Source organism: Lederbergia wuyishanensis (genome assembly GCF_022900255.1).
Lineage (GTDB): Bacteria > Bacillota > Bacilli > Bacillales > Bacillaceae_C > Lederbergia > Lederbergia wuyishanensis.
The window spans coordinates 1-57,671 of the sequence record NZ_JALIRM010000005.1; the positions used below are offsets into that span (position 1 = coordinate 1).

Below are 57,671 nucleotides of genomic sequence, written 5' to 3' on the forward strand. Positions count from 1 at the left end.
ATTACAACAATAACCGGATTAAACAAAAACTGGCTGGCATGAGTCCGGTTCAATACCGTCTTCACACCAGCCAACTAGCTGCGTAATATGAAACTCTAACTTTTAGGGGTCACATCAATATAATCTCTTGACACCTTTATTAGTTTATTTCAACTTTCATTAGGAATAACCTTTAAATATGGTAATAATCAGTTTGGGGAATAGGGAACCTGTACTAAAATACCATGAGACATTGAGAAGTCATGTAAATTTATTTTGTATCAGCAAAATAGTCTCTTCTTAATTCAACAGCAGAATGATTAGTTGAAGAAGGAACTTCATAAGAGGGCTAGAATAGTATTAGTAAAAGGCTGTTTTCGTATAGTTTTTGTTGTTTTTTAAAATCCCAAAAGCCGGCTTTTACCCCTAAAAGGTGAGTTCAGCGGTTTTTTATGAAGGAACCGAGCTCTTTTCTCGGCGGAAAAACTAAGTTTTGAGTTCCAAATTTATTCTTATTATTTAAATTTAAATATGGAAAGGAGTTTTATATGCAAGAATGGTTTGGCTCATCAGGTATTTGTATTAACGAAAATAATGAGCTGTTAATGGTTTTACAAGGTAAACCTGAAGAGGAAAAAACGTGGTCAATTCCATCGGGAGGAAAAGAACACGATGAAACGTTTGAAGAATGTTGTATTAGAGAAATTGAAGAAGAAACGGGCTATATCGTAGAAATTATTGACGAAGTTATGATTAAAAAAGGAAACTATGAACATCTTAATATATCTTTTGAAGTTCATTATTTTTTAGTAAAAGTAATTGGCGGAAAAAGAATTATTCAAGATCCAGATAATTTGATTTATGATATAGCGTGGAAACCCTTAGAAGAAATACAAACTTTGGAATTGTCATTTCCTGAAGATAGAAGTTTTTTAATTGATTACATGACAAAATAAAACAATATAGCGTTCGACTTTAATCGATTATGGATTTTCACAAAAATAAAAAATTCAATATGGAGGTGATTTTGAATGGATTATCAACCACCAAAACAGACTATTTCAGTTTCTGCTTTTGTCATGAACGAAAAAGATGAGGTTTTATTACTTAGGACTCATTGGCGTTCAGAGACTTGGGAAATGCCAGGTGGAAATGTTGAAGTAGGAGAACCTTTAGACGAGGCCGTTTGTAGGGAATTTTTAGAGGAAACGGGAATTGTCATCCGTCCTATTGGTATTACAGGTGTTTATTATAATGCAACGAAGCATGTTTTATCGGTTGTTTTTAAAGCCGAATATGTTAGTGGAGAAATAAATATTCAACCAGAAGAAATAATAGAGGCCAGATATATTGAATTAAACGAATCTAATATTGACCAATACATAACTCGCCCACAACAAAAGTCAAGGACGCTCGATGCGATGAAATCAAAGTGTTATATTCCATATGAAACTTGGGAGGTAGATCCTTCTTATAACTTGTTGTCTAGGTTATACGATGATTAATATGATCGTATTTGTTGAAATAATAGTAGAAAGGTGTCCAAATCACACATTTTGGACACCTTTCTTTACTTTACTTCAACTTTCCCACAGAGCCACCCACAATTAATTCAACCGTAATCTGGTGTGATTTAGTTTTTTCTTTTTTGATTAACTTGATTAATTGCTCCGCAGCCTTTGAGCCCCAGTCCTTTTTCGAATAATGGATAGTCGATAATCTAGGGTGGACAAATTGGGAAACTTCTATATCATCAAAGCCTATGATATGGATATGCTCTCCAATAACGAAGTCAGTCCCTGATAAATAATTATACATTCCGATTGCCATTTCATCGTTAAAACAGAAGACGGCAACAGGATCCGTATAATTTTGAATGATTTGTTGGGCTGCCCGTTCTCCAGATGGTTTGTCAAAGTCGCCATGTATAATCTGATATGAAATAGAAGGGTGGTTTTCCATTAGCTCTTGAACATAATGCAGTCTTTGTTCTGAATCATAGGAACCTGGTGAGCCAGTTACGAATACGATTTTATTGTGCCCGTTCTTCAGCAAGAAATTAACGGCAAGCTCGGCACCCATCTTATTATCGAGCAATACACGTTCAATATTTGGATTATCAATTTCGCGATCTAATACAACAAGCTTATGCCCGCGGTCAGCATAGCTAATTAGTTCCTCATCAGGAAAAGTAGCGTCTAGTACAATCGCACCGTCAATGATTCCTTCAGGTAAAAAACGATGAGACTCTTCGCCAGTACACACGACCAAATCGTAATTTTTGCTATTCAATGTTTCTCGCATACCATGAAGAAGCTGACCGAAAAATGGACCGCTGTAATCTGTTAAAAAAGCACCGATTATTTTGGTTTTTCTCTTTTTTAATGTTCTGGCCGCTGCGTTCGGTATGTAATTAAGTTCTTTTGCGATAGCAAGTATTTTTGCACTTGTTTCTTCCGTCACTTTAGGACTGCCGTTCAGGGCGTAAGAAACAGTGGAAATGGAAACACCTGCTTTTTTCGCTATATCTTTAATGCTAACCATTCCGCTCTCTCCATTCTTGCAAATCCACTTACTTCTACTGTATCGGTAGTTCAGGTTTTTGACAATCACAAAAAAGAAAAAGCAGCGGACTACTTGCCGCCGCTCTTCTTATTAAATATAGATTTCTACTGTATTTCCTTGTTCGTTCAATCGTTTAATCCAATCCTCTTTTGCAATACGGATTCCGCCTGTACGGTATGGATTTTCAACACGAACTGTATCCAAAGTTTCGCCGTTTATTTTTACTGAAGTTTCAGCTGCACCTGTCAAATGGTAGACAAAGGTAACTGGCATACTGTCAATTTCAAAATCAAAGCGAAGACCATTTAGTGACTCTGGCAATACTGGATCAATGACTAAATCACCAGCTTGGATTCTAATACCAAGAACATTCGAGATCAATTGATTCATATAAATTCCTGGTCCGCTTGAATAGATGCGCCATCCGCCTTTGACGGCAACAGAACCAGTTCTTAACTCGTTAAATCTATCTTGTGCTTCATAACGAGTGTTAAATTTACCGTCAGAACTACTGAAATATGAGTTACTTTGACGTAATTCAGCATTTGGAACTGCTTGTTGAATGCTGACTGGATTAATAATCTCTAGACCCTTCCATGCATCTTCCGCTTTACCGAGTTTCGCCATCGCTTCAATATAACGAATGTGAGCATGAACATATTGTAATCCAACTTCACGGCCGAAGTTAGAAGCCTGTTCAGCCCGCTTGAAATGAGTACTCACTCCACCTTCATAATTTGCAGGACGATTCATCAATCGTACTCCGTCTGGGCAGAAGAATGTTTCTTTAATTAGTTGATAATGAGTTTCTGCTTGTTCCGGTGTCAAAAGCTCACTAATCATACTGCGTGTCATAGGAAGGAGACGGTATTGGATACCAGTCTTTGTATCTTCAGGGTGAAGCATTTTTTCCGGTTGATCCGCATTTTCCAAGTATAAGAACCCAGGAATGATATTAGATGGCTCCATATATTTATGGAAATCAGCATTGATACCAGCTGCGAGTTCATACAATTCCTTTGATTCTTCCGGCTTTACAGCTTCAAGAGATTTAGCCAATTGTTTAATAGATTGATAAGTTAGTGCCACTGTCCAACTGCTCGCCATATATTGTTTAAGTTGAGCGTTCGCTGGTTGAAGCGTGTCATCCCAGTCGCCATCACCGTAAGAAGATAGAAACGTATCATGCAAGAAATGATTTTTAATATAGTCAATTTCTTTTTTAGCATGATCGAATATCGAAGCAGTTTGTACAGTGAACTGGAAGCTGCTACGATCCATATACGGAACTTCTTCCTCTAAAATTCCAAAGTCCTGTGTAACATTTAAATAATCACTTAACACTTTCAATGGCCAAACAATGATATCACCGTGACTTTCTCCAGCTTGAATATTTAGATAACGATCAAACATGAACCATTGTGGCCAGTTGCCATCGTTTTCGTATTGGTGAGAGAATACCGTTTTTAGGATATTTTTAACGACATGGTATTTTTGTGTCGCCATAAAATATTCAACTGGGCCCTGACATACATCACGAGTTCCCCAAGCAGCGCCACCATATTGTTCTAAACCGTGTGGAACCGAGTAATGCACGAGCATGTTATGTGTATACCACCAAGCAAGTGTATTAAATTTTTCAATCATCTCAGGTGTAGAGCCTTGATAAGAAAGTTTAAAACCATTCATTGTCTTCTTGAAAAACTCACGGTATTTTTCAATTTCTTCCACGACATCACAATCAGTGAAAGGCACTACTTTCCCGTGTAGGAGTCCTTGGACTGTCATGGACCAAGCAGATGTCTCATTTACTTCAAGTACAATAATGGATGCTGAGTTAGCTTCCACATTTTCTGCCAACAATTGCTCATTTGCTACAGTGAATTCAGCACCAGTAACACGTAGACGATATGTTAAGTCAGGATAGTTATTCTTATTAAAAGCACCTTGTCCGGCATTAAAAGTTAGAACTTCATTTTTTCTCTCCATGACAAATGGTGATTGAAACTCATTGCTATCCATAATGACTTGGTTTGTAACTAAATAAGGATAAGCTTTTCCACTTAATGTATGGACGTTTAAATGAACTTCTGTAGAATCGACTGTTGTAAAGTTTGTAATCACGAATGTTTCTGAATCTGTTTTATAATACCAACGTGCATAATTAAAGCCTAGTTCAAATAGAGAAGGCATTGTTAGCAGTTGATAGCGGTCATTGATTTTAACATAAATACGTTGACCGGATGTCTTCATTACGTTAAGGGCATTTCTAGCATTTGTATTGAATTTGTTAAAAGAAGTATTGCCGATAACGAGCTGGCAATTGAAAATTCCGTACATATAGGAAGTCGTTGTAATAACTTCCTCAATGCTTTCTACATTGTTCCCGCTCATTAAAATATGACCATGCGGGCGTTCAACAAGAAGTTCTTTTTCCTTCAAGACAATATGTTCATGCGTATCTGTAAAGAAAGAAAGTAGTGTCTCACCGTCCCATTCTTCTTGATGACGATTAGGGTAGAGGAGATTGATTTCTTCTGCTGACATGGATTTTGTTTGCAACGGTACGCCAATGGATGTTGATAATGATACCTTTTCAGTAGATGTAAAATCCTTTTGCTCAGCTTGTTTTACATTTTCCCACGCATCTATTATTTCATTTTCAAACTCTAATGTAGAGATAGCTTCTACATGGTTTTCTTTAAAAAGACCATAAAAAACAAACTGTGTTGCTCCAGCAAGCTTCACTTTTTCTGATTGAAGTGCTGTGTAAGTAAATTCGTATTGATATACTTCATTTGCAAGGGTTGCTTTAGATAATGATTCTGGTTTATTTGTTTCTTTATAGGACTTTCCGAAAAATTGGAATCCATCTGTTGAATAACCAACAACCTTGGACAAAGCTCCTTGTTGTATATAAGGGAAGCCTGTAGACTGCGGCTGATTTTGGCGAGAGCAAACGATGAAGCCTCTATTTTCGTTGTTAAAAACTTTATTGTCCACGTATTGAGACATGTAAGCTTCATTGGAACGAACAGCCCCTTGATCGGCAAGGCCAATATCTTGAGCATAAATAACATCTATTTCTACATCAGAACCATCTACATTAACATCCCAAAACCAGATGTTTTGCTTCGATAATGTAAACGTAACTTTATAGTTTACTTGCTTGTATGAACCTTCCCAACAAGCTTGGTTGTCAGAATACGAGAACTTGCTTGTAGATTGTACTCCTAGTAGGGGAATTGCTTCGATTTTTTCACCATCATGAAAACGTAAATAAATATTATTTAACGAACCATCAATAGGATTGGCAATCCATTGACTAATCATGAGATGATTGGAGGCAGCAACTTGCAAATCTCCACTGTTTAAAAATGAAAATTGCAAATTACCTGCGTTCATTTTAATCGTTGAATCTGTAATAGTAGTCATGATTAACTCCCTCGAATCACTGATAATTTTTACAGGCAATCGAAACGTTTCGATTCCTTTGTTACTTGGATTATAAACGCATTAAAAACGTAAGTCAATGATAGAATCGAAACGTTTTTATTAATTCTTAAAGATATGCTAAAATAAGGTAAAGTGACCTTGCAAAAAATTAATTTCAGTCTGAAATATATTGATATAATTTTTGGTAGGGGTTACATTTTTACTAGATGTATATTGTGAAGGGGGTTGGTAATAGATGGATGAACTTCGAATTCAAAAAGAGGTAACGATTACAAAACATGTAGAGTTATCTTATTTACTGTCATTGCCGAAAGACTACGAAGAAAATTACGAAACTTCATATCCTCTCGTTTTATTTTTACATGGAGCGGGAGAGCGCGGCGATGATTTAAATCTAGTAAAACTACACGGACCACCAAAACTAGTTAGTGAACGTGATTTTCCGTTTATCCTCGTGTCACCACAATGTCCGTTCGAACAAAGATATTCGACATGGCATCTTTATATGGATGATCTCAATGCGCTAATCGATGAGATGATTGAAAAATATCGGGTGGACAAGAAAAGGGTCTATGTTACCGGTCTAAGCATGGGAGGCTTTGGAACATGGGAAATAGCAAAGCTATATCCTGAAAAGTTTGCTGCGGCTGCCCCAATCTGTGGCGGGGGGTCTACTAAGCAAATAGAAAGGCTGAAAAATGTTCCTGTTTGGGCTTTTCATGGAGCCAAAGATGATGTCGTTCTACTAGAAGAAAGCGAACGTATGGTAGAAGCACTTAGTGAAGTAGGGGGCAACGTGAAGTTAACTGTTTATCCGGATGCTAATCATGATTCTTGGACGGAGACGTATAATAACCCTAAATTTTATGAATGGCTTTTAAGCCAGAAGAAAGAATAGTTATTGATTGCGTTTTCAAAATATAATTGTAGTTTTATAATTAATTTGATAGAATTAAGCGAAAAATGTGTAACTTTTACAAGGGAGAAGATATAAGTGAGTAAACTGAAGGTTGCGGTTGTTGGCTGTGGAAGTATTGCGAGATATCGCCATTTACCTGAATATGCAGCGAATGACCAAGTAGAATTAGTCGCAGTTTGTGACATTGTTGAAGATAGAGCAAAAGAAATGGCAGAACAATATGGAGCTAAAGCATATACAGATTACAAAACGATGTTAGATGAAGCCGATGTAGATGTTGTTTCCGTTTGTACGCCTAACTACTTGCATGCTCCAGTTTCAATTGATGCATTGAATGCTGGCAAGCACGTATTATGTGAAAAGCCAATGGCAACTTCAGAAGAAGATGCGCTTGCTATGATTGAAGCTGCTAAAAATAATAATAAAAAATTAATGATTGCTCATAACCAACGTTTCGTACCTTCTCATGAAAAAGCGAGAGAATTAATTGAAAACGGAGAAGTTGGCAAAATTTATGGCTTCAGAACTGCTTTTGGACATCCAGGACCAGAAGGATGGAGCATTGATGGTAAAGACAGCTGGTTCTTCAGAAAAGAAGAAGCATTCATTGGTGCAATGGGAGACCTTGGTGTTCATAAAACAGATTTAATGCGCTATTTACTTGGTGAAGAATTTGTTGAAGTAGGTGCATTTGTTGAAGCGGGTGCAAAAAAAGATAGCACAGTCGATGACAATGCAGTTTGTGTATTGAAATCTGAAAGCGGAATTATTGGAACATTGGCTGCAAGCTGGGCATATCAAAAAGAAGATAATTCAACTGTTATATATGGAGAAAAAGGCGTTATCCGTCTTGAAGATGATCCAGAATATTCATTGATTGTTCATTATCGAAATGGTGAAACGAAGAATTTTGATCTTGGTAAAATTCAATCCAATGAAGAAGGCGGACAAAACAGCACGAGAGTTATCGAGAATTTCGTAAATAGCATCGTGAATGACACTGAACCACCAATTAACGGTGAAGAAGGAATGAAATCCTTGAAAGTTGTTCTTGCAGCACTAAAATCAAGTGAAACGAAACAAATCGTTCAATTTTAAAAAGTGTAGGAAAGTACTTGATTCAATAGAATTGCGATGGCAACGAATATCTGCTTCGTCTAGCTCCAGCGCCTAGTGCCTAGCAAACTTTCGGTATAAGTCAACATCGGTTCACCGTGTTTCTTTTATCTCGTCAGAACCCTAAAAAGTTTGTACGTCGCTGAGCACGCGCTTACGCTTTTGTTCTCAAAATAGTTTAATATGGAGTTGAGGTGATACGATTCACCTCAATCTATACATATAAAAAATTTAGAAGGGATCGGTGTTAAACTATGAAACTTGGTGTTTTTACTGTATTATTTTCAGACAAGTCTTTTGAAGAAATGCTTGATCATGTAAAAGCTTCTGGCCTTGACGCAGTAGAAATTGGTACAGGAGGTTACCCTGGAAATGCTCACTGTGATCTTGATGCTTTGCTTGAAAGTGAAGAAAAACGCAAAGACTATTTGCATCAAGTTGAGTCAAGAGGTCTTACGATCAGCGCTTTCAGCTGTCACGGCAACCCGCTTTCACCTGATAAAGAATTCGCTCAAGAATGTCATGATGCAATCGTTAAAACAATTAAGCTGGCTTCATTATTGAATGTACCGGTTGTAAATACATTTTCTGGAACACCTGGTGACCACGAAGATGCTAAATATCCTAACTGGCCAGTTGCTCCGTGGCCAAATGAATATGGCGACATTCTAAAATGGCAATGGGAAGAAAAACTTGTTCCTTATTGGAAAGAAGTTGGTAAATTAGCTGAAGAACATAATGTGAAAATTGGCCTTGAGCTTCACGGTGGATTCCTAGTTCATACACCGTATACTTTACTGAAACTTAGAGAATTAACTTGTGATGCAATTGGAGCAAACCTTGACCCAAGCCATATGTGGTGGCAAGGTATCGATCCAGTTGGAGCAATTAAAATCCTTGGTAAAGCAAATGCAATTCACCATTTCCATGCGAAAGATACATTCATCGATCAAGAAAATGTGAATATGTATGGGCTAACTGATATGCAGCCATACACAGAGCTTAGAACAAGAGCTTGGAATTTCCGTTCTGTTGGATGCGGTCATGATATGAAAGAATGGTCTGATATGATGAGTGCCCTTCGTACTTATGGATATGACTACGTTGTCAGCATTGAGCATGAAGATCCAATCATGTCCATTGAAGAAGGATTCCAACGTGCTGTTAGCAACCTAAAATCAGTATTAATTAAAGAACAACCTGCCGCTGCTTGGTGGGTATAAGATTTTACATAACCTGCAAAGGGAACGTAGGCAACAACTGCCTGCTGCCTTTGCAGGTTTTTTATTGGAATTGGGACTCGGGCCCGATAGGGATGCTGAATCACTATGAAATGCAAGATTTACTTGTTTGGTTGAAAATAATGGTCTGATTCCCGAAGAACTAGAATGATTTCCATATTTGTTCGAGAATAAAGGTTTAATTCCCGATGAACTGGAATAATTTTCAGATTTGGTCGAGAATAAAGGTTTAATTCCCGATGAACTGGAATAATTTTCAGATTTGGTCGAGAATAAGGGTCTGATTCCCGACGAAATAGAACGACTTTCATACTTGGTCGAGAATAAAGGGCTGATTCCCGATGAACTAGAATGATTTCCATATTTGTTCGAGAATAAAGATTTAATTTCCGATGAACTGGAATAATTTTCAGATTAGGTCGAGAATAAAGGTCTGATTCCCGACGGACTAGAATGATTTCCATATTTGTTCGAGAATAAAGGTTTAATTCTCGATGAACTGGAATGATTTTCATATTTGATCGAGAATAAGGGTCTGATTCCCGACGAAATAGAACGACTTTCATACTTGGTCGAGAATAGAGGTCTAATTCCCTATGAACAGTAATGATAAGTATATTTGTTCGAGAATAATGGTTTAAGTCCGGATAAACTGGAACAAAGTTCATATCTGGTTTGCGAATCCTTTCCCGATTCTCAACGACTCTCTTAGGCTGAAGATTCCCATGCATTGGAGAAAGGTTAAATGCTACAATCCCCATAGAATAGGAATTAGGGAATTGGAAATCTTGTTAAATTTCAAGTAATATTTGTGGTAGACGATGAAAATAAGAAGGATGCATAAGATGGAAAAGTTTATTGTGGTTGGTGCGGGGATTCTTGGGGCGTCAACGGCGTATCACTTAGCAAAAACAGGTGCCGATGTTACGGTTATTGATCGGAAAGATATAGGACAAGCTACAGATGCGGCGGCAGGTATTGTGTGCCCATGGATTTCACAGAGGCGCAATCAAGCATGGTATAGGCTTGCAAAAGGTGGGGCACGTTTTTACCCTGGACTTATTCAAGAGTTGAAAAATGATGGTGAGTCCAACACTGGATATTCTCGTGTAGGAGCCATCAGTATACATACGGATTCTAAAAAGTTAGCGGAAATGGAAAAGAGGGCACGAAAAAGACGTGAAGATGCTCCCGAAATTGGCGAAATCCATTTACTTTCACAAACAGAAACGAAAGCTTTATTTCCTTTAATAGCAGATGGATATAGCTCGGTTTATGTTGGTGGCGCTGCTCGTGTTGATGGTCGCGCCATTCGTGATGCATTGCTAAGGTCAGCGGAAAGGTACGGAGCAAATATCGTAAATGGAGATGCTGAACTTTTATTAAATGGAACAAATGTGATAGGGACAAAGGTAAATAACGAGACGTACTTTGCAGATACTGTCATAGTAACCGCAGGAGCTTGGGGTAGCCAGCTATTAAAGCCATTGGGAGTCAATTTTCAAGTTGATTTTCAAAAAGGGCAGATTCTACATATGGAACTTCAAGGAATGGCAACGGATCAATGGCCTGTAGTAATGCCACCTGGTAATCAATACATTGTACCTTTTCAAGATGGGAAAATTGTGGCAGGTGCAACTCATGAAAAAAATACTGGATTTGATCTCCGTGTAACGGCAGGAAGTATGCAGGATATATTGGCTCAATCGCTGCAATTTGCACCTGGATTATCTAGTGCCACAATTGTAGAAGCAAGGGTTGGATTTCGTCCTTTTACAGCGGACTTTTTACCAGTAATTGGTCCACTTCCAGGATTTGGAGGAGTTTTAGTAGCCAATGGGTTAGGTGCTTCTGGACTGACCATGGGCCCATACCTTGGCTCTTTAATGGCGAAATTAGTGTTAAAAGAGAAAATTGATTTGGATTTGGCACCTTACGCTATTTCTGGTGCACTAGACTAGAATGTTAAGATTCCGTAAATTTACAAAAAAGTACAAACGCATATGATAAGCTAAATATAGAATTTCGACTCAGAAGTTCTATATTTTTTTAGGGGAGAAGGTTTGAATGTCAGAGAAAAAAAGTACTTTATTTAAAATACTAATAGAATTATTATTCGTTTCTACTAGGCTAGGGTTAACATCTTTTGGTGGTCCAATTGCTCATTTAGGATATTTTCATGAAGAATACATACGAAGAAGAAAATGGATGGATGAAAAGAGTTATGCTGATTTAGTGGCATTATGTCAGTTTCTTCCTGGTCCAGCAAGTAGCCAAGTTGGGATAGGTATAGGGGTAATGCGTGCTGGAATTTTAGGTGGAATTGTTTCTTTTCTTGGATTCACGTTGCCTTCAGTTATTGCTTTGATTATTTTTGCCCTTATAGTAAAAGGCTTTGAAATTGGAAATGCAGGTTGGATACATGGCTTGAAGTTGGTTGCCGTTGCTGTAGTGGCACATGCGATTTTAGGGATGGCACAAAAGCTGACTCCTGATTTAAAGCGAAAAGCTATAGCTTTAATGGCATTAGTGGTCATCTTATTATGGCAGACTGCTTATACTCAAGTTGGAGTCATTTTATTGGCAGCATTCATTGGTTTTATTATCTATAAAAACCATACTGATGAGGATAATTCAAGAATTCATTTTCCTATTTCACGTAAAGTAGGAATGTTTTGTTTAGCCTTATTCTTTAGTTTGCTCATCTTATTGCCTATTTTAAGAGAAATGAGCTCAGTTGGTTGGATCGCTATGTTCGATAGTTTTTATCGTTCAGGTTCGCTCGTATTTGGTGGAGGACATGTAGTGTTGCCTTTGTTGGAGCGTGAATTTGTACCAACTGGATGGTTAAGTGAAGAATCTTTCCTTGCTGGCTATGGAGCTGCCCAAGCTGTACCAGGTCCATTGTTTACATTTGCTGCTTATTTAGGTGCGGTAATGAATGGTTGGGTCGGTGGTTTGGTTGCAACTGTTGCAATCTTCCTACCTGCATTTCTCCTAGTTATTGGTACTCTTCCATTTTGGGATCAACTTCGTCGCAACCCAAAGATTAAAGGAGCTTTGATGGGAGTAAATGCTGCAGTAGTTGGAATTTTAATAGCTGCATTTTATCAGCCAATCTGGACAAGCTCTATTTTAAAACCGATTGACTTTGCATTTGCGGCAGTTTTATTTAGCATGCTTGTTTATTGGAAGCTGCCACCTTGGATTATTGTAATGACTGGTGCAATTGGTGGTGCTCTTCTTACATTATTGACATAATACCCAAAGGGGTATATTATATTCGTATGAAAAACAGATTAGGAGGTGGACCATATGGAATATAATGACCAAATGAAAAATAGAGTCAAGCGTATTGAGGGGCAGCTTCGAGGTATTTTAAAGATGATGGAAGAAAACAAAGACTGTAAAGAGGTTATTACTCAATTATCAGCAGCTAGAACTGCAATCGACCGGACGATCGGTGTTATCGTAAGTTCTAACCTTGTGGAGTGTGTACGACAAGCTGAAGAAAGTGGAAATCAAAAAACGGAAGACCTTGTAAAAGAAGCTGTTGAACTGCTAGTTAGAAGCAGATAAAAATAAAAGGGTTGACACTCTCTTTTATTTTGACTATTATAATACCCATACCGGTATATGTATAAAAACTTGGAGGTAGATAGAAATGAATATAGCAAAAACATTAGATGCAAAAGGATTGGCATGTCCAATGCCTATCGTTAGAACAAAAAAGGCTATTGGTGAGTTGGAAAGCGGGCAAATTTTAGAAGTGCTTACAACAGATAAAGGGTCAAAAGCAGATATTACAGCATGGGTTGGGTCTCAAGGTCACGAACTTGTTAATATGACGGAGGACGACGGGATCTTTACATTTTATATTAAAAAGAACTAATTTTTTTTACAAATAAATATACCCCTATATGTATACAAGGAGGAAAACATGTCAGAGAAAAAACGTACAACTATTGTTTTATTTAGTGGAGACTACGATAAAGCAATGGCCGCTTATATTATTGCAAATGGTGCTGCAGCATACGATCATGAAGTAACGATTTTTCACACTTTTTGGGGATTAAACGCTTTAAGAAAAGATGAACAAATTTCAGTGAAGAAAAGCTTTTTAGAAAAAATGTTTGGCAAAATGATGCCACGTGGAGCCGGAAAAATGGGATTATCCAAAATGCACTTTGCGGGTTTTGGACCGAAAATGATCAAAGATGTGATGAAAAAGCATAATGCAATTCCTTTGCCCCAACTAATTGAAATGGCTCAGGAACAAGGTGTGAAATTAGTTGCTTGTACGATGACGATGGATTTGCTTGGATTGCAAAAGGAAGAACTGCTCGATCAGATTGAATATGCCGGAGTTGCTGCATATTTGGCGGATGCCGAGGAAGGCAATGTTAACTTGTTTATTTAAGCTTAGGGGGATGTCATTTGAATTATATTACTGAAATTATCGTAGTAGTAATCCTTATCTTTTTCTTAAAAGGATTCTTGCCTATAAAAGGTGTTAAAAATATATCAATCACTGAATTAAAAAGTGAATTGAAGGACAAAAATATTCAAATGATTGATGTTCGTACAGTAGGAGAATTTATGCAATATCATATTCCAGGGTTTAAAAATATCCCTCTACAAATGTTGGCAAAGGAAGCAAATAATCTAAAGAAAGACGAGCCTATTATAGTTATTTGCCAAAGTGGTATGAGAAGTCAAAGAGCAAGTAAAATGCTGAAAAAGCTAGGTTTTAATAATATTATGAATGTAAAAAGCGGAGTATCTGCTTGGAGATAGGAGGAATTGTGATGAAAGAATATACAACTAAAAAAGTGGAAGAATTGTTGCAAAGTGGTGTGAAATTAAACCTTATTGACGTTCGTGAAATTAAAGAAGTGCGAGAGGGAAAAATCCCTGGTGCAGTTAATATTCCACTTGGTCAATTGGAGTTTAGATTGAAAGAATTAGAAAAGGAAAAAGAATATGTGATGGTATGCCGCTCTGGAGGAAGAAGTGGACGTGCTGTTCAATTTCTTGAAAGTTATGGCTATCGAGCAGTGAATCTGGCTGGTGGAATGTTGGATTGGGAAGGCGAAGTAGAATAATTTTTTTAATTAAAATAATACCCCGTAGGGTAAATGGAGAGATATAGATGAGTATCAAAACCGATTATGTACTTGATGCAAAAGGGCTTGCGTGCCCGATGCCTATTGTTAGAACTAAAAAGGCAATAAATGAATTACAGAACGGGCAGGTATTGGAAGTTCAAGCAACAGATAAGGGATCAACTGCTGATATTAAGGCATGGTCCGAGCGTACGGGACACCAGTATTTAGGTACATTGGAAGATGGCGGAGCATTAAAACACTATATTAGAAAAAGTGAATCTGAGGAAAAAGTAGAGAAGAAATTTCCTCACGTAATTAGTAATGAAGAGTTAAAGGCCATTTTAAATGAGAGAGAGATTTTCCTTGTAGATGTAAGGGAAGAAGCTGAATATGCTTTTCAACATATAAAGGATTCTATTTCAATCCCTTTAGGAGAGCTTGATTCAAGAATGAATGATTTGAATAAGGAAGCTGAAATTTTTGTTATATGTCGTACTGGAAATCGTAGTGATTTAGCGGCACAAAAACTGGCTGATAAAGGATTTTTGAACGTAAAAAATGTTGTTCCAGGTATGAGTGCTTGGACAGAGGAGAAGGTGAAATAAATGGCAGTTAAGGGAATGAATCCACATGAATTAACAAAGATGGTTTTTAATGATGAAAAGTTATTTATACTTGATGTCCGAAACGTAAATGATTTTCAGGATTGGAAAGTCGAAGGGAAGAACTTTGAATACTTGAATATTCCATATTTTGATTTGCTTGATGGAGTCGAAGAAATAATAAATCAACTTCCAGTAGGTCAGGATATCCTTGTTGTTTGTGCCAAAGAAGGTTCCTCGATAATGGTGGCAGACATGTTAGCTGAGCATGGATTAAATGTGTTTTATCTTGAAGGTGGAATGAAAGCATGGAGTGAACATTTAGAGCCAATCAAAATTGGTGAATTAAATAGCGGCGGAGAATTGTACCAATTTGTTCGAATTGGAAAAGGTTGTTTATCATACATGATTATTTCGAATGGAGAGGCTGCCATTATTGATGCCACAAGGATGATAGACATCTTTATCAAATTCGCTGAAGAGCAAAATGCTACGATTAAGCATGTATTAGATACGCATTTGCACGCAGACCATATTTCTGGAGGAAGGAAAATTGCTGAAGCAACAGGAGCTTCTTACTGGTTACCTCCTAAAGATGGAGAGGAAGTTGTCTTTGCATATGAGCCTATAGAAGATGGAGAGAAAATTGCAATTGGTCATTCTACAATTGAAATCAATGCCATTTATTCCCCTGGCCACACAATCGGATCAACCTCGTTTATTGTGGACGATACATTCTTATTAACGGGAGATATTTTGTTCATCGATTCGATTGGACGTCCGGACCTTGCAGGAAAAGCAGAAGACTGGGTAGCTGATTTGCGTGACACACTTTATATACGATACAGAAATCTTTCTGATGAACTTATCGTCTTACCAGCACATTTTATGATCATTGACGAATTAAATGAAGATGGAAGTGTATCTGCAAAAATTGGAGATCTTTTTGCGAAAAATCATGGCTTGCAGATTGAAAATGAAGACGAATTTAGAAAACTTGTAACAGAGAATCTTCCACCTCAACCGAATGCTTATCAGAAAATTCGCCAAACGAATATGGGTAAAATTACACCAGATGAAGAAAGTCAACGTGAAATGGAAATAGGACCTAATCGTTGCGCTGTTCGTTAACAGAAGTTATGTCTAAAGGCTATCCTAGAAGTTGCTCGTAGGATAGCCTTTTAGAAAGGAGAGTTTTATGGATTATATTATCATTATTTTTTTTATAGGATTCATTGGATCTTTTATTTCTGGAATGCTTGGAATAGGCGGATCCATTATTAAATATCCAATGCTTTTATTTATCCCGCCTCTATTTGGTCTAGCAGCATTTACCGCTCATGAGGTTGCCGGAATAAGTGCGATTCAAGTCTTTTTTGCAACAATAGGTGGGGTTTGGGCTTATCGAAAAGGCGGATATTTGAATAAAAAATTAATTATTTATATGGGTGTCAGTATACTAATCGGAAGTTTTCTTGGTGGTTTCGGATCGAAGTTAATGTCTGAGAATGGAATTAATCTTATATATGGAATACTGGCATTGCTTGCTGCTGTAATGATGTTTATTCCGAAAAAAGGAATTGACGATACTCCGCATAGCGAAGTTGTTTTTAATAAATGGCTAGCAGCTGGATTGGCTTTTATTGTCGGAATAGGGGCAGGGATTGTTGGGGCTGCAGGTGCATTTTTACTTGTACCGATTATGCTCGTAGTATTAAAAATCCCTACACGAATGACAATTGCTTCATCCCTTGCCATAACATTTATTTCTTCAATTGGATCAACTGTGGGAAAAATTACAACTGGACAAGTTGATTATTTTCCTGCATTAATTATGGTTATCGCTAGTTTAATAGCAGCGCCTATTGGTGCGACTGTAGGTAAAAAGATGAATACAAAAGTTTTACAAATAATGTTAGCTGTATTAATACTAGCAACCGCAATAAAAATATGGATTGATATTTTATAATGTACAGGCCAAACAATGAAGTTCATTGTTTGGTTTTTTACAAGAGAACAATAATATTAAATGTTTATCTTAAGGAGCCACCGGTTCGAGGGCAAATAAGCTAAGTCATTCAGAAAATTTGCTTGTCGCCTAAGACTACGTGCTTTGGCTTTTCTTGCATATTACTAATTAATAAAACATAGATTAGGACAGGAGTATCTAATGGGAGGTTAGTCATGAACGGGTATACAAGTCTTTGTGATCAATTTTCTGCTATTTTTAATACGAAAAGTAAGATTAGTCACGGTGTTTGTTCTGTCTCGCTTCATCGAAATTTTTCCGTTACTGTTCAAGGTAGGACTACTACTTCAGTTGTGCCTGTAAGTGTTTCGTTTGAAGCTTTGGATCAAAACGGAAATGCTCTGAATCTTGCAGAAATAGCTATTCTTGAAAAAGAAGTTCCATCGTTCATGTACTCGGTTGTTCAGCATGGTTTAATCGTTAGTGCCTTGCACAATCATTGGATTTTCGTAAATCCTAATATTTTGTATATGCATATACAATCCGTTGAACCACCCTTACAATTTGGTAGGAAGCTAGTAAATGCATTTTCTGCATTAAGTAGTTATCCAAAATCTTAGTGGAGTAGAAATGAAAAGGTTTTCAACAGGACCTTTATATGGTATCTTATTACATATAGCCTCATGACTTGTACATACTTTGTATAACGGTTAATCAAAGTTTAGAATAACTAAATATGGGGAGTGGGGAAAATGAAGTTAGGAGTTTTTTCGGTTTTATTTGGCCAAAAAAGCTTTGAAGAAATGCTAGATTATGTGGCAGAAAGTGGTTTGCAAGCGATCGAACTAGGAACTGGCGGTTATCCTGGCAACACTCACTGTGATGCTGCAAGCTTACTAGCGGATGAGGAAAAATTAACTAGATTCAGAGAGGCTATTAATAGTAGAGGTCTGGAAATCAGTGCGCTTAGCTGTCACGGAAATCCTCTGCATCCAAATAAGGAAATTGCCAATCAGCATCATGAGGATTTTCAAAATTCCGTCAAGTTAGCAGCGAAACTTGGTGTAGAGACGGTTATTACTTTTTCAGGTTGTCCTGGTGAATCCGAACAGTCTCTTAACCCTTCATGGGTAACATGCCCTTGGCCAGAGGATTTTGGGAGAGTTCTAGATTGGCAATGGGAAGAAAAAGTCATTCCTTACTGGAAAGAACAAGACCAATTTTTAAAAGAGCATGGAGTGCGGGTTGCGATAGAACCTCATCCCGGATTCGTCGTTTACAATACCGAAACAATGTTGCGGCTTCGTGAGGAATGCGGAGATAGTATTGGGGTGAACTTTGATCCGAGTCACTTATTCTGGCAAAACATGGATCCAATCGTGGGAATTAAAGATTTGGCAAAGGCTGGAGCATTATACCACTTCCATGCGAAAGATACTGGAATCGATGCTCAAAATACTGCCGCTAATGGAGTACTCGATACGAAAAGCTATCGCGACGAATTAAATCGTTCTTGGATTTTCCGAACGGTCGGCTATGGTCATGGAGAGGAAACATGGAGGAAAATAATTAGTACTCTTCAACTGGTTGGTTATGATGGTGTCATTAGTATCGAACACGAGGATAGTTTGATGTCAGTAGAAGAAGGCTTCCAAAAAGCAGCTTCTTTCCTTCAAAATTTGCTTATTAAAGAAAGGATCGGTGAAATTTGGTGGGCGTAAAAAAGAAGATTAGGATTGGTATGATAGGTTATAAATTTATGGGGAAGGCACATTCGCACGCGTATCGCGATCTTCCGTTTTATTTTGATTGTGATGTAGAACCTGTCCTTCAAGCAGTAGTAGGACGTGATGAAGATGGGGTAAGAGAAGCTGCAGAGAGAATGGGCTTCGCTTCGTATGAAACGGATTGGAGAAAGTTGATTGAACGTGATGATATTGATTTAATAGATATCGTCACACCGAATAATACACATGCGGAGATTGCAATTGCAGCTGCTGAAGCTGGAAAACATATTCTTTGCGAAAAGCCACTTGCTTTGACATTAGAAGATGCTCAACGCATGTATAATGCGGTGAAAAAGAATAATGTCATTCACATGGTATGCCATAACTATCGATTTGCACCTGCTGTTCAATTTGCGAAAAAATTGATTCAAGAGGGTAGATTGGGTAAAATCTATCATGTGCGTGCACAATATTTGCAAGATTGGATCATGGATCCGAAATTTCCAAGTGTATGGCGTCTGAAAAAAGCAGTGACTGGTTCTGGTGCACTTGGAGATATTGCAGCACACAGTATTGACATGGCGCGATTCCTAGTTGGTGAATTTGAAGAAGTAACTGGTATGATGGAAACGTTCATTAAGGAGCGTCCCGTAGCAGATTCAAGTGGTGGATTAAGTGCAAAATCTGAAAGCACCATTATGGAAGAAGTAGATGTCGATGATGCTTCAGCATTCTTAGTTCGCTTTGAAAACGGAGCGATGGGCGTATTTGAAGCAACTCGATTTGCAGGTGGAAATCGAAATGGGAATCGCATTGAAATTAATGGATCTAAAGGCTCCATTCGTTGGGATATGGAACAAATGAACAATTTGGAAGTTTATTTTGCTGACGATGAAAACGGACTTCAAGGCTTCCGAAATATCACATGTACGGAAGAGCATCATCCATTTGCAGGTGCTTACTGGCCAGCGGGACATATTATCGGGTATGAACATACGTTTATTAACCTTATGACAGAGTTAATGAAAGGTATTTCTGAAGGATATAGCCCATCTCCTAATTTTGAAGATGGAGTTAGAAATCAAGAAATATTAACAGCAATTGAAAAGTCGGCTGAAACGCGCAGTTGGGTTAATGTTAAACAAATGCGTTTAGTGGAAAACGTATAAGCTTATCACAAAAAAGTAGAAACCGACATATAGTTTCTTATTTTCTTGATTCAAGCTGTATGCAATAATTATTATGAAGAATTAATTAAACGTCTGCCCCGGAAATTCCGGGGCAAAGCATAAGTCATCATTGTGGAGGATAACAATATGGAAAAAGTGAAAATAGGAATCATCGGTTGTGGGATGATAAGTGAAATTTACATAAAAAATACGAAGGAAACTTTTCAAAATCTTGATGTCATTGCAGTTGCGGACATTAATATGGATAACGCGAAAGCACGTGCTGAACAATTTGGAATCCCTAAAGCATATTCACCTGAAGAGCTTTTGGCTGATGAAGAGATCGAAATGGTTATCAATCTAACAATTCCAACTGCACACGCTCCAATTTGCTTACAAGCACTTGAAGCAGGAAAACATGTTTTTGTTGAGAAACCACTTGCGGTTACACGTGAAGATGGAAAGAAAATTTTAGAATTAGCTAAGAGTAAAGGGCTTTATGTCGGTTCTGCACCGGACACATTTTTAGGTGGGGGACTTCAAACATGTCGAAAACTAATCGATGATGGCTGGATAGGTGAACCAATTGCAGCGAGTGCTTTTATGATGGGGAGCGGTCCTGAAGGTTTCCATCCAAATCCTGACTTTTTCTATGTTGAGGGTGGAGGTCCAATGTTTGATATGGGACCATACTATTTAACTGCACTAATTAACTTAATAGGACCAATCAAGCGAGTTACTGGCTGTGCAAGAGCGACTTATCCTGAAAGAACAATTAAGGCTGGCCCACGAGCAGGGGAAAAAGTTCCTGTTGAAATTCCTACACATATTTCAGGTGTATTCGAATTTGCAAATGGTGCCATTGGTTCCATTACGACCAGCTTCGATGTATGGGGCTCTCAATTACCAAGAATTGAAATTTATGGTACGACAGGAACTCTTATCGTTCCCGATCCAAATACATTCGGCGGTCCTATCTATGTTAAAAGACAAGGGGAAGCGCAGTGGACTGAAATCCCACTGACTCATAGTTTTAGAGAAAATAGTAGGGGAATCGGAGCTGCCGACATGGCAAACGCCATTCGAACAGGACGTGCAAACCGTGCTAGCGGAGAATTGGCTTTCCATGTGCTAGATGTAATGCACGCTTTTATCGATGCATCTGAAAAAGGACAACATATCGAAATTTCAAGTGGCTGCATTAGACCTGAAGCCCTTCCGATGAACCAACCAACTGATTTTTTATCATAAATATTTTAAATGACAACAAGACTCTCAAAATGTAACTTTTTTGGGAGTCTTTTTTGTATGTATGTTTTATGTTTCGCCAGTGAGAGCAGTGCCTTTTGGAGTTAATCCAAGGGGAGGCTTAATTCAGTGGAGAAGAACCATTTATAGCCGCACAGTTCTTTCCTTGGTGCAGTGCAAGAAGTTAAGTTCTTCCTCCAATCAAGTTGGATTAACTCATATGTTACAAATAGTAAATTTATACCTCTAAACGAGTTCAACCAACACATAATATTGAAAAATAGCAGAGTTCGCCGTGAATCGAGTGGACCTCCGCACAATAGTGAAAAATGACTGAGTTATTCAGAGAGTCGAGCTCGATCACCGCATAATAGTGATAAATAGCTGAGTTATGCCTCGAATCTTTTCAATCACCACAGAATTGTAAAAAAGCTCTTTTCTCTTCAATGTATAGTAACAATTGATCTGCGGATTTCGAGTAGAGTAGTAGTGAACTAAATCAAAAAAGAGACAGCAGCTAAGCCGTCTCTTAAAAAATATTAAACTTCTGTTACGGCAATTCCCGTTTCACTCATTGGAATGCCAAGTGCATTTGCCACACCTTCACCATAAGCAGGGTCTGCTTTGTAGCAGTGGATGATATGTCTAATTTTAATTTCTTTCGGAGCATCGCCCATTGCACGAGCGGTATTTCCAAAGAGAGCTTCTTTTTGCTCATCGTTCATTTTATTAAAGAGAAGACCGGGTTGTGTGAAATATTGATCGTCATCTTCACGGAAATCCCAATTTTTAGCATCGCCACTTATTTTTAATGGCGGCTCAGTGAAATCCGGCTGCGATTCCCACTCACCATAACTGTTAGGCTCATAATGCATGGTGCTTCCTAAATTTCCGTCAACTCTCATTTGTCCATCGCGATGGAAACTATGGAATGGACACTTCGGTGCATTGACTGGAATTTGATGGTGGTTTACACCTAAGCGATAACGTTGAGCATCTCCATATGAGAACAATCTTCCTTGCAACATTTTGTCGGGTGAGAATCCAATACCCGGCACAATATTGGCTGGAGTAAATGCAGCTTGTTCTACTTCTGCAAAATAGTTTTCAGGATTTCGATTCAAAACGAATTCTCCAACTTCAATAAGAGGGAAGTCCTTTTTATACCAAACTTTTGTAAGATCAAATGGGTTGTAAGGCATGTTTTCTGCCTCTTCTTCTGTCATCACTTGGATATACATTTTCCATTTCGGGAAGTCACCATTTTCAATACTTTCATATAGATCCTTTTGGTGGGATTCGCGATCCTTACCAATAAGAGCTTCTGCTTCAGCATCTGTTAAATTTTCAATTCCTTGTTGAGAACGGAAATGGAATTTTACCCAATAGCGTTCGTTCTCTGCACTTATCATGCTATACGTATGGCTTCCGAAACCGTGCATATGGCGATATGACTTAGGAATTCCGCGGTCACTCATAACAATCGTTACTTGGTGAAGAGCTTCAGGCAATGAAGTCCAGAAGTCCCAATTGTTTTTCGCACTTCGCATATTTGTTCTAGGATCACGTTTTACAGCATGATTTAGATCTGGGAAGTTAAGAGGGTCTCTAAAGAAAAATACGGGCGTATTATTTCCTACAAGGTCCCAGTTTCCTTGTTCTGTATAAAACTTTAACGCAAATCCACGAATATCACGCTCTGCATCAGCCGCTCCACGCTCACCCGCAACTGTAGAAAAACGAGCGAACATTTCAGTTTGCTTACCAACTTCTGAAAAAATTCTTGCTTTTGTATATTTTGTAATGTCGTTTGTGACTGTGAATGTGCCGTATGCTCCTGATCCTTTGGCATGCATACGTCTTTCAGGGATGACTTCTCTATCAAAGTGAGCTAGCTTTTCGATCAACCAAACATCTTGTAGCAAAACAGGACCCCTTGGACCTGCAGTCATAGAATTCTGGTTATCGATGACTGGGGCACCTGCAGCAGTCGTTAATTTTTTCAATTGCTTCTTCTCATTCTCACTCAAGAAACGTGCACCTCCGATAATGTGGTATGTAACTTACAATAATTATTATAACAGACTAATTATAAGTTTACTATATTTATAATATAAGATTTTTTATAAAAAAGGTTCCAATATTCTACAAAAGAAATCCTTTAACTGGCAATATTCGACTAAAATATTCACTTCTTACACACGCAAATAGCATTTTTTTAATAATTACAAAATATTTCTCCTATAATAAGCAACTCAGGTTGTTAACTTATGAAAGACATTGTATGATAAAATATATTTATGAATTAGTGTCTAAGGAGGAAGTAAAATTGTCGAAACAGCAAATAGGCGTTATTGGTTTGGCAGTTATGGGGAAAAACCTCGCTTTAAATATTGAAAGTCGTGGATATTCTGTTGCAGTATATAATCGTTCTTCTGAAAAAACAGAAGATTTTATGGAGAATGAAGCGAAGGGTAAAAACTTTGTCGGTGCCTTAACTATAGAAGAGTTTGTTAATTCGTTGGAAAAGCCACGTAAGATTTTGCTTATGGTAAAAGCAGGGGCAGCTACAGATGCAACAATCGAATCTTTAAAGCCACACCTAGAACAAGGCGATATTTTAATCGATGGCGGAAATACGTTTTTCCAAGATACCATTCGCCGTAACAAAGAACTAAGTGAAGCGGGTCTTCATTTTATTGGCACAGGAGTTTCAGGTGGAGAAGAAGGAGCACTTACAGGTCCTTCCATTATGCCGGGTGGACAAAAAGAAGCTTACGATTTAGTTGAACCTATCTTCCAGGCGATTTCTGCAAAGGTGAATGGAGAAGCATGTAGTACATATATAGGTCCAGATGGAGCGGGCCACTATGTGAAAATGGTTCATAATGGAATTGAATATGGCGATATGCAATTGATTTGTGAAGCTTATTATATTATGAAAAATATTTTAGGCTTAAATGCAGAGGAATTGCACGAAGTATTCTCAGAGTGGAATAAAGGAGAACTTGATAGTTATCTTATCGAGATCACAGCTGATATTTTTGCGAAAGTAGATGAAGAAACTGGAAAACCGCTAGTGGACTTGATTAAAGATACTGCTGGTCAAAAAGGTACAGGTAAATGGACGAGCCAAAACGCATTGGACTTAGGTGTTCCACTTCCACTTATTACTGAATCTGTATTTGCACGTTTCATTTCAGCAATGAAGGAAGAACGTGTAGCAGCAAGTAAAGTATTAAACGGCCCTGAAGTATCCGCTTTTGAAGGGGACAAAAAAGAACTTATTGAAGCAGTTCGCAAAGCATTATACATGAGTAAAATTTGTTCATATGCTCAAGGTTTTGCGCAAATGAAGGCAGCGTCAGAAGAATATGGCTGGGATCTAAAATATGGCGATATTGCAATGATCTTTAGAGGCGGATGTATCATTCGTGCACAATTCTTGCAAAAAATTAAAGATGCTTATGATCGAGATGCAAACCTAGCTAACTTAATGCTTGATCCATACTTTAAGGAAATCGTTGAAAGCTATCAGTCGGCACTTCGTAAAGTAATTGCCATTGCAGTTGAACGCGGAATCGCAGTTCCTTGCTTCTCAAGCGCGATTGCATACTATGACAGTTATCGTACAGAAACTTTGCCTGCAAATTTATTACAAGCACAACGCGACTATTTTGGTGCCCACACTTATGAGCGCCTTGATAAAGAAGGTACTTTCCATACAGAATGGATGAATAAGAATTAATATAGAAAAACCCGGGAGAATTATCTACCGGGTTTTTTAAACGTTTTAAGGGAAAATTTAAAAACTAAGACTTTGCTGTCCAAACCGCGAAGTTAAAAGTTAAAGAGCAACTTTAACTTTTACTTGTCGGATTAAGGAGCTTGCGCTTTTGTTCAAAGTAAAGAAAGTATAAAATTTTTACAATCCTTATTTAAAGGAAGTCTTTCAATGTCTAGCTCCAGGCGCCCAGCGACTAGCAAACTTTCAGCTTCTTCCTACAATAAGGTCAACATCGGCTCGTTCCTCGCTGTGTTTCCTTTATCTCGTCAGAAGCTTATAGAGGAACGTCGACTAAAAACCGCCACGTCCTGTGGCGACGTCGACGGACCCACATCCTGTGGGCCTGTACGTCGCTGAACGGGCGCCTTGCGCTTTTCTTATTACAATGTTCTATTCATTGTGATTTGCAAATTCAACTCAGAAATTTGTAAGAATTTTTTTATTGATAATGCACAAGCACCCATAACGCATGCTTGTTTTCCAAGTTCGGATATAAGAAGCTTGCTATAATGGTTAATGTTTGAGTTCAATCGCCTCTCGATTTGGGTAATTGCATTTGGACTTAGACGCAGCAACTCGGAATTGAGTACAATAATTTCTGGGTTGTACATATTAATGATGTTATTCAGTCCAATAGAAATATATTTAATCAGTTGTTCCATTTGTTCAACAACGTCAGGTTTGCCCATTTTTAACCACGTATGGATATCGTAATAGTCGGCATTAGTACGTTGATAATTTTCCTCTAATTGCTTAAAAAAGCTAGATTCAGATGCATATAGCTCCCAGCATCCTTGATTGCCACATGCACAATTGTTTCCGTCAGGTACAACAATCATGTGACCTATTTCACCTGCATAGCCATGGAAACCTTTGTGAATTTCACCGTTCATCATCATACCTAAGCCAATCCCAGAATGCATGGAAATACTAATTAAGTTACTACTTTTATTATGTTTAAAGACATTTTCAGCGAATGCCGTTAAATTTGCATTATTCTCGATAAAAACCGTCACATCTGCCTTGTTTACGAGATCGCTTTTTATATTTTTATTTCGCCATTTAAGATGCGGGAAAAAGAGAATTTTTTCATCTTTCGAAACGAGTCCATGAATGCCTACCGTTACTCCGATTAATCCAAACGTACTTCCTTGGCATTTCTTTTTAATTTCAATGATATATTCAACTAAAATATCAACTATTTCATTATAGTCTTTTGTTTGCAATGGAACGATTTCGATATGAGTAGGAAAGCCAAGTAAGTCTGATAACGTGAATAATATTTGATCCTTATCAAGGTCAATTCCTAATGCGTATCCTGCTTTTCGGTTTAAAGAAAGAAGGATAGGTCTCCTTCCTAAATTATTATGTTCATATTGTTCCTCAATAAGTAATTGCTCTTCCAATAAATCAGATACTTGCACGGATATTGTAGCTTTATTAAGCCCTGTCACTTTTGATAAGTCTGCCCGTGAGATCTTATTGTATTCGATAATTTGACTTAAAATTAAACTCCTATTTAATTTCTTTATATAGGCTGCATCGCCTGTAATCATATTGATCCCCCTATTAACAAAGATAAAGCTTATTCACTTTTAAGTGTTTCTCTCTATAGTAAATTACTTAGCTCTTAATCTATTATTAATTGACGGTTTGTTTTGGTAATGATATTCTATTTGTATTAATTTGACTAATAAACAAATGTTTTGTGAAAGAATGTAAGTGGTTTCATTACCTTATTATATATGTGGAAATAGATTAGGATGCTTGAACACGATTTCTATAATAATACCACAGCTTTACACCTTTACCACTATGTTTTAAAAATAATGTCGATTTTTGACTTGTACAGTAATATTTTAGGGCGGAAAAAGTTAAATTTTACATAAAAAGAGAAGGAAGATGTTAATAATGTCAGGTAACTATTGTATAGGACTTGATCTTGGGACAACAAGCGCAAAAGCTGTGATTTTCCAGTTTAATGGAAAAGTGAAATCTGAAGCGGAGCGCTTGATCACAACATATTATCCAGAGTCTGGGTGGGTGGAGCAGGACCCAAATGAGATTGAAAGTTTTGCGGTAAAAGCAATCAAAGATGCTATGGATGAAGCGAAAATACAAAAGGATGAAGTAAAAGTCATCGGTATTTCTTGTGCGATGCATTCTCTAATTTGTGTTGATCAAGATGGGAATCCGTTATCAAATGCTCTTATTTGGTCCGATGGGAGGAGTAGTCAACAGGCTGAGAGTTTTTCGGAAAAGGAACGCCAAGATTTGTTTTTGAAAACAGGTGTACCGATTCATCCAATGACTCCTTTTACTAAGTTAGTATGGATGAAGGAAACAGCATTCGAACCATATAAAAGAGCACGCTATTTTATGTCTGTTAAAGAATTTATCCTTTTCCGTTGGTTCGGAGAAAGAGTTGTCGATTATTCGATGGCTTCTGCGACGGGGTTATTTACCCCTAGTAAGTTGGAATGGGATGAAACAGCAATAGAAATTACCCAAATAGAAGAAAATCAATTATCCGAAGTGGTTCCTCCAACATATGTATTGAACGGCTTAGATAAAAAAGTTGCAGATGGAATGGGTCTTTTGTCTGACATACCGGTTGTTATTGGTGCTGCGGATGGCCAACTTGCGAATTTAGGAATTGGAGCAATTTTGCCAGGAGAGGTGGCTATTACAGTTGGAACGAGTGGGGCTGTACGCCAGTTTTCTAAGGGAGTCCGAATTAACGAAAAAAGGGAAACATTTTCTTATGCGTTTACAGATGAATATAGTATCATTGGCGGACCATCCAATAATGGAGGCATTGCGCTACAATGGTTAAAGGAGCTATTAAATAACCAAGATAGCTATAGTGAATTTATCGAGAAGGCTGGTAAAGTAACCGCAGGGGCAGAGGGGCTCATTTTTCATCCGTATATTAACGGGGAACGGGCGCCAATCTGGAATCAGCGGGCTACGGGAAACTTTTCAGGCTTGTCCATCACCCATAAGCAAGAGCATTTTATTCGTGCTGTCCTTGAAGGAATCACGTTTAATCTATATCAAATCGAAAGGGCTCTATGTAGGCTTGCTGGAGAGCCATCAAGAATTTATGTTAATGGGGGATTGGCTCGCTCAAATCTTTGGCTGCAAATGCTTGCTGATATTTTTGGAAAAGAAGTCTATGTAGCAGAAACTCATCATAGCTCGGCGTGGGGAGCGGCATGGACATCATTAGTGGCAATTGGAGAGGTAAATTCATTTGAGGAAATCAAAAATAATATTCAGTTAGGTGAACCAATTGTACCGAATGAAAAAACTCATCGCGCATATCAAGAAATATATGAAGAATATATGAAACGAAGCCGCATCTAATGGGATGCGGCTTCAAAATGTTTACATTGTAAAATTTAAATTTTTTATTAACCAAAGCAGCATTTAACTCAATGTAGGTTTTAGAGTTGGGATATAAAATTAATTTTTGCAAAGGTTAACGCACCCATAATGCCTTGTTGCTGTCCAAAGCTATTTTCTTCTAGACTTAAAGCAAGAGTTGCGAATCGGTTTGCACGTAAAATAATCGTCCGTTTTGTTTCTTCTAAAAGCATGGGAAGAACGTCGAAGATGGGTCCGCCAATATAGATTGCATTAGGATTGAATAGATTGACGACATTACTAAGGGCAATTCCGAGAGCCTTTCCTGTATCAACACAAACCTCGATGGCAATTTTGTCATTATGTTTATACGCTTCACCGATCGAAGAGTATAGTCCATTTCGTTTCTTGTATTCTATTTCGAGCATTGGAAAAGTAATGATATTTTCCAGGCAGCCATAATTTCCGCATAAACAACGTCCAGCGTTTTCGTCAGCAGTAATATGGCCAAGAAGGCTTGAAACATTGCTCGATCCTCTTAGGAGTTGGTCATTAATCATAATTCCCGATACAATCCCAAATCCAATTTGAACAACAATAAAATCTCTGATTTCCTTGGCTTTTCCTAATGTTTTTTCGGCAATCGCCATCGTACGGCCGCCTTCATCGAGAAAAATAGGACAGGAAAAAGTTTTCTTGAAAATGTCAATAATCGGAATCTCGTCCCAACCTTTACGATTAGGGATGTTTAAAATCATATTTTGTTCGATATCAACTAGTCCGGTCACTCCAATTCCGATAGCATCAATATTAGAAGAAATAGTATTAGTTCTTTTTAAAAATTGATTGAGCCTTTCAAGTAGTGCTTCATCTTTATTATGACTTTCATCTAATTCATCCATGAAAAACTCTTCTTGATGTAATACTTCCATGCTGTTATTTGATAATGCAAAGCGCACGAGATAACCGCCAATATCAATTCCTAAAAAAGTGAACTTATGAGGATTTGAGTATAATAACACTTCTTTTCTTCCTAAACCGCTACTTATCCGCTCACCTTCCATAATAAGATCATCATCTATTAATTTTTTCGTAATTTTTGTGATGCTCGCTTGAGACAAATCGGAAAGTTCAGCGAGTTGTTTTCTGGAAATTCCATTATACATAGTTACAAGGCTGAGAATTTCCTTTTCAGACGCAGTGTATTTCATGGGGAAAAGTCCTTTCAATCTATGCTTTATATGATTATAACAATAAAATAAACCCAGTGACACTAGGCCACTGAGTTTCAATCTTTACTGGTGAATTTCCATGCGTTCGCTCATATGCTTAGCTACTTTTCTTATAGCTTCAATTGCATCTTTGCAATCTTCTTGAGTCAAATTTTGATGTAATGAAATGCTTATAGAGCGGGCAAGTAAATCTAAAGTATTTGGACACATGTCTTTGGAATATTGAACATTACCTTTATAGCTTTCACATGTCCAAGGGTTTCCTTTTTCGCTTGCTCCCCGTTTATCCAGTACATAATCCCAATTAACGTAAATATGGCGATCTGCAATTCCGTTATTATAAATTGTTCCATTCGGAATGCCTTCCGAATTAAGTAAATCGGCAAATGTTTTTGCTTCTTCTGTGTTGGATAAATAAAAGATTAAGCTATATGAAACATCACCCTCAGGATCGGGAACTCTTTGGAGTTGAATATTGGGTATATCTTTGATCCCAGCGACGATCGTTTTTTTAACTTCTCTAAGCTTTGAAATAATGGTATCGAGTTTCTGCGATTGAGCTAAAGCAAGTGCTCCATTAAGTTCGCTCATTCGGTAGTTTTCGCCAGGAAAGGATTCAACATTTTCAAAAAGTTTAGTTCCCCAGTAACTTAGTGCGGAATCATGATAAATACTAGCACGTGTATAGATGACATCATCATTTGTTGTGACGAGTCCACCTTCACCGGCCGTTACGACTTTATACTGTTGGAAACTAAAGCACCCTGCATCGCCCATTGATCCTAAAGGCTTTTCTTTATAGAATCCTCCATTTGCCTGTGCGACATCTTCGATAACGATAAGATCATGCTTCTTAGAAATCTCTAAAATCTTATCCATGTCACATGGTATTCCTTTCATGTGAACAGGGATGACTGCCTTGGTATGCTCGGTAATAGCAGCTTCAAATGCGTTTGGATCCATTGTTAGACTATCATCGACCTCAACGATAACGGGAACTGCACGAGCAATTAAAACGGCAGCCGCTGTTGCAATATACGTATAAGCAGGAATGATTACCTCATCACCAGGACCAATTCCTGCACCCACAATAGCGGATACAAGAGCGGAAGTACCCGAGTTCACCGCAAGAGCATGTTTCACGTTTGTACGCTGTTTATATAAATCTTCTAATTGCTTGGTTTCTGAATCTGCAAGTTGATCATGATAAAAACGGAAAACCCTTTTCTTATCTAACACTCGAAGTACATATTCTTTCTCTAACTCATCAAATTCCTCAGAGCTAATAAATTCTGGAGCCCACGGCTTCGTTCGAACTGGAGTTCCACCATTTGCAGCTAACATGATTTATTTCCTCCTTTTTATAATTAATTTCCTGAGTAAATTATATGATGGAATATACTAACTGTAAACTCATATTATTTAAAAGATTCATATACAATATCAAAAAAATTTTATATAATTTACTAAATAAAATAATGGGGTGAGGTTGTATGCCTAAATTCTTGATAGGTTATGATGTCGAATCTCAAGATGAGTCAACTGAGATATTTTTAACAGCAGCATCCGAGGTACATAAAAATCTTGAGGCACAGGCGAGTATTTTTATTGTTGGAAAAACATTGGAGAGAAATGTTGCGGTTGCACAAAAAGTTTTGAATGAAGGTTACTTAGAATTCAATCAACATACGTACTCACATGTTTTATTAAAAACTGTCGTTCAGGAAAATGAGGAGGGTATAACAATTTTTCCAAGTGGCACCTTTGAAGAGGTTTGCGAAGAAATCAGTAAAGGGCAGAAAGTACTTCGAGATCTACTAGGTGTTAAAGGAATTGGATTTACGGCCCCTTATAATTATTATCGTGGCTTAAGTGACCGCCTGGATTTGTTGGAGGTATTGCGTGAAAATGGAATTAAGTTTATCCGATCAGCTGGTCGCAATGAAAAAGATTGGCAACCAGTTCCTTTTGAATGGCAACCTTACTTTTATGAACCACAAGGCTTTCCGGAAATATTAGAATGTCCTCTACATGGGTGGCAGGATTGCATTGCCAGAGAAAAACTCGGCTGGAACAATATTGATGAATACGTTAAATGGGTGAAAAAGGATATTGACTACGCAAGTGAGAAACAATTGGATTTTGTCTATTGCAGCCATGATTGGAGCAGTATTCGTCATGATCCAAAACTTGACCATATTGCGGAATTAATTATTTACGCTAGGGAAAAAGGGCTAGAAGTTGCCAATTCTTCTACATACTATGAAGAAAAAGTGACGGAACGTAAGGATAGGGAAGAGGTTTCGATTTATTAATTTCAATATAAAGGCTGAGAAAAGGGATCAGTAACCGCGTTTCAATTGTAAAAATGCTAAAAGAATGTCTGATATAGCTAAGGAAACTTAAAACCAGCTAATAGGCTACCCAAAACATCTAATAGAATAGGTAAAACGTCTAATTGGATATCCGAAACATCTAATAGAATAGGTAAAACGTCTAATAAAATTCTCTAAACACAAATATATGGTTGGAACTGCGAAAATAATGGCAATAATTCAAGTCGACAGCAAATAGAAACACGATGACAGCGAATAGAGCAGGCCCGACAGCAAATAGAAACACGATGACGGCGAATAGAAGCACGACAACGGCTAATAGAATCACAATAACGGCGAATAGACCAACCACGACGGCTAATAGAAACACGACGACAGCGAATAGACCAGCTCCATTGTCGAATAGGATTCCACAACTATGATTTAAAACATCTGTACGGTTCTACACCTACATCGAATAGGGTGAAGATATAGCTACTAACCAAGAACTAGGAATCCAAAAACAAAATAAAAATTTACAAAACAAAAACCCCTGAAGTTCGTAAATTTCGCTTCAGGGGTACTTTATTAATCATTTGTTAAATTTAATTTTTCAAGAACTTTAAAGAATAAGCTCAGTAAGATAGCGACGATAGTTGCAAGGCCCATACCTTTTAGTTCTACAGGACCAACATGAATTGTAGCCCCACTAATACCGATTGCTAAAACCACACATGTTAGGATTAGGTTATGTGAAAGGCTATAATCTACTTTTGCTTCAACTAACATACGTAGACCACTAACCGCGATGATTCCGAAAAGTAAAAGTGAAATTCCACCCATAACAGGTACTGGGATTGCTTGAATTAAAGCTGCCAATTTTCCGAAGAAGGAAAGGAAAATGGCTATAACCGCAGCTCCTCCAATGATCCAAGTGGAGTATACTCTTGTAATCGCAAGAACTCCAATATTTTCTCCGTAAGTAGTATTCGGTGTAGAACCTGTGAAGCTTGAAATGATTGTTGAAATACCATTTCCCATAAAGGAGCGGTCAAGACCAGGATCTTTGACAAGGTCTTTTTTTACAATATTGCCTGTTACAATTAGATGTCCAATATGTTCTGGCAGTAATACAAGAGCCGCCGGTAAAATAACAATCATATCAGACCAATTAAACTTAATTTGATAAAATGTAGGAAGAGCAAACATGCTAGCATCTTTTACTCCTGAAAGATCAACCAATCCTGCAAATGCAGCAATGATATAACCAGAAATAATTCCAAGTAAGATTGGGATGATTTTTAGAAATCCTCTCAATAGCACCCAATAAAGAATAGTTAAACCAAGTGTTAATAATGAGACTGTAATCATTTTTGGATCAGGTGACCATGCGCCAGTTACATCCGAAGGTTTTACCAATCCAGCCATATTTCCAGCAACCGGAAGTAGCTCTAGTCCAATAACCGCTACAATTGCGCCCATAGCAGCAGGAGGAAAAATAACGTCAATCCATTTTGTTCCAGCTACTTTTATTATTAGACCGACAAGTAGTAATACGATACCGACAAGAAGGAATCCTCCAAGAGCGTAGCTGTATCCTTCTGCACCTTTGTGCTCATTTAATACAAACAATACTGGTGAAATAAATGCGAAGCTGGAACCAAGATATGCTGGTATTTTTGCTTTTGTAATAAAAATATAGATTAATGTTCCAATCCCATTCATCAATAAACAAATGGCAGGATTTATTCCGAATAATAATGGTACTAATACTGTAGAACCAAACATAGCAAATAAGTGCTGTAAGCTTAAAGGTAAACTTTGTAATAACGGTAAGCGTTCGTCTACTTGGATTTCTCTGTTTTTCATCCGATATCTCTCCCTTTTATTTAATCTTAGATCAGATACTTTGCCTTGGACAAAATAAAAAGCACCTTGTCCATAGCTTGGCAAGGTGCATAATGATCGGATGTTCACATCATTTGTATGCAGAATTTACGCATAGTCATATGCGCATGCAACCTTGTCAGCCTCACAGGACTGTTTTAAAGGCAATCTGATTCTTTTGTCTTATGTATTATTGCAGGTGCGAAAAGATAAGTCAATACTTTTTATTTGTTAATCTGCAATAATTTTGCAAAAATATATCTTATTCTGCACGTTCCTCGAATAATTTACATATTTCCACAATGACCTGAACAGCTTTTTCCATATTTTCAACAGAAATGAATTCATATGGTCCATGGAAGTTTTCTCCTCCAGTAAATATATTCGGAGTTGGAAGGCCCATATATGATAATTGCGAACCGTCCGTTCCGCCTCGAATAGGGGAGACAATTGGTTCAATATTAAGACTCTTCATAGCATCAGAAGCAATATCAACAATTTCTTTCACTGGTTCAATTTTTTCTCTCATATTGTAATATTGATCATTCATTTCGATAGAAATCCGGTCTTGTCCATATTTTTCTTTTAGTTCTGCAACAATTTTTTCCACAAGAGCTTTTCTTGCTTCGAAATTTTTGCGGTCAAAATCTCTAATAATATAAGAAAGCTTTGTTACTTCGACATCTCCGTGAAAAGAAAGCAAATGATAGAAACCCTCATATTCTTCAGTCAACTCGGGAGCTTCATCTGCAGGCAATGCGTTATGAAATTCCATCGCAATTTTTGCAGCGTTAACCATTGTTCCTTTTGCTGTACCAGGGTGAATATTTGTTCCGCGGAAAGTAAGCTTCAATCCCGCTGCATTAAAGCTTTCATATTGCAATTCACCAATTGGTCCGCCATCCATTGTATAAGCAAAGTCAGCATTGAATTTTTCTACATCAAATTTGTGTGGGCCACGACCAATTTCTTCATCTGGCGTAAAAGCAACGCGAATTTTTCCGTGCTTAATTTCAGGATGTTTGATTAGATAATCCATCGCTGTCATGATTTCAGCAATCCCAGCTTTATTATCCGCTCCTAAAAGGGTTGTGCCATCTGTTGTAATAAGTGTATGGTCCTTATAATTAGCTAGAGCAGGAAAGTCTTTCTGTGAAAGAACTACATTTGTAGCTTCGTTCAACACAAGATCGTTCCCATCGTAATGTTCAACAATTTGCGGATTTACACCTTCACCAGTAAAATCAGTTGCTGTGTCAACGTGAGCTAAAAAACCAATAGTTGGTACATTTTTCTCTGTATTTGCAGGTAAAGTTGACATTACATAGCCATTTTCATCAATGGACACCTCATCCATTCCGATTGTCTTCAATTCCTCAACAAGCTTATTTGCAAGAGTCATTTGGCCAGGGGTAGAAGGGCATGAAGGGCTATTTTCATCTGATTGGGTATTAATTTTTACATAAGATACAAAACGTTGAATAATGTCGTTTTTCATTTTCGTTACCTCCCAAACTTAATAATTACATATTACGCAAATTTATAGTTAAAATAAAGAAGCCGGCATTCCCGATTTGGGAAGGCGGCTTTATGAATTAATATGTTCTTCATTATCAATTTCTAACCAGTTCTCGCCCCATTTTTCTATCTCCTTCATTAAAGGGGCAAGGGCCATACCTTTATCCGTTAAGGAATATTCAATCCTCACGGGAGTTTCAGGATATACTTGGCGTTTGACAATACCTTCTTGCTCTAAGTCCTTTAATCTTTCTGATAAAACTCGAGCGCTAATGGGCATTGCAGCTTCGACTGTACAAAAACGCTGGGGTCCATTTAAAAGCTGGTGAATAATTAATCCCGTCCAGCGTTGACCCAATATACTCATTGCTTTTTCAAACCTTGGGCATAACGAATTATTCAAAATACTCACCTCGCTGATTAAATTATACCATTTGCTTTATTAAATACCTATTATTATTTTAATTATTCCTTACTTGACAGTATAACATAATTATAATAAAGTTGCTTACATAAAGTAAGTGGAAGGAGGACAATAAAATGACACAACCCTCTGTTATCAAACAAGCTGTGTTAACAGTCAAAGATCTTGATAGAACAGTGAAATTTTATGAAAAAGTTCTCGGATTTAAAGTAATTGAGCGGACAAATGAAAAAGCTTCGATATCTGCAGATGGTGAAACTGCATTATTAGTACTTGAACATCATAACGATGCAACACCTCGAGACCCAAGGACTACTGGCTTATATCATATCGCGTTTCTATTGCCTCATCGTTCAAATCTTGCCGATATTGTTAATTATTTTATTCAAACCCGCTATCCTTTGCAAGGGGCGTCTGACCATCATGTAAGTGAGGCACTGTATTTAGCAGACCCAGAAGGCAACGGTATTGAAATATATATCGATCGTGAACCGGATACCTGGATATGGCAAGAGGATCAGGTGTACATGACGACAGTTGCTTTAGATATTGAAAATCTCTTGCAGGAAGCTACTGAAACAGGTTGGAAAGGTATGCCTGAAAAAACAGTTATTGGACATATCCATTTACAGGTAGCTGAATTGGAAAAAACTCGCGAATATTATGTTGATGGGCTTGGATTTGATCTTGTGCTTCGTTATGGTGGCCAAGCGCTTTTTATTTCAAAGAATAAATATCACCATCATATTGGTTTAAATACATGGAATAGTAAAGGTGCGCCTGCACTAGGGAAAAATACTACTGGATTGAAATATTTTACGATAGCTTTACCTGATGAAGAAGAAAAGCAAAACGTCATTCACCAATTGGACAAAATAAATGCTTCGTTTTCTGAGAAGGATGGTAAAATAATAACGAAAGATCCTTCGGGAATTGAGATAGTTTTAGAAATAGAGGAGAGTTGATGTAATGATTCAAACAGAGAAAAACTTTTATACAGCAGTTGAAAATAGACGTTCAATGTATGGGATAAGTAAGGAAACCGTCATTTCGGACGAGCGTATAGAGGAAATTGTTGCTCATGCGATTAAACATGCTCCATCTGCATTTAATTCACAAAGTGGACGAGCTGTGATTTTACTTGGAGAAAACCATGATAAACTTTGGAATATAACAGAAGCTGCATTAAGGGAATTAGTTCCAGCAGAAAATTTTAAACCAACTGAAGAAAAAATGGCGGCCTTTCGCAACGGTAGTGGAACCATTTTATTTTTTGAAGATCAAACAGTAGTGAGATCTTTACAGGAAAAATTCCCTTCCTATGCAGAAAAAATGCCTGAATACTCCCTGCAATCCTCAGGAATGCTTCAATATATTGTATGGACAGCATTGGAACTAGAGGGATTCGGAGTATCATTACAGCACTATAATCCTATTATTGATGAAGCAGTACAAAAAATTTGGGACATCCCTGAGAACTGGAAACTAATATCACAAATGCCATTTGGAAAACCGACAGCAGAACCACGTGAAAAGCAATATAATAGCGTTGAAGAGAGAATGAAAGTTTTTAAATAAGGAGCGTCCCTAAGGGCGCTTTTTTTTATTTTCAAGGGTCGAATATCGATCAAGAAAGTAGAAGGCGCTTTCGCCATTATTCGTGGTATAATAGTAACAGAAAATTTAGAAAGGGAGTCAGGTAATGGGCAAAAAATACATAGGCTTTGCTGGTACTTACACTAGGCAAACGAGCAAAGGAATTTATCGCTTTGTGTTAGATACAGAAAAAGCGGAGTTGACGAATGTAGAAGTAGCTGCAAAAGTTGGCAGTCCTACATATTTAGCGATCAGTGAAGAAAACCGATATTTATATTCCGTGGCTCAGCAAGAAAAGTCGGGTGGTGTAGCAACATTTTCCGTAGATTCTGAAACTGGGGAATTAAACTTTTTAAATGCTGAAGTACAAGAAGGGGCACCTCCATGTCATTTAGATGTATTTCAAAATGATCTTGTAACTGGGAATTACCACGAGGGCACAGTCGAGTTGTATAAAACAAATAATGATGGAATCAATCCGGTATCATTTGTTTATAAACATGAAGGGACAGGGCCGCATGTCCGCCAGGAAAAATCGCATGTCCATTATACCGGATTTACACCGGACAAAAAGTTTGTAGTTGTTGCGGATCTTGGTACAGATGAGGTTGTCACATATAAAGTTGATCTTGCCGCTCTCGAAAGAGTAAATACTTTAAAGGTAAGAGCGGGTAGTGGTCCACGTCATCTTAGTTTTCATCCGAATGGAAAAGTGGCGTATTTATTAACAGAACTAAGTTCGGAAGTTGTCGTTCTGGATTATAACGCTGAAGAAGGTAGCTTTACGGAAAAGCAATACATACGTGCAATCCCAGAAGATTTTACCGAAACAAATGATGCGAGTGCCATCCATATTTCTTCAGACGGTCGCTTTGTTTATACCGGAAATCGCGGACATAATAGCATAGCCGTGTTTAGTGTGGATACTAATTCAGGTGAACTTACTTTCGTTGAGCACACTCCATCAGGCGGAGAGTGGCCACGTGATTTCGTATTGGACCCAAGCGAATCGTTTTTGATTGCTTCCAATCAAAATACAGGGAATCTTGTATTATTCGCAAGGGATCAGCAAACTGGGAAGTTGACGAAGCTTAATTCTGAAGTTTCAGTTCCTGAAGTTGTCTGTGTGAAGTTTTTAAAATAATTGTTTGTTTTACGTACAGTCCTATGCTTTAATCGCTGATTGTAACGGCAATTAACATACTTGTTTATAGGAAAAGGCATTGGTTTTCGAACCAATGCCTTATTTTAATTAAATCATAAAGTATAAATTTTATTAGGTCTATATTTTGTACTAATGTTTTCGTTATTTAGCTCTAGCGCCTAGCGACTAGCATAACTTTCGTTTTTATCCTACGATAAGTCAACATCGGTTCGCCAAGACTGATCGTGCCTTCTTTATCTCGTCAGAACCATAAAGAGAAACATCGACCTTGTGGCAACCTCGACGGACCCACATCCTGTTGGCCTGTACGTCGCGGAACAGGAGCTTGCGCTTTTCTGATTAGGCTGCTACTTTTGCACTTACTAATTTTACAATTAAAGAAATAATTAATGAAACTACTGTATAAAATGCAGCCCAACCGAATAATGCTTGCCATCCCACGTTTTGAACCAATGGTAATACGATAGTCAACACGTTCAGACCTACAAAAATAGTAAGTGGTGCCAAATAATAATTTTTCAACTTAATCGCACCAATTAATGATAGTGCGATGGTAATAATAGGCATTAGAATTGCGTAAAATGGAATTTCCCACATATAAATCATCTCCTCAAAATATTATTGATTGTATTCCTCAATATCGTTTAACTTGATGTTTGAATCTTTATCAAAACCAACTGAATACTTGAGATACCCAAAATCATCTTTTGATATCTTTTCATTATCAAATAAATTACCGTTAAAGCTAACACCACTATACGCATAATGTTCTGAATTAAGCGTCTGTTGAATGGAACGTACTGTCTCTAAGACATCCTCTTTACTCATATTCGTAACATCAACGATAAGGTGGATGTGAAATGGTTTTTCAAGCTTTAAATCTTTGCTCCATTTCGTGTCAGAGCTATACGTACCTTGCAAAACTTCAATTTGTAAACCCATATCTACAATTTTAACCCTATCTTTCATAAGTTCCTTAAACTCTGCAACTGCTTCTCTTTCCAATTTTTCAATAAGTGGTTGATCTAAATTGTCATAATAGATTCCGTCATACCGGACAGCGGGCTTCCAAAAACCAGCAACATTAAGCTCGTAGTCTTTTTGACTTTCGTCACCAATTTTCCTTACTGTAAATGAATATTCACTAAACTTAAAATTATAGTGGCCGTCACGAATGACAAACTCTTGACCAGGATAAGTGTCCTTCAAATAACTTTTTAATGACCTTTCTGAAAAATACTTCCACGCTGGATTCCCATTAAATGCATTGTAGAAAAATAAAATAGGTACAACAAGAATAATAATCAAGATCAAATAAATCCATTTCTTCGTAGTCATGATGCTGGACCTCTTTCTCTAAGTTTTAAAATTAATAAGCCAATTACACTGCCAACCAATGCAAAAGCTAAATGTATTGAAGCTAGGAAGATGGAACCGATGATGGCATCAAGTGTAATGGGGGCACCTGATGCAATATCAATCAATGACCAAATAAAATTCGGTAAAAAAGCGATCACAGCTACAATTAAAAATCGTTGGTAAAATAAAAATGTAATTAAACCAAGGATAGGGTAGGTCAATATAAATCCAAAGCTTTCATGCAATAATGATGTTTTTATTGCAAAAATAAATGAAATGGCTACAAAAATAATTTGATAAATAGATAGTTTTAAGTTTATTTTTTTTATCATACTTTCTGTATCGACAGTAGAAGTAATATTTTCTTTTTCAATAGGTTCCTTTGAAAGAAGTGCTAGTTCACGGCAGCTCTCACAATTTTCTAAATGTGTCTCCACCCATTCTGTCGTTTCGTCTTGAAGTAATCCTTCGTTATAAAGGGGCAGCAGATCTTCTACTATTGAGCAGTCTTTATTCATGGTTCAACCCCATTTCTTTTTGAAGTCGCAGTTTCGCCCGATGAAATGTGACTCTTACGTAGTTTTCGCTTTTATTGATGAGTTCTCCAATTTCTTTAAAAGACAATTCACCATATAGTCGCAACGTTATTATTTCTTTCTGGACTTCATCTAAGCTACTGATTCTTTGTAATAAATTTACATGTCCTTCCTTCATCATATATACATCTTCGGGAGAACTTGGTAGTTCAGGGACATCATGAGTGAGCTTTTCGTGAAGGCCGGTAGCATATTTTTTTGATCGATAATATTTTCTCAATACATTTTTAGCAATGGAAAATACCCAAGTTTGAAGCGAGGATTTTCCAGCGAATGAATGAATCCCTTTAATTGCTTCGTAAAATACATCATGAGTTAAATCTTCTGCAGCAGATTTATCAGATGTTTTTATATAGAAAAAAGCGTAAATTTTTGGCTGAATTTCTTCATATAGCCTTTCAAGCTCGCTCATGTCGCCCTCCTCCCTAAAGCTCTTCACTAATTTAGTACCATGAAAAATGTTTTCGTTACAAATAAAAATATGTTAACCATAAATTATTTCAAGTTGACATATAATAGTCATACCATTATTCTCTTATTATAGTAAAAATTTGAGGTGAAAGAATGAGTACTGCTACAGTAAAAACAAAAAATAAGCTGAGAACGCTAGATATGGTATATGTCAGTATGTTCTCTGCATTAATGATGATTGGAGCAAATATCACATCTTTTATTCCGTTCATGACCATCGGGGGAGTACCAATTACTTTGCAAACGTTCTTTGCTGTATTGGCTGGAGCGTTTTTGGGAAGTCGTCTCGGAGCGATTTCTATGGCGGTATATATGTTTATCGGACTTGCAGGTGCGCCGGTGTTCGCGAAATTTATGGGGGGACCTACCCAGATCCTTAGTTCAACATTCGGATTCATTCTATCTTTTATAGTAACAGCATATGTAACTGGGAAAATCATTGAAAAAAGTAATAAACTACATTCTTATATTATCGCAGCTTTAATTGGAACTCTCTTGAGCTATTTAATCGGTACAAATTTAATGTATTTAGCTTATAAAGTATGGGTACAGGCTCCGGCTGCGTTTTCTTATAAGGTGGCTTGGATGTGGATGGCTGTTCCGTTTCCAAAAGATATTTTTCTTGCCGTTTTGGCAGGTATGTTCGCCCATAGAATGCAAAATATTGTTAAAAGATCGAGATAGGTGGTTTAGACATGTATGATTTTGATAAATTAGCAGAAAAAGCATTGGGAGGAGTAGAATTAACGAATGAGGAAGCCCTTGCTGTACTGCAATGTCCTGATGATGAATTGTTACTTTTGCTACATGCAGCCTACCGCGTTCGTAAGCATTTTTATGGCAATAAAGTGAAATTAAATATGATCATCAATACAAAATCAGGTTTATGTCCGGAAAACTGTGGTTACTGTGCTCAATCCATCGTTTCTAAGGCACCAATTGAAAAATATTCAATGATGAAAAAAGATGAAATCGTCGAAGGTGCCAAAAGAGCGGCAAAGTTAAATGCAGGGACGTATTGTATTGTAGCAAGTGGCAGGGGACCAGCTAGTAGAGAATTGGATATTGTCGCTAGTGCAGTAAAGGAAATAAAAGAGGAGTATCGACATATGACGGTTTGCGCTTGTCTTGGAATTTTGAAGCCTGAACAAGCCGAAAAACTAAAAGAGGCCGGGGTTGATCGTTACAATCACAATATTAATACATCAAGTCAGCATCATTCTAATATTACAACCTCACATACATACGACGATCGCGTAAATACAGTTGGTATCGTTAAAAATTCTGGTATTTCACCATGTTCAGGAGTCATTATTGGAATGAAAGAAACACTGGAAGATGTTATTGATATGGCTCGCAGTTTAAGAATATTGGACACTGATTCAATCCCGGTGAATTTTTTACATGCAATTGATGGAACTCCGCTCGAAGGAACGGATGAACTAAATCCACGATATTGCCTAAAAGTACTATGCTTATTTCGCTTTATCAATCCGTCAAAAGAAATCCGAATTTCTGGCGGACGTGAAGTGAATTTAAGAAGCTTACAACCACTTGGTTTATACCCTGCCAACTCAATCTTTATCGGAGATTACTTAACGACAGAAGGGCAGGAAGGATTGGCGGATAAGCAAATGTTGGAGGATATGGGATTTGCAGTGGATCTTGAGCCACTAGATAGAGAGATTGCAAAAGCTCTATAAAAAGAGTAGCTTAAGTGGCTTTTCATAGACGTACATGTCCACAGAATAGGGACCGTACGTCTATTTGTTTGGTCAAATACTAGTTTACTAGACTATATTTATAATCATCTCCATTCGCATCTTTAAGAAAGCTACAAAATAAATCTTCAAAGTTTAACAATGGTCCCTACTACAAAAAGTATGATCAGCAGTAAAACAAACAGCAAATAGTAAATAGAAAATCTTTTGATTATAGTAGGTCGAATGGTGGAAGTGAGTGCGTAATGTGCGGCCGATAATCCGGCAAGCAAGCCCATTATGAGAAACCATGGTTCGTAAAAGAAAAGATCCCATAGTGCTAAGCTGTGAGCATTCAATTCTACCCAACCAGGAAAATTAATATTAATGATCCCAGCCAAAAAGAGGGTCTTTGTCAGCATTCCACTAATTGCATGGGCAAGTAAAAAAGCGGTACCGAAAAGGGTAGGGATAAGCATAACGAGCGGATGGATTTTCCTTCCGCCAATCATCGGAATCCACAGAGGAACAATTTTTCCCCAGGGTTTGACTAGTCCTAGTAAGCAAAAACCACAAAACATTATCACAACTCCTGCGATGTAGCTAGCCATTGATAATGCTTCCGGATCTTCAAATTGACCATTCGTAGAAATAATTCCACCACCCGCAGCTTCTAAAAAACGAACGAAAACCGCATATAGAATTGCCCAAATACATCCTACATAAGCAGGCCATACTGATTTCTTCAAATATTCTTCAAATGTTAATTTCTCTTTAGACTTGTACATACTCGTTTCTCCTTTTTATAGATGAGATAGAGGTAATCGGTTTTTCTCCTCTTCCACAATGAGAACATATGCCGCGTCTACGATAATAGTAAGCAATAGTAGACAACCCAAGAAATACTCCCCAAGGAACCCAGAATACCATCGGTCCAACTGATCCCCACAATTGCTCAAAGATAATGCTTTCGGTTGTAGTAAAGTGCAGAGTCAAGCTAAGAAATTGGAACGTAAAGACAAATCCCGCTGCGGTAACAGCAAGTGCCACGATGGAAGCCGGAATGACGGCAAGCGTAATTGGGACTCTTTTTCCGCCAATCACCGGAAACCAACGTGGAAAAATCTCACCCCATTTTTGAATCAATCCGAGAGTAAGGATACTCCCACCTACACATAAAAATCCAAATACCCATTCCGTAACCCGCGCCGCTGGGTTTAATGTTGAAAAGTCCGCTAGGAATTGCGAATCAATTCCTAAGGGGATATTAAGTGCCCAAGCAAAACGTGTGATGGCATAGGGGATCGGTGCAAGGGCTGCAAGTATAGTAAACAACTTACCCATTCGTTCCAATAAAAACGTTCCTTTGTTCTCCTTTATTCCACAATATTCACATGCATTGCGGGTTTTGCGCTGATAAGCTACCGTGGATAACATCCAAAGGAGTGCCCCTATAAGACAAATAACTTGATTAACCATTTGCCAGTTTAAAGCGAATTTAAATAAAAACGCGTAAGCCATTGCTGCAATCAGACTGATATCCGGGACAAAAAGAATTAAGCTGAAGGCAAAGCCCCAAGAGTAGCCGATTAAAATCCACCGAGGAAAAGGAAGCTTTCTATACTTCTGCATGATAAATCCAAAACAAACTCCCAAGAGACAAAGAATGGCGAACAGGATACCGCCTGTAGTTGCGGAAAGATAGCTAATCATAGCACCGAATAAATGGTCATCAGTTCTTTCTGTTTGAAAAGGGTAACCCTTCCTGCCAAGCAACCAGTATAAATGCATGCCTCCGTACAATACGGACCAGATGATAGCAATATATCCAATCCAATTTGGCCAACGTTTGAATAGTTTTTTTGACATATCGAACAACCTTTCTATTAGTTAATGGATAATAAAAAATAACCCTGCCATCATATTAACCACCGAAGGTTAATAAGAAGGTAGGGTTCAGTTTAAATTTGGTTTAATTTTTTCGAAGTTAACAATGGCATAGAATATTACTTTGTGATTACGTTTGAATGGACGAACGGTTCTGTCTAGCCTAGGTGTAATTGGCCTGAGGTCAGAAACCAGCACGAAAAAAGGTATTGAAGGACTTTCTAAGGTGAAAATAAATTCCGCTTTATACTAAAAGAGTTTTTCATAAAGATAAATAGTTGTTCCTTCTGCTGTACTGATAATATCCCAAGTGAGGTTCATTTCCTGAAGCATTAGTTCAATGATGGAAAGGCCAATTCCTACTCCTTTTTCGCTTGAGTTTTTATCCATACCGGGCCCTTTGTCCTTGATGCTAATCATAAATTTTCCTTCTTTTTCCTCTGAATAAATGCCGACATATTTTCCGGATTTAGCATGTCTTATAACGTTTTGAAAAATATTATCCATTATGCGGGTGAACCAATGTGGATCGATATCCCAATGTACTGCTTTTTCTAACAAGTGGATATTTACCTCGAAGCCTTCTTTTTCAAAAATAGGATACCAGCTTGCGACAGAGGTGCGCAAGATCCGATGGACATCTGTTCTGCTTTTGTTAATAGGGTATTTTCCCGCAGATAATAAAGTGTAGGAAAGGAGATTGTCGAGCAGCAGGCTTAACAAATCTACTTTATTTTCAATTAGCTGAAGAGATTCCTTTCCGTTTGGAGAAAGGTTTTCTTTTTGTAAAGAATGGGCATGACCGCGGATTGTCGTAAGCGGCGTCCTCAAATCATGAGAAATATTAGCTATCAACTGCTTTCTTAAGGCTTCTTCCTCTTGTTCCCGTTTCCTGCCGTTCATTAAATCATCAATCATATGATTAAAGGCTTTGCCGAGCTGGCCTATTTCATCTAATTTTCGGACCATAACCTTTTCGGGAATTCCATTGTCACCTGTGGTAGTCATAGCATTTTGAAGCTTTACGAGACGTTTTCGAATTTTAGAGAAAAACAACCACGATATTCCTAGGAATAGAGCGAATACAGCAATTCCATAAATCATAAAATATTTGTCATCAATAAAGTTCGCTGATAATGGTTTTGTTAGGGAGGATGGAATCTGAAATACCATAAAACCTTGCCTTGGGTCATCGCCAATATATTCAATGATCGTATACGGGCCACTGCCAACACTATTTTTCATAAATTGTATCGTTTTTGCTTCTGTCCATTGTTCCGGAATGCTCTGCTTTCCAATGGACAGCTCTGTTTTTCCCGTAGAATCGACCCAGAACACTACAGCTTCAGGATGCTCTTTTGCCAAAGTATGCAGTTTTTTTTCAATCTTTTCCTTATTTGCTCCGTTTAGCTTAAGAGCCTCGCTGTGCCACATCTGCTCTAATTTATTCGTATCAATATAGCTCGCCCTTATTTTTATATCTTCATTTAAAAAAATGGAAGGAATATAATAGATTGGTATGACGAAAGGCCATAGTATTAATGCTGCTGTAATAATAGATAAATATCTTGCAAGTAAAGAATGGCGAAATTTCATTGTCTCACCCTATATCCAATTCCACGGATTGTTTCAATAATTTCCGGGTTGCTTGGATCTTTCTCAATTTTTTCTCGAAGGTGTCGGATATGTACCATTAATGTTTTATCTCCTTCAAGATACGGATTTTCCCATATAGCCTCATATATTTGTTCCTTCGTTAAAATCTGATTCGGATGACGGAGTAAATATTTAAAAATATGAAATTGCTTTGCAGTCAAGGCGATTTCTGTATTTGTTCTTAAATCTAAAATACGATTTTCCTGCATGTATATTCGTAGGTGTGAGAGTTGAATGAATGAAGGAGAAATCTTTTCAAATCGTCTTAGCAATACCTCAACCCTGGCAGCAAGCTCGTCGGGATGAAAAGGTTTTGTTACATAATCATCCGCAAAATGTAGTCCCTGCAGCTTGTCGTCAATGGAGGTTCTGGCTGAAAGTAAAAGTATTGGGGTGGTTGGAAATTCTTTTTTCAAACGCTGTCCAATAGAAAATCCGTCTAAACCAGGCAGCATAATATCGAGAATGACGAGGTCAATCTCTTTCATTTGTTTTATTGCGCTTTCCCCAGTAAGAAGCCATGTTACATTATATCCACGATCTGTTAAATCTTCATGTAACCACGAGCCAATTTCCAGGTCATCTTCAATATATAATATATTTATTTTCATCGCATCCTTAGTTCCTTTTTAAATATATTCATAGTGTATCTTCTAACAAATTTGGATTTCAAGAATTAAATGAAAAAAGGAAAGATAAAAGGCACCTATATGATATGTTACTTCTGCTAAACATTAGGTGAAATTTGAATTGTAAAACGGAGTTTTGAAAATGATTGCCATAATGCCTTGTTATTTTATATGAAAGATGGTAATATTATATTTAAGCTTAATATGTATTAAATCTTATAATTCACATGTTTTTACGGATTATATTGTTGATAATATTACCCGTAAAAGCATGTGAATGTTTGTTTATATCGCTATTAAGTAACAAATTTTTGGAGGTTTTATATTATGAACCAAGGTACAGTAAAATGGTTTAACGCTGAAAAAGGTTTCGGCTTTATCGAAGTTGAAGGTGGAGAAGACGTATTCGTACATTTCTCAGCAATCACTGGCGACGGCTTCAAAACTCTTGAAGAAGGTCAAAAAGTAAGCTTTGAAATTACTCAAGGTAACCGTGGAGCTCAAGCAGCTAACGTTGTAAAATTATAATTTCTAAAAGAAGCATTGGGGATAACTCTCCAATGCTTTTTTAATTGCTTAGGAAATTTTAAATTTGAAAAGTTGCGGATAACTTTTTTAAGGTAGTTTCCGTCTAGCTCTAAGCGCCATCGGCTCGAGGTCATAAACCCGCGAAGCTTAAAAGTCAAAAAGCGGACTTTTTGCTTCTCAGAACATGTGCTTGTCCCCCTAAGGCTGCGCACCTTGCGCTTTTGTTCTTAAGTATAAAAAGACCGAGCGGTGTTGCTTTTGCTCGGCTTTTACCGGAATTTTTTAACTTTCCTAATGTTTCTACTTCCATCCCCATTTTTGAAAAACCAGATGGGATTCATCTGTTTTTAGATGATCAATGAATTGTTGGGCTTCTTTTTTATTATCAGTATTAGTTGTAAGAGCAATGGGGGTTCCTCTATAGAGCTTTTCTGCTTCTGGCAGTTCGACTAATTCGGTAACGTCTTTTAGTCTATAATGCCAAGATTCATATGTAATCCACGCATCAAATTTGGAATTAGATTTCCATAACTCAATCGCTTCTGCACTGGATTTTACTGACATATTGATATTCTGACTGATTCCGCTAATTAGTCCCTTTCTTCCCGCTAAATCTTCCCATAATCCAAGCTGGCCAGCGCCGTTGACGTCAATAATTTTTACTCCGCTTTTTGTTAGATCTTCAAGTGAATGAATATTCTTGGGATTCCCTTTTCGTACTAAAATTCCAGCTGCACGAGGGTATAATTCTGTAAGTGATTTTTCATTTATCATCCCTGGATGGCTGAATATAAAGTTGCGGAGCATATACTCAGATCCTCCATAAACGATGTCTGCATCTTGTTTCGCACTATCAATCCAATTCGATTCGGGACCAGCAGTAACTACCACTTTAATTCCAGTTTCTGCTGTAAATTTTTCTGCTGCTTCCTTCATTGGTCCTAGAGGTCCTCCTGGGCCATACACTCTAATGACTCCGTCGTTCTTCGTAGATTTATGTTGCTGTTGAGACTTTGTTGAATGATCCATGTTCGCGTACACTGAGACCCCTGCAGTCGTGAACAAAAGCAAAAATAATGCACCTATTAAAAAAGACTTTTTCATCATCATTCCTCCATTTTTTATATTTTCATTGAAGGAAACGAATTGAGGGATAAAACGGTTCGAATAAAATGGAAAAATAGTTAAAAAGTATTGTTTTTTATAAAATTAAAACAGCGGAAAAAACCAAGCTTTTTATTTTATCGATGGCCAACTTATACAGTTCAGTATTCAAGCCTCGTTCTAACTTTGTTTTGTTTTATTTTTTGAAAGATTTTCTAGGGTAAATCTTATATACTATTATTTAATTAGTCTCATTTTTTCAAAAAAGGAGGTATTCAATGAATCTATATGAAAGTTTATGTGCTCTGATTGGAAAAGATAAAACGACGATAAACGAAACGATTCTCAGGCACCATTCAGGTGACGAATCTCATCATGTGAAGGTTCAACCTGATGTAGTTGTTTTTCCGGAATCAACGGAAGATATTCAAAAAATAGTCAGCTTCGCCAATGAATATAAGATTCCTTTAGTTCCATATGGAGCAGGATCTGGATTGGAAGGACAAGCAATTCCAATTAAAAAAGGAATTTCTATAAGTTTTGAACGGATGGCCGATATCATAGAAATAAAACCAGAGGATCTAACCGTCACGGTTCAACCGGGTATTACTCGCCTAAAACTTAATGATGAATTAAAAAAGTACGGCTTGTTTTTTCCTGTAGATCCAGGTGCGGACGCATCTATTGGCGGAATGGCAGCAACGAATGCCAGTGGTACACTAGCCGTTAGGTATGGTGTAATGCGTGATCAAATTTTAAATATGGAGGTAGTCCTTGCGGATGGACGTGTTATCGAGACAGGCAGCTTGGCAAGGAAATCATCATCTGGATACCATTTAAATGGTCTTTTCATCGGATCAGAAGGGACCCTAGGCATTTTTACGAAAATCACATTAAAGCTTCACGGCATACCTGAAAATATTACTGCTGCACGTTGTACTTTTCCGTCAATCCGCAGTTGCGTCGATGCAGCGGCAGCAATACTGACAGCAGGAATTCCAATAGCAAGAGTCGAATTAGTGGATGCAAGAAGCATTAAGCAAGTCAACCATTTTAGTGAAACAGATTTTCCAGAAGAACATTCACTATTTCTTGAATTTCACGGTAATAAATCAGGAAACGAAGAGGACATTGATTTCGTAAAAACAATCGTAGAAGACATGGGCTGTAGTAGCTTTATGTTTGAAACAGATTCATTGAAACGCGCCCATCTATGGAAAGCACGTCATGATCTTCATTACGCTTTTAGTCATAGCTATCCCCATCTGTCTATTTTAAGCACAGATGTATGTGTGCCAATCTCTAAATTACCAGAAATTGTTGAATATACACGTAATCAACTAAATACATATGGATTGGATGGAGGAGTTCTTGGACATGTGGGGGATGGAAACTTTCACACTGCCTTATTGTATAATCCCAACGATTTAGACGAAATTGCTAAGGCAAATCAGTTTAATAGAGAATTAGTTTCATATGCACTATCTGTAGGGGGAACTTGCACGGGTGAACACGGAGTAGGGGTTGGAAAAGTTCAATTTCAAAAGAGTGAGCACGGCTCTGCGCTTGATGTGATGATGTCTATTAAGAAAATACTCGATCCGAACGATATTCTAAATCCTGGAAAAATTTTTCCGAAAGATTGAAAACGAATTCAATAGAAAGCGGGATGTTAATGAATGAACAAAAATGAACGTTTTTTAATTTTGCATGCTGATGACTTCGGAATGTGTCATGCTACAAATCAAGCGATCATCAAGCTAATAGAAGAAGGCTCCATTTCTTCCACAACTTTAATGGTTAATTGTCCATGGTCGACAGAAGCAGCTAATGCGGCAAAAAATAACCCGACCTTTGATGTAGGAGTGCATCTTACGTTGACTAGTGAATGGGACCATTATAAATGGGGTCCAGTCAATTTAAATGGAAATGTAGATACATTGGTAAATGAATTGGGCTATTTTCCTCCTAATCTAGAAAAGGTTGCTCAAGCTGATCGTGATCAAGTGAAGGAAGAAATTGTTGCTCAAATCGAAAAGGCAATCCATATGGGAGTTGATCCCACTCATCTTGATAGCCATATGGGAGCTTATTTATATTTTATGGATATTCATATTGATGTTGCAGCGCAATATAATTTACCGCTTCGTTTTACAAAAAATCCACCTCCTGGCTTTCAAGTTGAGACATTGGCCGAGTTAACGAAATTAGCAGATAATAAAGGCGTTTTATATCCTGATCATGTTATTGGTCTTCCTTTTTGGCTCAATGAAGGGGATGGATATGAAGAATCGAGACAAAATGCTATTGATATTTTGAAAAATTTGCAGCCGGGTATTACGGAATTGCTCTTTCATCCTTCTTTTGAATCTGAAGAATTAAAAGGAATTACGGAAACATGGCAAGCTAGACAATATGAGTTTGATATTTTCCGAGATCCGGAAGTTAAGAGAGTGCTTGAAGAAGAAAAAATAAAGGTTATTGGTTGGAAGGAACTTCGAGATAAACAGAGAGGGGAAAACCGATGATCCAAACAAAGTTGGCTAGAAGTAAACCGGAAGAACAAGGTGTTTCGTCTAAAGCGATTCTTGATTTCGTCAATGGTTTAGAAACAGAAGAACTTGGGGTTCATAGTTTTATTGTCCTAAGACATGGAAAAGTGATTGCAGAAGGAACTTGGTCACCTTACAACGAAGAACATCCTCATATTCTTAATTCCTTAAGTAAAAGCTTTACCTCTACCGCTATTGGACTAGCTATTGAGGAAGGTAAGCTTTCGTTGGATGATGCTGTCATTTCATTTTTTCCTGAGTATATGACAGACGAAATTGAAAAGAATATGGCTAATTTAAAGGTCCGACATTTACTTTCAATGTCAACAGGGCATGATGAAGATACAACTCCGTATTTAAGAAGAAGCAATGAGTGGGTGAAGGAGTTCTTTAACATTCCAATCGTTCACGAGCCTGGTACTCACTTTTTGTATAATACAGGGGCGACATACATGCTTTCTGCTATCTTAACAAAAGCGACTGGTACGATGCTATTGGACTACTTGGAACCGCGTTTATTCGAACCACTCGGAATGACTGATATAACGACAACGACCTGTCCAAATGGAATTCACTTTGGTGGTTCAGGAATGAGGGTAAAAATAGAGGATATTGCAAAATTTGGTCTGCTATACTTGCAAGAAGGCGTATGGGAAGGGGAGCAAATACTCCCTGAACATTGGGTGGAACAGGCAACGAGTAAACAAGTTTGCAATGGAAATGATGATAACGATTGGGCACAAGGATACGGATACCAATTTTGGCGTTGTCGCCACGGAGCATATAGAGGGGATGGAGCATTTGGTCAATTTTGTGTCGTTATGCCCGAACAGGATGCGGTAGTCGCTGTAACAGCAGGTGTAATGGATATGGGAGATATCCTTAATTTAGTATGGACACATTTGCTTCCGGGTATGTCGAGCATGGTTGAAGGTCAACAATCTGATCTTGATAGTAAATTAGCTTCGTTAACATACGACCCACCAAGGTTTATAACGACATCGCCAAATAGCCATAGATGGTCTGGGAAACGTTTTGAAGCTCAAGAAAATGATGCGGGAATAACTGCGTTTTCCTTTAACTTTGATGAAGACAAAGGGGAGTTTGTTTTTTGGGATCCAGAAGGAGATCATAAGTTTAAAATTGGTTACGGTGAGTGGATTGAAAGTGAGTATATTATCGCGGGTCAAGAAGTGAAGTCTGCCATCAGTGGAACATGGCGTGATCGCAATACATTTGAAATGACTCTGCGCTTACTCGGGACACCATTTTGCGATAAATGGACATGTGATTTTATCCATGGTGCTGTAAGAATTAATGTTTCTAGAAATATTTGGACTGTGCCAGGTCTTTCCGATATGGCATTAGTTCCGACCTTGATTGGTTATATTCATTAAATAGGAAAAGCGGTTCTATAAAAAATAGAACCGCTTTAAATCTTCATTAGCTTCAAGTTTTATTCGAGGAACCTTTATTTAAGTTAAATGACTCCTTGCATAATCATAGCATCTGCAACTTTTTTAAATCCTGCGATGTTGGAGCCAACAACTAAATTACCTGAATGGCCGTATTCCTCTGCAGCTTTAATGCTATCTTTATAAATTCCAGTCATAATCTTTTTCAGTTTAGAATCAACTTTTTCAAAAGACCATGGAACACGAGAGCTATTTTGGGCCATTTCTAATGCTGATACTGCAACTCCGCCGGCATTAGCTGCTTTCCCAGGTCCAAATAGTACATCGCTGTCAAGGAAAATATCAATCGCTTCAAGAGTAGATGGCATATTTGCGCCTTCTCCAATCGCTTTAACGCCATTGGCAACCATTGTTTTGGCTGAATTTTCATCAATTTCATTTTGTGTTGCACAAGGAAGAGCGATGTCACATGGAATTGCCCAAATGCCTGTGCTTCCTTCCACATATTGAGCATGAGGATGTTCGTTCACATAATCGGAAATTCTTCTTCTCTCAACCTCTTTTAGTCTTTTTACTGTGTCTAGGCAAATCCCTTTTTCATCATAGATATAGCCGTTTGAATCACTGCATGCCACTACTTTTGCACCGTATTCTTGCGCTTTTTCGATAGCATAAATGGAAACATTTCCTGAACCAGAAACAACAACTGTACTACCAGCAAAAGAAAGTCCACGATCCTTTAACATTTCTTCAACGAAATATACAGTTCCATAGCCAGTTGCTTCTGTTCTTCCAAGACTGCCGCCATAGCCTACACCTTTACCTGTAAACACTCCAGCTTCAAAATTACCGCGCAATCTTTTATATTGACCGAACATATAGCCTATTTCGCGCGCTCCAACTCCAATGTCTCCAGCTGGAACGTCAACGTCTGCTCCAATATATTTTGTTAGTTCTGTCATGAAGCTTTGGCAAAATCTCATAATTTCCATGTCCGATTTGCCTTTAGGATCGAAATCAGATCCACCTTTTCCTCCACCAATGGATTGACCAGTTAACGCATTTTTAAAAATTTGTTCAAATCCTAGGAATTTAACGATACTTTGATTGACCGAAGGATGGAATCGTAATCCACCTTTATATGGTCCAATTGCACTATTGTATTGAACACGGTATCCACGGTTTACTCTTACTTTTCCGTTATCGTCTACCCACGGAACACGGAATGAAATCAATCTTTCAGGCTCCACAATCATTTCCAAAATGCCTGCTTCCATATATTTTGGATTACGTGCAAACACTGGAGTAAGAGAGTGAAAAATTTCCTTTACCGCTTGAAGAAATTCATATTCATTCGGATTGCGTTGCACTACCGTTTCATACACTTTATTAACATAATTTTGCGCTTTTAACATACTTTCATCTTTCAAATTCATCACCATCGCCATTTTTTCCACTCCTTTTCTTCAATACTCCAGGCGCATTATCTTACAACGTCGTTCTGACCCGCATTATGCGGGTCTCCGACAAGTAATTATTCTGAAGATCAAAAAAATTATTTTTCATTCAGCTTGTTATTCCTCCAAAGTTCAACCGCTTTTAAAGGAACCATAAATACCAACGTAACGAAACTTCTTGTTAAAAAATATTTTATCTTTTACAATTAATCTAAACAATATGGATATTAGATAATATTAATGCCTTTATGAGATGAATGAGAAGAAGGTGGTTATTTTGGAATTAAGACAAATACAATATTTCATTGAAGTTGCGAAACGAGAACATATGACAGATGCAGCTGAAGCCTTACATGTCGCACAATCGGCAGTCAGTAGACAAATTGTTAATTTGGAAGCCGAGCTTGGCGTTGATCTTTTCATAAGAGAAGGTAGAAATATTCGATTGACACCAATTGGACACATGTTCTTAGAAAAAATGCATCAAGCGATGGACGTAATTGAACAGGCTAAAAGAGAGATTGAAGAATGTCTCGACCCGGAAAAAGGTACAGTCCGTATTGGATTTCCTAGTAGCCTAGCAGCTCATTTACTCCCTACGGTTGTATCAGGATTTCGTAAACAATACCCCTATGTAAAATTTCAACTCCACCAAGATTCCTATCATAGTTTAATTGATTCCGTTATTAAAGGTGAGATCGATATGGCTCTTTTAGGACCTCTACCAACGGAAGAACGCCGAGTAAAAAGTGATATATTATTTATGGAAAATCTAGTTGCATTATTGTCTTCTAATCACCCCTTAGCAAAAAAAACATCTATCACTTTGGATGACTTACGCAGTGATTCTTTTATTTTGTCCCCGAGAGGTTATATTCTCAGGGATATTGTAATTAAAGCGTGCAAACAGCGGGGATTCGAACCTGCTGTATCCTTTGAAGGAAAAGACATTGACGCCATAAAAGGGCTAGTGTCAGCGGGACTGGGTGTTACGTTACTTCCAGATATAACCTTAGTTGACAGTTTGCCCCGATCAACTGTAAAAATTCAAATTGTAGAGCCACGTGTTACTCGGGCCGTTGGAGTGATTATTCCTAGAGACCGTGAGCTCATGCCAACAGAAATACTTTTTTATAATTTTTTGAAAAATTTCTTCCATACCTTATCAGGTTACCAATAAGGATGAAGCTTTTTACTAACTAGGTTGATACTTAGCTGTGGTAAAGACTACTCTACCCAAAACAGATTAAAGTCAAACTTCTTTTTAATAGATGCCACAATGAACATATATTTTTTGCTATACTGTTAGTGCAACATCACTTCATAGAGAGAAGGAATGCCGAATGGAATTTGTTTATCAGGGAAAGACAAAGGATGTATATTCTCTAGATGATGGAAATTATTTGTTGAAATTTAAAGATGATGTTACAGGCGAAGATGGGGTTTTTGATCCAGGAGCAAACACGGTCGGATTGCAGATTGAAGGCGCTGGAAAAGCAGGACTTCGTTTGACACAATTCTTCTTTGAAATTTTGCGGGAAAAAGGGATACCTACTCATTATGTGAGTGCAAATGTAGACGCTGCTGAAATGATTGTGAAGCCTGCTAAAATTTTTGGACATGGCCTTGAAGTCATATGTCGTTATCGTGCGGTTGGGAGTTTTTTACGCAGATACGGTAAATATGCTGTGGAAGGACAAGAATTAGATTCATTTGTTGAAGTGACCTTGAAAGATGATGAACGCCAAGACCCTCCAATAAGTGCTGATGCACTCAATATGTTGGGCATATTATCCCTTTCAGAATATGAAGAATTAAAAAATTTGACTCAAAAAATTAGCGGTATTGTAAAAGAAGAATTGCAAAAAAGAAACATCGAATTATATGATATTAAGCTAGAATTCGGAAGAACCGTAAACGGCAATGAAATAATGTTAATCGATGAAATCTCTGGTGGAAACATGCGAGCCTATAAAGATGGGGTTTATATTGAACCTTTGGAATTAGAGAAACTGTTAGTAGCTCAGTTGTAAATGATACTTTTGGAGGTGACAAGATGGATCGTTTTATGAAAAGAGCTGTTGAACTTGCCGCCAATAACGTAAAAGAAGGTGGACAGCCGTTTGGTGCTGTACTCGTAAAAGACGATGAGATAATAGCCGAAGGTGTAAATGAGCTTCACTTGAAATATGATGTAAGTGGACATGCCGAACTTCTTGCTATCCGTAAAGCGCAGGAACAATTGCAAACGGTAAACCTAGATGGCTACACTATGTATGCAAGTGGCGAGCCATGCCCAATGTGTTTGACGGCTATTTATTTCTCGGGTATTAAAAAGATATACTACTGTGCATCAATTGAAGATGCCAAGGAAGTAGGACTAGGTGCTTCCAATTTTATATATAAAGACTTGTCATTACCAAGGGAACAACGGTCAATTGACATTATACATATGCCGCTGGAATCCGGAACGGCTAATCCGTTGTCAGAATGGGCTAAAAGGTAAGTTCTTTTCTCAAATTATTTGGACTTCAAACATTTAGTCATTAACCTGAGAAAAGAACCCCAACTTTATAAGAAGCACTAAACTTCATTGATTAGGTGTTAAAGCCAGCTTTGGGCTTTTATAAAATCAACACAATTTACGAAACAGTCATTAAGTAATAATATGGTCAGTTCTTATCCACACTTTTTGGGGAAAGGGCTGACCTTTTGCATTTAAGCAAGAATTCATAAAAAACCGGGCCACTAATAAAAGTTTGATGATTTTCCACGTGCACACTATGAACTCTAACCAATCGCAGTATAATTGTGATAACTCATAGAGATGTGCAATGCATCGGGATGAATCGCAGCATAATTACGAAAAATCCGGAAGAAGTGCTGCGAATCGGTCTGAATCGCGGCATAATTGTAATAAATGTGGGAGAAGTGCTGCGTATCGCGCTAAACCCCAACATAATTGCGATATATCTGGAAGATGTGCGGTGCATTTTGCTCAAGCGTGAATGAATTGGGTGAAATTTGAGTTTCATCTACGGATAACGAACATTCTCAATCCAGATTTTTCATTAACGCCGAATCTATGTATACTATTTAAAAGAAACGAAACTTATTAACGAATTTGTACGTCTATAAAAATTGAAGATATCTTAACCAGATATTTAAAGAAAGAAAGGGAACAGATATGGCAATTTTAAAGCAACGAAAAAATAAAGTTTTTGCAGTGATTTGCCTTTTGCTTGTTATCACGTTTTTTATTCCAACGCCATACTACCTCTTTCAACCTGGGTCTGTGGAAGAACTCGGTTCTAAAGTAACAGTAGAGGGCGGCGATAAAACGTCTAAGGGAAATCTGTATTTAACGACGGTTCTTTCATTAAGAGCGAGTAATATTTATTATTTAGCATATGGGATGGTTGCTCCGCACACTGATTTACGAAAAGTGAAGGAAGTTAGGGGTGACATGACCGACGAAGAGTATAGCAAAATTTTAGAACATATGATGACAACATCACAACAGCATGCTCTTGTAGCGGGACTTCGTGCTGCGGGAGAAAAGGTAAATGTTCAACCAAATGGAATTTTTGTTACGACCATTCTTGATACATCAACTGCAAAAGGAAAACTTAAAGTTGGCGATATCATAACACAAGTCGATGATCAGCCTGTTTCAAAATCAACTGATTTCCTTGATTATCTTTCTAAGAAAAAGGTCGGAGATACTGTTAAATTGATGTTTAATCGTGACAGTACTGTAAAAACAGCAAATGTTGAGCTCATTCCGATTACGAATAGCCCAAATCGAGCAGGAGTTGGGATTGGACCTGAAGATCAGTTTAAAGTGGAAACAGACCGAACTGTTAAAATTAATGCTGAGGATATTGGTGGGCCATCGGCTGGACTAATGTTTTCACTCGAAGTT

The 57,671-nt window shown here is 37.7% G+C and carries 56 protein-coding genes (1 of these 56 running past the window's edge); 36 read left to right on the forward strand and 20 right to left on the reverse strand.

The window, feature by feature from the left end; translation table 11 throughout:
• From MT489_RS22425 to MT489_RS09560, 3 genes are all read left to right on the forward strand, one after another.
• Positions 1-86 (forward strand): IS3 family transposase (locus MT489_RS22425; protein WP_425311310.1); only part of this gene is annotated, 86 nt, incomplete at its 5' end.
• Between the two features lie 441 nt (positions 87-527).
• Complete coding sequence (locus MT489_RS09555) at positions 528-935, forward strand: NUDIX hydrolase (protein ID WP_244681320.1); 408 nt, start codon at positions 528-530, stop codon at positions 933-935.
• 75 nt (positions 936-1,010) lie between these two features.
• Entirely contained in the window at positions 1,011-1,484 is a 474-nt protein-coding gene (locus MT489_RS09560) for an NUDIX hydrolase (RefSeq protein WP_244681321.1), read from the forward strand.
• A gap of 70 nt (positions 1,485-1,554) precedes the next feature.
• Here MT489_RS09560 and MT489_RS09565 read toward each other — a convergent pair whose 3' ends face one another.
• A complete protein-coding gene (locus MT489_RS09565; RefSeq protein ID WP_244681322.1) occupies positions 1,555-2,523 on the reverse strand; it encodes a LacI family DNA-binding transcriptional regulator in 969 nt (322 codons plus the stop codon).
• Between the two features lie 111 nt (positions 2,524-2,634).
• Positions 2,635-5,979, reverse strand: coding sequence for a GH36-type glycosyl hydrolase domain-containing protein (locus MT489_RS09570; RefSeq protein ID WP_244681323.1), 3,345 nt, complete (start codon positions 5,977-5,979; stop codon positions 2,635-2,637).
• Positions 5,980-6,235: 256 nt separating this feature from the next.
• On the opposite strand from MT489_RS09570, the gene MT489_RS09575 reads away from it, so the two are divergent.
• The 3 genes from MT489_RS09575 to MT489_RS09585 all read left to right on the forward strand — a co-directional run bounded on the left by MT489_RS09575 (position 6,236) and on the right by MT489_RS09585 (position 9,258).
• Positions 6,236-6,898: a carboxylesterase family protein gene (locus MT489_RS09575; RefSeq protein ID WP_244681324.1), complete on the forward strand. Its 663-nt coding sequence runs from the start codon at positions 6,236-6,238 to the stop codon at positions 6,896-6,898.
• Between the two features lie 96 nt (positions 6,899-6,994).
• Positions 6,995-8,017, forward strand: a complete 1,023-nt coding sequence (locus MT489_RS09580; protein ID WP_244681325.1) for a Gfo/Idh/MocA family protein — start codon at positions 6,995-6,997, stop codon at positions 8,015-8,017.
• Between the two features lie 272 nt (positions 8,018-8,289).
• Complete coding sequence (locus tag MT489_RS09585) at positions 8,290-9,258, forward strand: sugar phosphate isomerase/epimerase family protein (protein ID WP_244681326.1); 969 nt, start codon at positions 8,290-8,292, stop codon at positions 9,256-9,258.
• A gap of 119 nt (positions 9,259-9,377) precedes the next feature.
• Here MT489_RS09585 and MT489_RS09590 read toward each other — a convergent pair whose 3' ends face one another.
• A complete protein-coding gene (locus tag MT489_RS09590) occupies positions 9,378-9,944 on the reverse strand; it encodes a hypothetical protein (protein ID WP_244681327.1) in 567 nt (188 codons plus the stop codon).
• Positions 9,945-10,121: 177 nt separating this feature from the next.
• Between MT489_RS09590 and MT489_RS09595 the strand changes: the two genes are divergently transcribed.
• The 14 genes from MT489_RS09595 to MT489_RS09660 all read left to right on the forward strand — a co-directional run bounded on the left by MT489_RS09595 (position 10,122) and on the right by MT489_RS09660 (position 21,102).
• Complete coding sequence (locus MT489_RS09595; RefSeq protein ID WP_244681328.1) at positions 10,122-11,237, forward strand: NAD(P)/FAD-dependent oxidoreductase; 1,116 nt, start codon at positions 10,122-10,124, stop codon at positions 11,235-11,237.
• Between the two features lie 106 nt (positions 11,238-11,343).
• Positions 11,344-12,537, forward strand: coding sequence for a chromate transporter (locus MT489_RS09600; RefSeq protein WP_244681329.1), 1,194 nt, complete (start codon positions 11,344-11,346; stop codon positions 12,535-12,537).
• Between the two features lie 54 nt (positions 12,538-12,591).
• Positions 12,592-12,855: a metal-sensitive transcriptional regulator gene (locus tag MT489_RS09605; protein ID WP_244681330.1), complete on the forward strand. Its 264-nt coding sequence runs from the start codon at positions 12,592-12,594 to the stop codon at positions 12,853-12,855.
• Between the two features lie 85 nt (positions 12,856-12,940).
• The gene (locus MT489_RS09610; protein ID WP_244681331.1) at positions 12,941-13,168 is read left to right on the forward strand and encodes a sulfurtransferase TusA family protein; all 228 of its coding nucleotides are present in this window, start codon (positions 12,941-12,943) and stop codon (positions 13,166-13,168) included.
• A gap of 48 nt (positions 13,169-13,216) precedes the next feature.
• Positions 13,217-13,696 (forward strand): DsrE/DsrF/DrsH-like family protein, encoded by a 480-nt coding sequence (locus MT489_RS09615; protein ID WP_244681332.1) that lies wholly within the window; start codon positions 13,217-13,219, stop codon positions 13,694-13,696.
• 17 nt (positions 13,697-13,713) lie between these two features.
• Positions 13,714-14,073: a rhodanese-like domain-containing protein gene (locus tag MT489_RS09620; RefSeq protein ID WP_244681333.1), complete on the forward strand. Its 360-nt coding sequence runs from the start codon at positions 13,714-13,716 to the stop codon at positions 14,071-14,073.
• Positions 14,074-14,084: 11 nt separating this feature from the next.
• Complete coding sequence (locus MT489_RS09625; RefSeq protein ID WP_244681334.1) at positions 14,085-14,381, forward strand: rhodanese-like domain-containing protein; 297 nt, start codon at positions 14,085-14,087, stop codon at positions 14,379-14,381.
• A gap of 47 nt (positions 14,382-14,428) precedes the next feature.
• The gene (locus MT489_RS09630) at positions 14,429-14,989 is read left to right on the forward strand and encodes a sulfurtransferase TusA family protein (RefSeq protein WP_244681335.1); all 561 of its coding nucleotides are present in this window, start codon (positions 14,429-14,431) and stop codon (positions 14,987-14,989) included.
• Positions 14,990-16,117, forward strand: a complete 1,128-nt coding sequence (locus tag MT489_RS09635) for an MBL fold metallo-hydrolase (RefSeq protein WP_244681336.1) — start codon at positions 14,990-14,992, stop codon at positions 16,115-16,117. It abuts the gene before it with no gap.
• A gap of 67 nt (positions 16,118-16,184) precedes the next feature.
• Positions 16,185-16,955: a sulfite exporter TauE/SafE family protein gene (locus MT489_RS09640; protein WP_244681337.1), complete on the forward strand. Its 771-nt coding sequence runs from the start codon at positions 16,185-16,187 to the stop codon at positions 16,953-16,955.
• Between the two features lie 215 nt (positions 16,956-17,170).
• Positions 17,171-17,575 (forward strand): DUF1259 domain-containing protein, encoded by a 405-nt coding sequence (locus MT489_RS09645; protein WP_244681338.1) that lies wholly within the window; start codon positions 17,171-17,173, stop codon positions 17,573-17,575.
• Between the two features lie 132 nt (positions 17,576-17,707).
• A complete protein-coding gene (locus MT489_RS09650) occupies positions 17,708-18,676 on the forward strand; it encodes a sugar phosphate isomerase/epimerase family protein (protein ID WP_244681339.1) in 969 nt (322 codons plus the stop codon).
• A gap of 20 nt (positions 18,677-18,696) precedes the next feature.
• Entirely contained in the window at positions 18,697-19,851 is a 1,155-nt protein-coding gene (locus tag MT489_RS09655; protein ID WP_280518572.1) for a Gfo/Idh/MocA family protein, read from the forward strand.
• Positions 19,852-19,998: 147 nt separating this feature from the next.
• The gene (locus MT489_RS09660) at positions 19,999-21,102 is read left to right on the forward strand and encodes a Gfo/Idh/MocA family protein (RefSeq protein WP_244681341.1); all 1,104 of its coding nucleotides are present in this window, start codon (positions 19,999-20,001) and stop codon (positions 21,100-21,102) included.
• A 536-nt stretch (positions 21,103-21,638) separates the two neighbouring features.
• Here MT489_RS09660 and MT489_RS09665 read toward each other — a convergent pair.
• A complete protein-coding gene (locus tag MT489_RS09665) occupies positions 21,639-23,129 on the reverse strand; it encodes a catalase (RefSeq protein ID WP_280518570.1) in 1,491 nt (496 codons plus the stop codon).
• A 299-nt stretch (positions 23,130-23,428) separates the two neighbouring features.
• Here MT489_RS09665 and gndA point away from each other — a divergent pair, with 299 nt between their 5' ends.
• Positions 23,429-24,847 carry an NADP-dependent phosphogluconate dehydrogenase gene (gene gndA / locus MT489_RS09670; RefSeq protein WP_244681342.1) on the forward strand — a complete coding sequence of 473 codons (1,419 nt, stop codon included), beginning with the start codon at positions 23,429-23,431 and terminating at the stop codon, positions 24,845-24,847.
• A gap of 419 nt (positions 24,848-25,266) precedes the next feature.
• On the opposite strand, the gene MT489_RS09675 is transcribed toward gndA, so the two are convergent.
• A complete protein-coding gene (locus MT489_RS09675) occupies positions 25,267-26,442 on the reverse strand; it encodes an ROK family protein (RefSeq protein ID WP_244681343.1) in 1,176 nt (391 codons plus the stop codon).
• Between the two features lie 355 nt (positions 26,443-26,797).
• Between MT489_RS09675 and MT489_RS09680 the strand changes: the two genes are divergently transcribed.
• Positions 26,798-28,255, forward strand: a complete 1,458-nt coding sequence (locus tag MT489_RS09680) for a gluconokinase (RefSeq protein ID WP_244681344.1) — start codon at positions 26,798-26,800, stop codon at positions 28,253-28,255.
• A gap of 80 nt (positions 28,256-28,335) precedes the next feature.
• Here the strand turns inward: MT489_RS09680 and MT489_RS09685 are convergent, their stop codons facing one another.
• Positions 28,336-29,466, reverse strand: a complete 1,131-nt coding sequence (locus MT489_RS09685) for an ROK family transcriptional regulator (RefSeq protein WP_244681345.1) — start codon at positions 29,464-29,466, stop codon at positions 28,336-28,338.
• A gap of 84 nt (positions 29,467-29,550) precedes the next feature.
• Entirely contained in the window at positions 29,551-30,831 is a 1,281-nt protein-coding gene (locus tag MT489_RS09690) for a DegT/DnrJ/EryC1/StrS family aminotransferase (RefSeq protein ID WP_244681346.1), read from the reverse strand.
• A 149-nt stretch (positions 30,832-30,980) separates the two neighbouring features.
• On the opposite strand from MT489_RS09690, the gene MT489_RS09695 reads away from it, so the two are divergent.
• Positions 30,981-31,802: a polysaccharide deacetylase family protein gene (locus MT489_RS09695; protein ID WP_244681347.1), complete on the forward strand. Its 822-nt coding sequence runs from the start codon at positions 30,981-30,983 to the stop codon at positions 31,800-31,802.
• A 588-nt stretch (positions 31,803-32,390) separates the two neighbouring features.
• Here the strand turns inward: MT489_RS09695 and uraA are convergent.
• From uraA to MT489_RS09710, 3 genes are all read right to left on the reverse strand, one after another.
• Complete coding sequence (gene uraA, locus MT489_RS09700) at positions 32,391-33,671, reverse strand: uracil permease (RefSeq protein WP_244681348.1); 1,281 nt, start codon at positions 33,669-33,671, stop codon at positions 32,391-32,393.
• A gap of 280 nt (positions 33,672-33,951) precedes the next feature.
• Positions 33,952-35,187, reverse strand: a complete 1,236-nt coding sequence (pepT, locus tag MT489_RS09705) for a peptidase T (RefSeq protein ID WP_244681349.1) — start codon at positions 35,185-35,187, stop codon at positions 33,952-33,954.
• A gap of 90 nt (positions 35,188-35,277) precedes the next feature.
• Positions 35,278-35,610: a winged helix-turn-helix transcriptional regulator gene (locus MT489_RS09710; protein ID WP_244681350.1), complete on the reverse strand. Its 333-nt coding sequence runs from the start codon at positions 35,608-35,610 to the stop codon at positions 35,278-35,280.
• A 137-nt stretch (positions 35,611-35,747) separates the two neighbouring features.
• On the opposite strand from MT489_RS09710, the gene MT489_RS09715 reads away from it, so the two are divergent.
• The 3 genes from MT489_RS09715 (at position 35,748) to MT489_RS09725 (ending at position 38,371) form a co-directional block, all read left to right on the forward strand.
• Positions 35,748-36,596 carry a VOC family protein gene (locus tag MT489_RS09715; protein WP_244681351.1) on the forward strand — a complete coding sequence of 283 codons (849 nt, stop codon included), beginning with the start codon at positions 35,748-35,750 and terminating at the stop codon, positions 36,594-36,596.
• A 4-nt stretch (positions 36,597-36,600) separates the two neighbouring features.
• The gene (locus tag MT489_RS09720) at positions 36,601-37,209 is read left to right on the forward strand and encodes a nitroreductase family protein (protein WP_244681352.1); all 609 of its coding nucleotides are present in this window, start codon (positions 36,601-36,603) and stop codon (positions 37,207-37,209) included.
• A 124-nt stretch (positions 37,210-37,333) separates the two neighbouring features.
• Positions 37,334-38,371 carry a lactonase family protein gene (locus MT489_RS09725; protein WP_244681353.1) on the forward strand — a complete coding sequence of 346 codons (1,038 nt, stop codon included), beginning with the start codon at positions 37,334-37,336 and terminating at the stop codon, positions 38,369-38,371.
• A 360-nt stretch (positions 38,372-38,731) separates the two neighbouring features.
• Here the strand turns inward: MT489_RS09725 and MT489_RS09730 are convergent, their stop codons facing one another.
• The 4 genes from MT489_RS09730 to MT489_RS09745 are packed head-to-tail and all read right to left on the reverse strand — an operon-like array spanning position 38,732 to position 40,759.
• Positions 38,732-38,989, reverse strand: coding sequence for a DUF2651 family protein (locus tag MT489_RS09730; protein ID WP_244681354.1), 258 nt, complete (start codon positions 38,987-38,989; stop codon positions 38,732-38,734).
• A gap of 21 nt (positions 38,990-39,010) precedes the next feature.
• Entirely contained in the window at positions 39,011-39,730 is a 720-nt protein-coding gene (locus tag MT489_RS09735) for a YfjL-like protein (protein WP_244681355.1), read from the reverse strand.
• Positions 39,727-40,269 carry a zf-HC2 domain-containing protein gene (locus MT489_RS09740; RefSeq protein ID WP_244681356.1) on the reverse strand — a complete coding sequence of 181 codons (543 nt, stop codon included), beginning with the start codon at positions 40,267-40,269 and terminating at the stop codon, positions 39,727-39,729. The genes MT489_RS09735 and MT489_RS09740 overlap by 4 nt, the downstream gene beginning before the upstream one ends.
• On the reverse strand, positions 40,262-40,759 hold the full coding sequence (locus MT489_RS09745; RefSeq protein WP_244681357.1) for an RNA polymerase sigma factor: 498 nt from the start codon (positions 40,757-40,759) through the stop codon (positions 40,262-40,264). The genes MT489_RS09740 and MT489_RS09745 overlap by 8 nt, the downstream gene beginning before the upstream one ends.
• A gap of 152 nt (positions 40,760-40,911) precedes the next feature.
• On the opposite strand from MT489_RS09745, the gene MT489_RS09750 reads away from it, so the two are divergent.
• Together MT489_RS09750 and bioB are read left to right on the forward strand one after the other, a co-directional pair.
• Entirely contained in the window at positions 40,912-41,502 is a 591-nt protein-coding gene (locus MT489_RS09750) for a biotin transporter BioY (RefSeq protein ID WP_244681358.1), read from the forward strand.
• 11 nt (positions 41,503-41,513) lie between these two features.
• The gene (bioB, locus tag MT489_RS09755; RefSeq protein ID WP_244681359.1) at positions 41,514-42,521 is read left to right on the forward strand and encodes a biotin synthase BioB; all 1,008 of its coding nucleotides are present in this window, start codon (positions 41,514-41,516) and stop codon (positions 42,519-42,521) included.
• A 146-nt stretch (positions 42,522-42,667) separates the two neighbouring features.
• Here bioB and MT489_RS09760 read toward each other — a convergent pair whose 3' ends face one another.
• The 4 genes from MT489_RS09760 to MT489_RS09775 form a co-directional block, all read right to left on the reverse strand.
• On the reverse strand, positions 42,668-43,306 hold the full coding sequence (locus MT489_RS09760; RefSeq protein WP_244681360.1) for a DUF3995 domain-containing protein: 639 nt from the start codon (positions 43,304-43,306) through the stop codon (positions 42,668-42,670).
• Positions 43,293-44,387: a hypothetical protein gene (locus tag MT489_RS09765; RefSeq protein ID WP_244681361.1), complete on the reverse strand. Its 1,095-nt coding sequence runs from the start codon at positions 44,385-44,387 to the stop codon at positions 43,293-43,295. The genes MT489_RS09760 and MT489_RS09765 overlap by 14 nt, the downstream gene beginning before the upstream one ends.
• 267 nt (positions 44,388-44,654) lie before the next feature.
• The gene (locus tag MT489_RS09770) at positions 44,655-46,001 is read right to left on the reverse strand and encodes a sensor histidine kinase (RefSeq protein ID WP_244681362.1); all 1,347 of its coding nucleotides are present in this window, start codon (positions 45,999-46,001) and stop codon (positions 44,655-44,657) included.
• Positions 45,998-46,672 carry a response regulator transcription factor gene (locus tag MT489_RS09775; protein ID WP_244681363.1) on the reverse strand — a complete coding sequence of 225 codons (675 nt, stop codon included), beginning with the start codon at positions 46,670-46,672 and terminating at the stop codon, positions 45,998-46,000. The genes MT489_RS09770 and MT489_RS09775 overlap by 4 nt, the downstream gene beginning before the upstream one ends.
• 345 nt (positions 46,673-47,017) lie before the next feature.
• Between MT489_RS09775 and MT489_RS09780 the strand changes: the two genes are divergently transcribed.
• On the forward strand, positions 47,018-47,218 hold the full coding sequence (locus MT489_RS09780) for a cold-shock protein (RefSeq protein WP_244681364.1): 201 nt from the start codon (positions 47,018-47,020) through the stop codon (positions 47,216-47,218).
• Positions 47,219-47,518: 300 nt separating this feature from the next.
• Here MT489_RS09780 and MT489_RS09785 read toward each other — a convergent pair whose 3' ends face one another.
• Entirely contained in the window at positions 47,519-48,322 is an 804-nt protein-coding gene (locus MT489_RS09785; RefSeq protein WP_244681365.1) for an extracellular solute-binding protein, read from the reverse strand.
• Between the two features lie 278 nt (positions 48,323-48,600).
• On the opposite strand from MT489_RS09785, the gene MT489_RS09790 reads away from it, so the two are divergent.
• The 3 genes from MT489_RS09790 to MT489_RS09800 are packed head-to-tail and all read left to right on the forward strand — an operon-like array spanning position 48,601 to position 52,271.
• A complete protein-coding gene (locus MT489_RS09790) occupies positions 48,601-49,968 on the forward strand; it encodes an FAD-binding oxidoreductase (protein WP_244681366.1) in 1,368 nt (455 codons plus the stop codon).
• Positions 49,969-50,001: 33 nt separating this feature from the next.
• Positions 50,002-50,850: a polysaccharide deacetylase family protein gene (locus MT489_RS09795; protein ID WP_244681367.1), complete on the forward strand. Its 849-nt coding sequence runs from the start codon at positions 50,002-50,004 to the stop codon at positions 50,848-50,850.
• Positions 50,847-52,271, forward strand: a complete 1,425-nt coding sequence (locus MT489_RS09800) for a serine hydrolase domain-containing protein (protein WP_244681368.1) — start codon at positions 50,847-50,849, stop codon at positions 52,269-52,271. The genes MT489_RS09795 and MT489_RS09800 overlap by 4 nt, the downstream gene beginning before the upstream one ends.
• Before the next feature lie 83 nt (positions 52,272-52,354).
• On the opposite strand, the gene gdhA is transcribed toward MT489_RS09800, so the two are convergent.
• Positions 52,355-53,737 (reverse strand): NADP-specific glutamate dehydrogenase, encoded by a 1,383-nt coding sequence (gene gdhA / locus MT489_RS09805; RefSeq protein ID WP_244681369.1) that lies wholly within the window; start codon positions 53,735-53,737, stop codon positions 52,355-52,357.
• Positions 53,738-54,023: 286 nt separating this feature from the next.
• On the opposite strand from gdhA, the gene gltC reads away from it, so the two are divergent.
• From gltC to MT489_RS09825, 4 genes are all read left to right on the forward strand, one after another.
• Complete coding sequence (gltC, locus tag MT489_RS09810; RefSeq protein WP_244681370.1) at positions 54,024-54,926, forward strand: glutamate biosynthesis transcriptional regulator GltC; 903 nt, start codon at positions 54,024-54,026, stop codon at positions 54,924-54,926.
• A gap of 163 nt (positions 54,927-55,089) precedes the next feature.
• Positions 55,090-55,779, forward strand: coding sequence for a phosphoribosylaminoimidazolesuccinocarboxamide synthase (locus MT489_RS09815; RefSeq protein ID WP_244681371.1), 690 nt, complete (start codon positions 55,090-55,092; stop codon positions 55,777-55,779).
• Positions 55,780-55,802: 23 nt separating this feature from the next.
• Positions 55,803-56,252, forward strand: coding sequence for a nucleoside deaminase (locus MT489_RS09820; protein WP_244681372.1), 450 nt, complete (start codon positions 55,803-55,805; stop codon positions 56,250-56,252).
• A 681-nt stretch (positions 56,253-56,933) separates the two neighbouring features.
• Positions 56,934-57,671 carry the 5' portion of a SepM family pheromone-processing serine protease gene (locus MT489_RS09825; RefSeq protein ID WP_244681373.1) on the forward strand. It continues 300 nt past the right edge of the window, so the window shows 738 of its 1,038 coding nt (coding positions 1-738); its start codon is at positions 56,934-56,936; its stop codon lies off the right edge, out of view.

Coding starts and splice junctions, on each gene's coding strand:
- MT489_RS09555 (WP_244681320.1), top strand. CDS start 528: ATGCAAGAATGGTTTGGCTCATCAGGTATTTGTATTAACGAAAATAAT.
- MT489_RS09560 (WP_244681321.1), top strand. CDS start 1,011: ATGGATTATCAACCACCAAAACAGACTATTTCAGTTTCTGCTTTTGTC.
- MT489_RS09565 (WP_244681322.1), bottom strand. CDS start 2,523: ATGGTTAGCATTAAAGATATAGCGAAAAAAGCAGGTGTTTCCATTTCC.
- MT489_RS09570 (WP_244681323.1), bottom strand. CDS start 5,979: ATGACTACTATTACAGATTCAACGATTAAAATGAACGCAGGTAATTTG.
- MT489_RS09575 (WP_244681324.1), top strand. CDS start 6,236: ATGGATGAACTTCGAATTCAAAAAGAGGTAACGATTACAAAACATGTA.
- MT489_RS09585 (WP_244681326.1), top strand. CDS start 8,290: ATGAAACTTGGTGTTTTTACTGTATTATTTTCAGACAAGTCTTTTGAA.
- MT489_RS09590 (WP_244681327.1), bottom strand. CDS start 9,944: ATGAACTTTGTTCCAGTTTATCCGGACTTAAACCATTATTCTCGAACA.
- MT489_RS09595 (WP_244681328.1), top strand. CDS start 10,122: ATGGAAAAGTTTATTGTGGTTGGTGCGGGGATTCTTGGGGCGTCAACG.
- MT489_RS09600 (WP_244681329.1), top strand. CDS start 11,344: ATGTCAGAGAAAAAAAGTACTTTATTTAAAATACTAATAGAATTATTA.
- MT489_RS09605 (WP_244681330.1), top strand. CDS start 12,592: ATGGAATATAATGACCAAATGAAAAATAGAGTCAAGCGTATTGAGGGG.
- MT489_RS09610 (WP_244681331.1), top strand. CDS start 12,941: ATGAATATAGCAAAAACATTAGATGCAAAAGGATTGGCATGTCCAATG.
- MT489_RS09615 (WP_244681332.1), top strand. CDS start 13,217: ATGTCAGAGAAAAAACGTACAACTATTGTTTTATTTAGTGGAGACTAC.
- MT489_RS09625 (WP_244681334.1), top strand. CDS start 14,085: ATGAAAGAATATACAACTAAAAAAGTGGAAGAATTGTTGCAAAGTGGT.
- MT489_RS09630 (WP_244681335.1), top strand. CDS start 14,429: ATGAGTATCAAAACCGATTATGTACTTGATGCAAAAGGGCTTGCGTGC.
- MT489_RS09635 (WP_244681336.1), top strand. CDS start 14,990: ATGGCAGTTAAGGGAATGAATCCACATGAATTAACAAAGATGGTTTTT.
- MT489_RS09640 (WP_244681337.1), top strand. CDS start 16,185: ATGGATTATATTATCATTATTTTTTTTATAGGATTCATTGGATCTTTT.
- MT489_RS09645 (WP_244681338.1), top strand. CDS start 17,171: ATGAACGGGTATACAAGTCTTTGTGATCAATTTTCTGCTATTTTTAAT.
- MT489_RS09650 (WP_244681339.1), top strand. CDS start 17,708: ATGAAGTTAGGAGTTTTTTCGGTTTTATTTGGCCAAAAAAGCTTTGAA.
- MT489_RS09655 (WP_280518572.1), top strand. CDS start 18,697: ATGATAGGTTATAAATTTATGGGGAAGGCACATTCGCACGCGTATCGC.
- MT489_RS09660 (WP_244681341.1), top strand. CDS start 19,999: ATGGAAAAAGTGAAAATAGGAATCATCGGTTGTGGGATGATAAGTGAA.
- MT489_RS09675 (WP_244681343.1), bottom strand. CDS start 26,442: ATGATTACAGGCGATGCAGCCTATATAAAGAAATTAAATAGGAGTTTA.
- MT489_RS09680 (WP_244681344.1), top strand. CDS start 26,798: ATGTCAGGTAACTATTGTATAGGACTTGATCTTGGGACAACAAGCGCA.
- MT489_RS09685 (WP_244681345.1), bottom strand. CDS start 29,466: ATGAAATACACTGCGTCTGAAAAGGAAATTCTCAGCCTTGTAACTATG.
- MT489_RS09690 (WP_244681346.1), bottom strand. CDS start 30,831: ATGTTAGCTGCAAATGGTGGAACTCCAGTTCGAACGAAGCCGTGGGCT.
- MT489_RS09695 (WP_244681347.1), top strand. CDS start 30,981: ATGCCTAAATTCTTGATAGGTTATGATGTCGAATCTCAAGATGAGTCA.
- uraA (WP_244681348.1), bottom strand. CDS start 33,671: ATGAAAAACAGAGAAATCCAAGTAGACGAACGCTTACCGTTATTACAA.
- pepT (WP_244681349.1), bottom strand. CDS start 35,187: ATGAAAAACGACATTATTCAACGTTTTGTATCTTATGTAAAAATTAAT.
- MT489_RS09715 (WP_244681351.1), top strand. CDS start 35,748: ATGACACAACCCTCTGTTATCAAACAAGCTGTGTTAACAGTCAAAGAT.
- MT489_RS09720 (WP_244681352.1), top strand. CDS start 36,601: ATGATTCAAACAGAGAAAAACTTTTATACAGCAGTTGAAAATAGACGT.
- MT489_RS09725 (WP_244681353.1), top strand. CDS start 37,334: ATGGGCAAAAAATACATAGGCTTTGCTGGTACTTACACTAGGCAAACG.
- MT489_RS09730 (WP_244681354.1), bottom strand. CDS start 38,989: ATGTGGGAAATTCCATTTTACGCAATTCTAATGCCTATTATTACCATC.
- MT489_RS09735 (WP_244681355.1), bottom strand. CDS start 39,730: ATGACTACGAAGAAATGGATTTATTTGATCTTGATTATTATTCTTGTT.
- MT489_RS09740 (WP_244681356.1), bottom strand. CDS start 40,269: ATGAATAAAGACTGCTCAATAGTAGAAGATCTGCTGCCCCTTTATAAC.
- MT489_RS09745 (WP_244681357.1), bottom strand. CDS start 40,759: ATGAGCGAGCTTGAAAGGCTATATGAAGAAATTCAGCCAAAAATTTAC.
- MT489_RS09750 (WP_244681358.1), top strand. CDS start 40,912: ATGAGTACTGCTACAGTAAAAACAAAAAATAAGCTGAGAACGCTAGAT.
- bioB (WP_244681359.1), top strand. CDS start 41,514: ATGTATGATTTTGATAAATTAGCAGAAAAAGCATTGGGAGGAGTAGAA.
- MT489_RS09760 (WP_244681360.1), bottom strand. CDS start 43,306: ATGTACAAGTCTAAAGAGAAATTAACATTTGAAGAATATTTGAAGAAA.
- MT489_RS09765 (WP_244681361.1), bottom strand. CDS start 44,387: ATGTCAAAAAAACTATTCAAACGTTGGCCAAATTGGATTGGATATATT.
- MT489_RS09770 (WP_244681362.1), bottom strand. CDS start 46,001: ATGAAATTTCGCCATTCTTTACTTGCAAGATATTTATCTATTATTACA.
- MT489_RS09775 (WP_244681363.1), bottom strand. CDS start 46,672: ATGAAAATAAATATATTATATATTGAAGATGACCTGGAAATTGGCTCG.
- MT489_RS09780 (WP_244681364.1), top strand. CDS start 47,018: ATGAACCAAGGTACAGTAAAATGGTTTAACGCTGAAAAAGGTTTCGGC.
- MT489_RS09785 (WP_244681365.1), bottom strand. CDS start 48,322: ATGAAAAAGTCTTTTTTAATAGGTGCATTATTTTTGCTTTTGTTCACG.
- MT489_RS09790 (WP_244681366.1), top strand. CDS start 48,601: ATGAATCTATATGAAAGTTTATGTGCTCTGATTGGAAAAGATAAAACG.
- MT489_RS09795 (WP_244681367.1), top strand. CDS start 50,002: ATGAACAAAAATGAACGTTTTTTAATTTTGCATGCTGATGACTTCGGA.
- MT489_RS09800 (WP_244681368.1), top strand. CDS start 50,847: ATGATCCAAACAAAGTTGGCTAGAAGTAAACCGGAAGAACAAGGTGTT.
- gdhA (WP_244681369.1), bottom strand. CDS start 53,737: ATGGCGATGGTGATGAATTTGAAAGATGAAAGTATGTTAAAAGCGCAA.
- MT489_RS09815 (WP_244681371.1), top strand. CDS start 55,090: ATGGAATTTGTTTATCAGGGAAAGACAAAGGATGTATATTCTCTAGAT.
- MT489_RS09820 (WP_244681372.1), top strand. CDS start 55,803: ATGGATCGTTTTATGAAAAGAGCTGTTGAACTTGCCGCCAATAACGTA.